A 57,671-nucleotide genomic window follows, 5' to 3' on the forward strand; every position below is an offset into this window, starting at 1 on the left:
CCATGGCTGCAATATTCGGGGGTACGCAATCATTGCACACGAATTCGTTCGACGAGGCGATAGGGCTCCCCACTGATGTTTCCGCACGGCTTGCTCGAAATACGCAGCTGATTCTGCAGGAGGAGTCCGATATACCGTCGGTTATCGATCCATGGGCCGGTTCGTTCCTTATCGAGCGGCTCACTCACGATGTCGCGCAGAAGGCGCGCGAGTTGATGGACGAGATCGAGCGGAATGGCGGCATGTTGAAAGCGGTGGAGAGCGGTTGGGCCAAGGCAAAAATCGAAGCGGTGGCTGCTCACCGCCAGGCGATGGTGGATTCGAAACGGTCGACCATCGTCGGCGTCAACAAATATGTCCAGGAAAAGGAGCGAGCGCTCGACCATCGCGATGTCGACAATATGGCAGTGCGTAGAGAGCAATTGGAGAGACTCGCCGGCGTTCGGGCGAGGAGGAACGGGCCGGCCGTCGCTTTTGCATTGCAGAAGCTTGCCGCCGCGGCCTCGGACGGCACGGGGAATCTGTTGTCGCTGACCGTGGAAGCGATGCGGCTTCGAGCCACGGTTGGAGAGGTGTCCGAGGTTCTCGCTGAAGTATTCGGTCGATATGTCGCGCCGAATACCGCGACGACGGATGCGTATGGAAAGGCGATGAACGGCGATCGGAGCTGGGACGACGTTCGGAAGAAAGTGGAACGGTTTATTGATCGGCATGGGTCGCGTCCCCGCATCTTGATTTCGAAATTGGGCCAGGACGGACATGATCGAGGCGCTCGTGTCATCGCGGCAGGGCTCATCGACCTTGGTTTCGAAGTGGAGATTGCGCCTCTGTTTCAGACACCATTGGAAACGGCTCGACGGGCGGCGCAACTGCAGGTAGACGCGGTCGGAGTATCTTCGCTTGCCGGAGGGCACAAGACGCTCGTCCTTGGACTCTTGGCTGAACTGAAGGAGCGGTGCGAAGAGCGCGTAAGGCTCTTTGTCGGTGGAATCGTTCCGGAGGATGACCGAAGGCTGCTGCTGCATTCCGGCGTCACCGGAGTTTATGGCCCCGGAACCTCCATTGCGCATTGTGCCGCGGAAATTCTTCAATCGATCGAGCAGGCGCGTGCCTACAAAATCAGCAAGGAGGGTGCCGAAGCCCTGTAAGTGACGGCGGCGATCGGAGAAGAATGACTTACGGTTTGTCGATGAACGGTGCCGAAAGGAACTTGACGGAGGGCAGACGATAGCGTCCGGACGGATATGTACTGATGGATGGTCATGTGATGTGACAGGGTCATATAGAGTACTAATATGCATACCGGAAAATGTGCGGTCATAGTCGGCGCAAGTATTGCTGGCCTTTCGGCGGCACAAGCGCTCGTCGGTCAGTTCGAACGGATCGTGATAATCGAGCGAGACGAATTTCCCGTACAGGCAGAGGCGAGGGCGGGCGTACCGCAGGGGCTGCACGCGCACTCTCTATTGCCCGGTGGTCTGACAGCACTCAATGCATTGTTCGGCGACTTCGACACGCTGTTGCGCGAGGGCGGTGCCAAAGTGACGGACTGGGGGCAACTGAAGTATGAGTTCCCTGGACAACCCGCATTGCCTCTGCGTAATTTCAACATGCCGTTTTTCATGTGCTCACGGCCGTTTGTCGAGCACGTGATTCGGCGCCGTGTGGAATCTCAACGCGGCGTTGTCATTCTGGCGGGCCGTCGTGTCAAGGAGTTCATCGCAGCGCCGAACGGCGATTCCGTAGTTGGGGTGAAGTGCGTGACGCGGGACGGCGCTGACGAAGTGCATGAGGCCGCGTTGGTGATCGATGCATCGGGCCGGGGTGAGTTGACGCTGGACTTCCTTCGTGCCACCGGGCGGCCGATGCCGGACGAGTCCACGGTCGGCATCGACTACCACGCGTTTTCAGTAATTGTCGAGGCGCCTGAACGCTTTCGTCGCGAAGCAGTCCCGTTGCTGACGATGCCGGACAGGAAGCACGGAAGCCGGCTTGGATGTTTGTTGGCGCGCGAGGACGACTACATATTCGCGTATCTGGGCGTGAGAGGGGAAGCCGTGCTACCCGACGACTGGCCGGGATTTGTGGATTTGGCCGGAAAGCTGTCGACTGGCACCATGCACGCAGTGCTCCGGCACGCTACGCCGCGCGGGAGGGTTCGCCACTATCTGTTCCCGGAGAGCCGTCGCCGGCACTTTGAGCGAATTGAGAACTGGCCGCGTGGGCTGATACCGTTTGGCGATGTGATTTGCCGCGTCAATCCCGTCTACGCGCAAGGAATGACGACGGCGTTCAAGGAGGCTGTCATCTTGCGAGACCTGCTCGATAGTCGCCGATACTTTTCGCAGCCTATCGACGGTCTGGCGCAGGCACTGCTGTCAGCCGCCGGACCGCTGCTCGATAACGTATGGACCTTGTCGGCAGTACCGGACCTCGCCCATCCCGGAACACGTGGCGAACGGACTGACGATCTTGCCGAGATACTGGCTTACTCCGATGCCGTTCATCGTGCGGCGTTCGTTGATACCGGCGTTCACGAGTTGCTCTTTAGGGTTCTCGGCCTGGTCGAGCCTGCTGCGAAACTATATTCGAGCGATATTGTTGCGCGCGTTCGCGACGTCGCAGCACAGGCAATGTAGTCCAGGGACCGATCATAGAGCTTTGGAAGCGATCTGGCTGGTTGTGAGCCGACCTTTTTTCAAGGTAGCGCGCCCTCCGACCATTGCTATACCGGTCAAGGGCCGTGCGCGAGTGTAGTAGATCATTGCAGCGATGATGGAAGGCAAGCCGTCGCTCAATTGCGCCGGAGAAGGGAAATCCGCCCCCAGGTCGTTGCTCTGGGGCTCCAGGTGAATACCATTTATTGGAGAAGAAATGGCCAACCCGTTCGACGATAATGAAACGGTCAGCGCGTTCGCTGCCTTGTCCGAGTACGGAAAATCGACTGGGACATTGCAATGGGATCTGGCATACCCGGCGGTCTTCGAAGCACTGGGGCTGGCTCAAGCGCTCGAGGGCCCACTTCTCGACTATGGGTGCGGGCCCGGCTATGTAGCCCGTCATGTCGCCCAGCGGTTCGGCCAACGCGTAATCGCAGTAGATCCATCCACCCCGGCGATCGCCCATGCGATTCAGTACCAGTCGCATCCCAATATCACGTTCCATCACATCGCCGGGCCAAGGGTCGACCATCTCTCGGACGCAAGCGTGGCGGCTGCGATGTGCTGTTTCGTATTGGGAGAGGTGCCTAGGCCCGAGGATCAGCTGGCGATCTGCCGAGAGATCCATAGACTGCTTCGACAAGGCGGCGTTCTGGCTCTGATCACCGCACACCCTGAAACGGTCGGCGTTCAGTTCTCGAGCTGCCGTCGCGGCGAGCCCGGCAAGCGCTACGCTGCAGGCGATCCGATGACCGTCTATTTGCACGGGCCGGGCGGCGACGTCACGCTTCAGAACTACTACTGGCCCACTTCCCACTATCTCTCACTACTCAGCAGCGCAGGCTTCGAGGACATCCGGCAACACGATGTTCACCTTGCCGCGGGAGCAAGTCCGGGCCAACCTCCTTACCTATTGCTGCATGCGCGTGCCGGTTAGGCGCCGAGCGAATTCGGCCGTAGGCCGACATTGGCAAGGCTTGGGCGTCGGCCTCCTGAACCCCAGGTACATTTCCAGGAACCTCCTAAGCAGGTTCGGACAGCTCAGGTAAGCGAACGCGGGCGGTGGGCGGCAGCCGTGTACCACCAGATTCGCTGAACAGGCCAATTATGCGAGAAAGGGTGGTCTTGCCGGATGCGTTCCAGCCATAGATCAGGTTGTAGCGCTCGAAGTCCGGTGCGGTGCTCGTTCGCCCGTTGTAGCCGCTCCATACCGCCGCGTTCGCGATAGATTCAATACGTCGAAACATGCTTCCCCCGTCAAGTATGGCTGGTCACGAGAGTCCGTCTTTCCGACAATTTACTGCAGTCTACCCCTGCCTTTGCTGCGGCCACACTATTGCCGACCAGCGACCGCTTAGGGGATAGCTTTCGCCCCTGCGTGGTTGATAGTCTTCGCCGGATCCGACGGTGTCTGTCCGATGGCGTCGCAACTTATACATATCATTTGACCGGCGCTACGCCGCACGTCCTGCGCCGTCGAATCCACTGCTGCTTAGATGCAACACCGAATGCTCGGAAACAGCGAGCGATTGTGACGTAGGTTCTGGCGTAGGTTTGTCTGCAGACGCATGCTATAAAAGGTCACTTCACTACTTCGAAGACATCGAGCTAAAGGTGACGTCGCGATGAAGATCTGTTTATCGCTGAAAGAACTGGCAGAGGCGCTGTCGCTATCACGGGCAACGGTACGGAAACTGGTACGTGAGAAGACCCTCCCCGAACCGCGGCTGCTTTCAGGTCGAAGAGTGGGATGGCTAGTACATGAGGTTCGGATGTGGGCCGAGACCGCCCGCCTGCTGATCTGCTACCACCGGAGAATACGGGGACTAGAAGACGGCAGGGGCGCTGAAATGCTAGGTGAGAAATTTGGAAGGCGATACGGCTGCGGAAGCGTGCCACACCGGCGACATGGAAGGGCCGGATCGCTACAAATGACGGCGAACATTGTACTTACTCTGTCCGTCTTCATTTGGCAATTTATCCGTGTGCCTACGTGAGGTAGCAAGCGTGCGACGGGCAGGCATGCGATTGATGTGCGATTAAAAGCGCGGTGTTCAATAGAGCGTGTGAGGCGCGGTAGTGTCTACCGACTCGTCAATGGAGGAGCACATTTCGCCCTTGTCTCCCTGCGACCGATACTTGTGAAACTGCCGCCCCGTGGGCAATCCGAACAAGCGCATCACCTGCGCCCGTCCGGTCGCTGGCATGGGGGCATGCCGTTGTGCGTGGACACATCTGGCCGCTGTTATGTACCCGCGCGCAGGTCGGGTCGTCTTAGCCTGTCACGCGGATGCCTAAATAGTGTCAATTGTGCTGCCTCAGTATTGCCGCTGGCCCCTTCTCGGGGTGACAATCGCCGTGCTCTCAGGGGTGAGGGCACGAGAGAGGTGAGTCGGGAGAGCCGTTCCGAACAGGGACGGCTCTCTTTTTTGTATCCCTGACAAATCGAATGACTTTTATTCTTCCCCACAATCCTGCCGACAGTCGGCGCCAACGGGCGCAAGTACTGTTTCTCGAAGTCACAGCGGATGAGGAATTCATGCGCGAGTCGCTGCGCATCGTTGAGGATGCGCAAGTTCGAATTCGTGCCGGGCGAGTCGCGATGCGCAATGCGGAATTGCTTGGGTCAGCCGCCAACGTAGTTGGCAAGTGACACATAGCTGATGGACATTGGCACACCCCGATGGAACCGGTAGGTGCGACCACGACGTCGTGGATCAGTATGGCGACGCTAGATATGCGGTGAGCGCGTCCGGGGTCCACGCCCCGGCCAGACGTACGAACTCTCGGCACACCGGCACGAGTTCAGCGAGAGTAATCCGAGCGTGCGGACCTCCGCCGAAGCCGGGGCGATCGTAGTTGCCGCGGTCGGTGTTCATCGGGGAGCCCGGTAGCCCGTGGCCGAAGAACAACCCGAGGTAAGCGACGCGCGACGAGTACCACCTGTTTACAGAAAGGGGCTGACTGCACGACCGTGGGAAAAACCTTGAACTATGCGTCGATCACCGCGCGCGCCGAACGCGAAATCGACGCCTACCTCGCGATGGCCGCCGAGCGCCGCACGCCTGACGTCGCCAGCAGCAAGGCGGTCGCGTGGGGTGCGGCACTCGGCGTGCTTGCATTGTGGGAAGGACTCGTCGCCGAGCTTGATGCGGCACGCGAGCCGGTCTATCACGTCGACCATCGGCGCCTGTTGGCCCTGATTCGGTCGGTTACCCCTCAATCTTCGTGAGCGGTGCCGAGCAATGCGCCGCGAATACGACCCGCAGACCAATGGACTGGCGACGATCGCCGTGACCACGCCCGTCGCCCCGAAACGCGCCGAGTAGCTGACGGCGTTCGCGACGCGCACTATTCTCGTTGTATTGCTCGAACGCGATGGCCGACTTGCGTGCAGAGTCGTCGTTGCGTCCGGCTTCGGCATGAAAGCGACGTAGACGCGTTTCATCGTCTTCACGACGCTCTCGGCCCTTCCATGACTTTGTGGGCTGCACACTGACGTGATCAATCGCTTCAGGTCGATAGCCGCGGCGAACGGGCGCATTTCGTTGGTCGTGTGGCGCGAATCGTGTCGCTCAGCCACTCAATTTCGGACTGGGTATGCGGTTCGCCGCCAAACCGATTTTCCGCTGCAGCTAGCATCACGTCGGGCGCAATGTCGCCGTGGCCGTCGTGGCCGCCCAAGTCATCACCTCACGATCAGAGCAATCTAGCTCGATCGCGGCAGCGCCGTTGGTCCGCCTCGATTGACGGCCATCACACCGCGTCGCTAGACGCGACAGTCGTGCCGGTGCGTTTGAGCGCGACCGGCCGAGAACTTTACACTCAGCTTTACCGGTTTCCTCCGGCAGCAAGGGCCAGTGCGCTATTGCGCGCAAGCAATGGTCCGAGCGACGAGATCGAGAATCTCGAGATCTATGCAGCCGGCCTCGAGCTCGGTACGTAGTTGAAGAGGTCGCCCGGCTTATGACGTTCAGAAACTGGATGTCAATCACGGTCCTCGCCCTGCGGCGAAATCGAGCATACACCGCGGAATCCATCCTGCGACTTTCGACGCAAGGTCCAAATCACGGAGATGGATTCCAGATGCGTATCAATACTGTAAGAAATCGGTTCGCTGTGTTGTATATTTGAGACAGTGCCAATCGATTCGTTGCGCGACGATAGACGCGATATTGTTTTAACTAAAAATGTCAGTAATGTTTTTATAGGGGAATTTTCAATCGTTAAGAAAAATTTCAAATTTCAGTGTGGTTGTTGTCGTCCGTATATTGTATTTCGATTATCGAATTAAGGTTTATATGAAAACTCCGTTATGAAATGGGGTCGCCGATCAGTGACGTACTATTCATCTGAATAGCTCGCCGAAGGACCAGGAACTCGGAATGCCCGTCTGGCGGGGTACAGCAGGCTGGCTTCTGGCAATCCGTGGCGACGGTCCGGGAGAACTGTTAAGTCGGTTGTTGTTTGTGGATAAAGAAATGTTTGACAGGTCGGAGATATCGCGTAACTGAACAAGTTTTATCGGATCGAAAGCGACGCCTTTCAGGCGCGCGCACGGTCATCCTATCCACTGTCATCTTGCAATCCCTGACACTGTGCGGGAAAGCATTTCGGTAGATTTCGGCACGAGGGCTATTTCGCCGCAATCACAAGTGTTGAAGTACCGATAAGTTCGGCAGCGTTGCTTTCGACGTTAGAGAGCGTCTCTGTACTTGTGCAAGGCGTTCCGATCCATTTGCTTGACGTCTAAAGAAGCGTTTGCCGTATCCATGAACAAGAACCAATATCGTCTGGTATTCAGCCGCGTGCGTGGCATGCTGGTAGCGGTCGAGGAGACCGCTCACGCAACGGGGAAAGTCAGCAAGGGCGAGGCGCCGGGCGCCGTTGCCAACCGCGTGTCGAGTGCGTTGGCGAGCTTTGCCTTGCGCCATGCTGCGTTCGCGGTACTGATCGCAGCCGGCGTTGCACCGATGTGGGCAAGCGCTCAGGTCGTGGGCGCCGGCGCGAACGCGCCCTCCGTGATCCAGACGCAAAACGGTCTCCAACAGGTCAACATCACCAAGCCGTCCGGCGCTGGCGTGTCGCTGAACACCTACTCGCAATTCGACGTGCCCAAGCAAGGTGTGATCGTCAATAACTCACCCACGCTGACGAACACACAACAAGCCGGATACATCAACGGCAACCCGAACCTCAGCCCGAACGGTTCGGCCCGGATCATCATCAACCAGGTCAATAGTTCGAACCCTTCGCAATTGAAAGGTTTTGTTGAGATCGCGGGCCAACGCGCCGAGATGATCATTTCCAATCCTTCGGGATTGGTAGTTGATGGTGGCGGCTTTATCAATACCTCGCGTGCAATCCTGACGACCGGCACGCCGAACCTGAATGCAGACGGGTCACTGGCGGGTTTCAGCGTGACACGCGGCCTCATCGCGGTACAGGGCGCGGGCCTGAATGCCACGAATGTGGATCAGGTCGACCTTATTTCCAGAGCTGTACAGGCGAACGCCGCTATTTATGCGACGAACCTGAACGTGATCACTGGTGCGAATCAGGTCAATCACGACACCCTCCAGGCAACCCGCATTCAGGGCGATGGTGCAGCACCGGCTGTCGCGATTGACGTGGCCCAATTGGGCGGTATGTACAGTAATCGCATCCTTTTGGTCGGCACCGAGGGAGGCGTCGGGGTCCGGAACGCCGGGACGATTGCGGCGGACGCGATGGGGCTGACGTTGACCACCGACGGGCGGCTGATTCAGTCGGGCACGATTTCGTCGACCGGTAACGCCGCCATTTCGGCGGCAGGTGGGGTCGAGAACAGTGGCACGACCTACGGCCAGCAGTCCGTTTCGGTGAATACCGGCGCCGACGTCGTCAATACCGGCACGCTCGCGGCGCAACATAACGTGGGCGTGACGGCGGGCACGCTGAATTCGACCGGGCTGCTTGGCGCAGGCGTGAACAGCGACGGTGCCGTGACGCAAGCCGGTGACCTGCAGCTTGCGACGACGGGCCAGCTCAATGCGACCGGCAAGAACGTTGCGGGCGGCAACGTCTCGGCGACCGGGGCGGGGGTGAACCTCGCCGGCGGCACGACGGCGGCGAACGGCAATCTGTCGCTGAACGCAACGGCCGGCGACGTGAACCTCACGAACGCGACGACGAGCGCTCAAGGCGCCATCGCCGCGAACGCCACAGGCACGGTCATCAACGACCATGGCAGCCTGACGAGTGGTGGCGCTGCGACGCTGACGGCCGGTAACGTATCGAACCAGGGCGGCACGGTGTCGTCGCAGGGGCCGCTTTCGGTGATGGCGGCGGGGCAACTCGCGAACCAGTCCGGCGTGTTCGTGTCGCAGAACACGATGGCGCTGCAGGGCGGCACCATCGCGAACAACCAAGGCACGATCCAGAGCGCTGGCCGTGCGACGGTCGATGGAACCACGATCGACAATACGGCGGGTCGCATTACGTCACTCAATACCGATGGTCTGGTGTTGAACGCGACCGGTCAACTGACGAACGCAGCCGGCACGACGGCGAATGGCGCGCAGGGCGGCGTGATCGGCGGCAATGGCGAAGTGACGGTACAAGGCGGGACGATCGTCAACCACGCGACGATCACGTCCAACACGAATCTTCACGTTTCGGGTCAGTCGGTCGACAACAACAGCGGGTCCTTGCAGGCCGCCCAAAACGTCGTCGTCGACGCTGGTGCACACCTGACCAACACCGGCGGCACGATCGCCGGGCAGACCGCGGTGTTGAGCGGCACGACGCTCGACAATAGCGCGGGCACCGTGCAGGCCCAACAGGTCGCGTTGACCGGTACCAGTCTCATCAATCACGGCGGCACGATCACGCAGACCGGCACCGGTGCGATGGCCGTCAATGTGTCGGGTACGCTCGATAACTCGAGCGGCGGCACGCTGCAGACCAACAGTACCGATCTGACACTTGCCCCAGCTGCGCTCGTCAACGATGGCGGCACGATCGTCCACGCCGGCACCGGCACGCTGACGTTGGGCAACGGTGCGGGTTCAGTGTCGAACGTTGGCGGTGCGATTGCCAGCAATGGACATATCGCGGCGCAAAGCGGCTCGCTGAACAACAGCTCGGGTTCCATCAATGCGCAAAGCGGGTTGACGGCGACGGTTGGCGGCACGCTGAACAATACCAATGGCAAACTGCTGTCCAACACGGCTGTCGGTTTGACGAGCGGCACGCTGACGAACGACGGCGGTCAGATCGGCGCGAGCACCAACGCGACGATTCACACGGGTTCGATGACGAACCGGGGCGGCGTGATCGTTGCCCCGACCCTGACGGTCACAGCCGATTCGACGCTCGACAATAGCGGTGGTCAGCTCGCAGCCAATCAGCTCGCACTGACGACGCCGACCCTGACGAACCACGGCGGCACGATCACGCAGTACGGATCGTCGGCAATGGGCGTCAATGTGAGCGGCACGCTGGACAACTCCGCGGGCGGTGTGATCCAGACGAACAGTACGGACCTGACGCTCGCTCCCGCGCAGTTGAACAACGCTGGCGGCACGATCACGCATGCCGGTACGGGCACGCTGACGATTGAACCTGGCAACGGCGCAAGCGCGCTGAACAACGCGGGCGGCACCATCGTCACCAAGGGTAACGCAGTCGTCGACGCGAGCAACTGGGACAACACGAGTGGCATTCTCGCGGCACAGGGCGGCATCACCGGAACGGTCGCGGGCGACGTGAACAACTCGCAGGGTCTGGTGCGAGCAGGAACGTCCCTGTCGTTGACGAACGGCGGCGCGCTGGTGAACCAGGGCGGGCATATCCAGGCCGGCCAGACAGCGGCGGGCGACACGAGCACGCTCAGCATCCAGTCCGCGTCGATCAACAACGCCGACGGCTCGATTGCCGATCTTGGCGCCGGCAAGATGACCGTGCAGGGCGGCAGTCAGATCACCAACAGCCACGCGGGCGGCGTGTCCGGGATGGGCGCGATCACCGGGAACGGCGACGTGACGGTGAACGCTGCATCGATTTCCAACACGCAGGGTGGTCAACTGAGCGGCGCATCACTGCATGTTCAAGGGACGACCTTGGACAACAGCGGCGGCCAGATCGGTAACGTCGCGAATTCCAGTGGCGATGTGGACGTGACGACGAGCGGCGCGATCACGAACACGAATGGGCAAATCAGTTCCACGCACGACCTGACGGTAACGGCTCCGACACTGCAAGGTGGCGGCACGTATAGTGCGGCGCACGATGCCAACGTGAACCTGCAGGGCGATTTCTCGGTGACGCCCGACTACCAGTTCAACGTCGGTCACAATCTTGCATTTACGCTGCCGGGTACGTTCAACAACAGTGGCAATGTGCAATCGGTCAACGATCTGAGCGTCAATGCCGGCACCATCGTCAACTCGGGCGCACTGTCCGCGGGCGGTCTGCTGCATACGCAATCGGGCAATTTGACCAATACGGGCGCGATCGTCGGTGGCAGCACGTCGCTCAATGCGACGGGCACGGTGTCGAACCTCGGACCGACGGCGCTGATCGGCGCGTCGGACAGCAACGGCACGCTCGAGATTCTCGCGAATGACATCGAGAACCGGGACGACACGACTGCGACCGATTCGACGGCGACGACGGCGATCTTCGGTATGGGCAAGGTCGTACTGGCCGGCGGCAAGGACGCCAGCGGCAATTACACGAACGCGGCTCTGATCAACAACTCGTCGGCGTTGATCCAGTCCGGCGGTGACATGGAGTTGCACGCCAATCAGATCACGAACACGCGCCGCGTGATGACGACCTCGACCGGCTCGGTCGATCCGGCTACGCTCGCACCGTTCGGTGTTCCGATCAAGGGCCAAACCGGCCAGGTGGGCGTGAAAGACCCGACCAGTATTGGCGGGGTGTATACCGATCCGCCTCACGGCGGCCAGTGGAACAGCACGTATCAGTACACGACCTACTACGCCGATAGCGCGACCGCGACGACCGTGACGGGCATCAGCCCGGGCGCACAGATCGCGTCGGGTGGCAATATCGATGCGTCGTCGGTTGGCAGCCTGAAGAACTACTGGAGCAGCATTACGGCGGTTGGCAATATCGCCATGCCGCAGCATTACGACGGCGACGGCTGGGCTGCCACGGGCCAGCAGGCACCGAGTGTGACGGTGTCGTACTCCGGCCAGTATCACTACAACAACTACGACAACAGCGAATACAACTGGCAGTTGCCATTCGGCAATGCACCGTTTGTTACGTCCCGTCCGGGCGGCTATACGCAGGCGGCGCCGGCATCGGTCAAACAGTACTCGTTGCCGGACTACCACTCGACTCTGGGTTCGAACGGCACGATCTCCGGCACGGGCGTCAGCATCAACAACACGGCCGCCAATGCGTCGATTCCGTCGCTCGGTCTGCTGCCGGGGCAGGTCGTGCCCGGTCTGACGATCGGTGGGCTGAGCGGTAACGCGAGCGGCACGAAGTCGGGGGCCTCGGCCGTGCATGGCGGGGTAACCACGGTCTCACCGGTCATCGCGAGCGCGACCGCGCAGAACGTGCTGAACAACCTGACGATTCCGCAGGGCGGTCTGTATCGACCGGATACGTCGCCGACCGCGAGCTACGTGATCGAGACGAATCCAGCGTTTACGAACCAGAAGAAGTTCATCTCGAGCGACTACTTTTTCAGCCAGATCGGCGTCGACCTCACGCATATCCCGAAGCGCCTGGGCGATGGATTCTACGAGCAGCAGCTAGTGCGTAACCAGGTCACCTCATTGACCGGCAAAGCTGTGCTCGGTCCGTACACGGATCTGCAGGCGATGTACGAATCGTTGATGGCGGCGGGTGCGACGCTGGAGAAGCAGCTCAACTTGCCGATTGGTGCGAGCCTGTCCGCCGATCAGGTATCGAAGCTGACCAGCAACGTGATCATGATGGAAACGCGCGTGGTCGACGGCCAGTCGGTCCTGGTGCCAGTCGTGTATCTCGCTCATGCAAGCCAGCAGAACGTCAACGGCCCGCTGATTACTGCGACCGACATCGATTTACAGGACGCGCAGAATTTCACGAACAGCGGCACGGTGAAGGCGGACAACACGCTGTCGATTCAGGGCAAGCAGATCGATAACGCATTCGGTGCGCTGCAAAGCGGTGGCCTGATGGCGTTGGCGACGACGGGCAATGTCGACTTGACGTCGGCACAGGTGAAGGCCGGCAGCTTGTACCTGAATGCAGGCGGCGACCTCATTCTCAATACCGCGGTGAAAACCGACACGCGCGTGAGTCGCGACGGTGCCACGAGTGTGACGACAACACTCGGGCCGACGGCGCAACTCGACGTGGCGGGTGATGCAGGGATCAAAACGGGCGGCAACTTCCAGCAGAACGCGGGCAATTTGACGGTCGGCGGCAATCTCGGCATGAATGTCGGGGGTAACTGGGATCTCGGCGCGGTTCAGACGGGCGAGCACAAGATCGTGCAGCGCGCGAACGGTGTGTCGAACACCGCCGTCAACAACGTGGTCGGCAGCTCGGTGAAGGTTAGCGGGCAATCGAGTATCGGGGTCGGCGGGGATCTTACCGCGAAGGGAGCGCAGATCGATCTTGGCCAGGGTGGCACGATTGCAGCCAAGGGCAATGTGACGCTCGGCGCGGCGAGCGCGACGTCGACCGTTAACAGTAACAGTTCGGGTAGCGATAGTCACGGCAGCTATGCGGAGACAATGCACACGTCGGATCAGGCGCTGACGGGCACGACGCTCAAGGGCGGCGATACCGTCACGCTTGCGTCGGGCAAGGACCTCACGATCAGCGGAAGCACGATTAGCCTCGACAAGGGCAATGCGAATCTGCTGGCGGCTGGCGATGTGAATATTGGCGCAGCAACCGAGGCGCATGAGCTTAATTCGCACGAAACGCACAGCCACAGCAATGTCGTGAGTGGCGCGAAGATTGCGAGCGGGACCGACCAGACGGCGACCTATAGTCAGGGCAGCACGGTGTCGGCCGATGGCGTCAACATCGTCAGTAACCGAGACATCAACGTGACGGGTAGCAACGTCGTTGGCACGAACGACGTTACGTTGCAGGCGACCCGTGACGTCAATATCAAGACCTCGCAGGATACGACCCAATCGTCTACCTACTATGAGAAGAAGGAATCGGGTCTGCTCACGAATGGCGGTTTGTCCGTAACGGTGGGTTCACGGTCCACCGCGCAGCAAGATCTAAACAGCTCGGTAACGAACAACGGGAGCGTAATCGGATCGTCGCAAGGCAATGTCACGATCCAGGCTGGAAAGGATGCGACGATTACTGGGAGCACGGTCGTTGCGGGCCAGGATATTGGAATCAGCGGTCAGAACGTGACGGTGAATGCTGCCTACGACAACTACAAAGACTCGCAATCGCAGCAGTTCAGTCAATCCGGGTTGAGCGTCGGATTGGGCGGTGGCTTGGTTGGACTTGGGCAATCAATGGCAAGTGCGGTCCGCCAAGGTCAGCAGTCGGGCGATTCGCGTCTCGCGGCGGTGCAGGGCGTTGCAGCCGCCGAGCAGGCGTACCAGAACCGAGGCGGGATCAAGGACGCGGCCAATGCTCTGTCGAATGGTAACGTGAGCGAGGCCGCCAAGGGCGTGCAGGTGCAGATCAGCATCGGTTCGAGCCATAGCAGCAGCAATTCAACGACATCGATCACGGACGCGAAGGGCTCGTCGATCATCGGTAACGGCAACGTGTCGATCACGGCAACTGGTACGCCGGATGCGAACGGAAACGCTCAGACGGGTACCGGAAATATCGCGATGACCGGGGCGACCGTGCTCGGCAAGAACGTCGCACTCGACGCGAACAACGCGATTACGCTGCAAAGCGCACAGAGTACTGAGCAAAACACCAGTTCGAACAGTTCGAGCGGCTGGAATGCAGGCGTTGCTATCGGTGTGGGCAAGAACACGGGGATCAGCGTTTTCGCGAATGGCTCGAATGCGCATGGTCAAGGCAACGGTAGCAGTGTCACGCAAACCAACACAACTGTGGCGGCAGGCAACACGCTGTCGATGACGTCGGGTGGCGACACTACGCTTGCTGGCGTGCGGGTATCGGGCGACAAGGTCAAGGCGGATGTCGGCGGCAATCTGACGATGACGAGCCTTCAGGATACGTCGAACTACAGCAGCAATCAGCACAATGCCGGCGTTAGTGGTAGCTTCACGTTCGGCTACGGTGGTGGCGTCGACGCGTCGATAGGTCATACCAGTGTCGACGCAAACTATGCGTCGGTAAACCAGCAAACCGGCATCGTGGCGGGTAAGGAAGGTTTCGATGTCAATGTGGCGGGGCATACGCAACTCGACGGCGCACAGATCGCAAGCGCCGCGCCGGCCGATAAAAATACGCTGACGACGGGCAGCCTTGGATTTACGGACATCCAGAATAAGATGTCGTATTCCGGCAAGACGGAGGGGTTTTCGACATCAGGCGGCCCAAGCTTCGCGCAGACGGGCGACAACGCAAGCGGCGTCACTCACGCTGCCGTGAGCCCGGGAAAGATCGTCGTGAAATCTGACCAACAGAGCGGCACGGATAGCACGGTGGGATTGTCTCGCGACACCGCGAATGCGAATCAGACGGTGCAGAATACGTTCAATTTGCAAAAGGTTCAGAACGATTTGGCTTTCGCCCAGGCGTTCGGCAAGGCTGCGACCTTCGCGGTTGCAGAAGCCGCGACGCAACTGGAGAACAGCAGTCCGCAAATGAAGGCACTGTTCGGTGAGGGCGGGGCGGGGCGGGATGTGCTGCACGCGGCGGTCGCGGCGATCGGCGCGGCGTTGTCTGGCGGTAATATCGGCGGTGCTGTAGCTGGCTCGCTGACTGGCGATTTATTGCAGTCGCTGGCGCAGCCCATCATCGATCAGGCGGTCGCTCAGTTGCCGCTGAGCGCGCAGGCTGCTGCCCGGAACGCATTGAACGAGATTGTGGCCACGGCCGGTGGCGCGGCGGGTGGAGCGCTCGCGGGCGGCGGTAGCTCCGGCGCACTGGCAGGTGCGGGCTCGGCAATCAACAACGAACTCTACAATCGACAGCTTCATGTCCAGGAAGTGGATGTAGTCAAGAAACTCGCCCAGCAAAAGGCTCAAGAGGTATGCCGAGGGGACGCGAGCTGTGTCGCGAGCGCGACGATCTACTGGACCGACATGCTTGAACGCGTGGCGAAGGGGTTGGTTGACGATACAGCCAACAAGGAGAACATGGCCTATCTTCAGGCGCTGATCCGGACGGCGAACAATCCGACCAGCGAGGGCGCAATGGGCGGTCTCAGTTCGTACCTGACGAACATGCAGACGGCAGAAGAAATGTTGTCCCAGTATATGGGGAAGCCGATTCTGGTACGCGGTTTGCCGATGATTTCCGATGGATCTGCACAGACGTATTTCAGTGCGACGCCCGCGCAGCGTTCCGATCAATATCTGAATTCTGGACTGGGTTCGCTGCCTGACCCGATTTCCCGCGGCGCGAGCCAGCGTGATCAGGACCGGCTCAATTCCTTCGCCACGCAAAACGGTTCGGTTAAGCCCGATTACACGATCGAGGAAACGGTCGTCGGCGGTATCCTTACTAACAAGCTGGCGGCGACAGCCGCGCGCGTGGGAGAATCGATTGATGTCTGGTTGGCGGGATCGGTGAGCCCGACGAACAAAGGATTTATCAGTACCGGCAAGGTAACGATGGAAAGCATGCCAGTGAAGCTGAATTCCGCAGAACAAGGCGTGCTGTCACAGCTCGACCAGTTGCCGTCCACTGAGTTGCAAGGACAGGCTCGCGAATATGTGGCGAACAACTACTTTGTACGGAATGGTTTTACGCCGCTTAATGGCAAGTGTGGCGTCAATTGTTTCGACGGCGTTTACATCAAGGGTGATACGGTATATATCAACGAAGTCAAGCCGTTGAACGCGACCGGGTCGATCCAACTTAATGGCCCGTCGGGCAGCTTGCCAACGCAAATGAGTGATAAATGGATTGATAGTGCGGTTACCCGTCTTCGAAATGGAGATGCAAGTCAGCGGGCCACTGCCGATCTGATTCAGAAAGCAATTGACAGTGATAAGCTTGTAAAAGTCGTTACGGGCGTTAATTCTAATGGCGCAACACTTGTGAAGTTAAAGTAAGGTGTCGAAATGGATGCGGAAAAGATTCGACGGATAACGTATGGGTTCGATGCGGCGATGCGGCATATTCCTGAAGTTGCCGACAAAATACGTAATCGGGTCAAGCCTATAAATTTGAAGCGCTGCTATGACGGGCTTGCAAGAGATCACGTCGTGGTAGGGTTTTATGATTATTTTGTCAATGGCAATCTCTCATCCCTTAAAAATAACTTATATGTTTCGTGTGTCATCGAATTGGCATCGCTGGGCGTAGGTGACAGTGGCTTTGAACTGGAAACGCCTGATTACTTGTTGTATTCGATGCTTTCCGATTCGGATGCGATGGTTCGGGAGTTTGAGGTGGCCTCTCCTCAAGGCTTTGTAAGTGCAAGAGAGGACCCGCTAAATAATCAATTCTACGTTCACATGTTTCAATTGGCTATGGCGGGCGACGATGTCTCTCTGTCTGACAAAATTCGCAGAATGGCGAAGAGTGGGCGGAAGCCATTGCGGAGTCAGTGTGAGCGTGGTGAGGATTTTTTCTCGACATTGATTCGTGGCGATAAAGAGGAGCTTGAGAAAATAATTTTCGTTGATGCCGCTGGTAAGTTGGAGCACGTATATACAGAGGATTATTTTTCTTTCGTCGCTGTCTTGGAGGCAAAATTATGTTGGCGTCGCGGGATTCGTGTCGAAGTCGATCACCCGCTAGTGCCAATGGAGCTGATGCCGGTGAAGCCCCTTGACCACTACGACGACGTATACGATTTCATGAAACCGGGGTGGGTACCACCTTCGCAGGGATTGATCGATCGGGTTTCACGATGGTTTAAGACGTGATCGATCGATGTCGCGCTGACATTGAGGTGACGATGAAGAAAAACAAATGGTCGTGGATGTTGCTGTTTGTCATGTCAGCACTTCTCGTTGCGTGTGAGACCGTGCCCCAAGATGCACCGCCGCGCCCGCCACCCAAGGCAGAGATGTCGCCAGTACTTCCCTCTTGGTCAACCATGACGTGGGTCATGGGCTACTGGAAATGGAGTGGTACCGAGTGGGTCTGGATTCCGGGCCATCTTGCACCGAAACCATAAAACAAATTAAACAATCGAAACTTATCAGAATGAGAATCTGCTCGTCCGCTGTTCTACTGCCGATTGCTTCCCTCGCGCCAATTGCAGGACATACACAGCAGGCCCCATCGCGTGTAGATCAAGCAGCCGCCGCACGGGCGAATGCGGAGCAGGATCGACAAGCGCAGCAGCAACGTGATGCGCAGCAGCGCGATGCGGCCGTGCGCGCACCTTCAGTTCGTTCGGAAGTGCCGAAGGTCGAAGCATATCCGGCGCTTCCTATCGAAACGCCATGCTTCCGCATCGATCGCTTTACGCTCGATGTTCCGACCTCGTTGCCCGATGCAGCGAAGGCCCAAGGGGCATCCGCCTTGCCGATGGATCGCTTCGCGTTCGCGCGCGAATGGCTGAATCACTACGCTGGTCAATGCGTCGGTAAGCAAGGTGTTGACGTGCTGGTCAAGGGACTGTCCCAGGCGATTCTGGCGCGAGGCTACGTTACCACGCGGGTGCTCGTCCCCGAGCAAGACCTGTCGACCGGCGCGTTCAAACTGTCGCTGATTCCCGGCGTGATTCGTCACGTGAGCTTCGCGGACGAAGAGCTGCGCGGCACGTGGAAGAGCGCGTTTCCGACCGGCGACGGCGACGTGCTGAATCTGCGTGACCTCGAGCAGGGCTTGGAGCAGATGAAGCGCCTATCGAGCCAGGATGTGTCGATGCAGATCATCCCGGGCGACCTTCCCGGTGAAAGCGATGTCGTGCTCGACGTGAAGCGTGGCAAGCCGTGGACCGTCGTCGCATCGATCGACAATTCCGGCACGCGCGCCACCGGCAAACTGCAAGGCAATCTGTCGGTTGGCATCGACAACCCACTCGGCCTGAACGACATGCTGAACGTTGGTGTCAGCCAGGACCTCGAATTCGGCGACAAGCGCCTCGGTTCGCACGGCTGGAACGGCTTCTATTCGGTTCCATGGGGTTACTGGACGGCTACGCTGTCCGCAAACACGAACACCTACTACCAGCAGATTGCGGGCGTAAACCAGACATTCGTCGCCAGTGGTAACTCGAAGACAGTGGATTTCAAACTGGCCCGCGTGCTGGCACGAAGCCAGAATCACGTGCTCGGCGGCTATCTACGGCTGTCTCGCCGTTTCGGAAAGAGTTTCATTGAAGACACCGAGATTTCGCAGCAACGTCGCAACAACACAATCTTCGAACTCGGCTTGACCGATCGCCACTATTTCGATGGCGCGCAGTTCGACGGCTCACTCGCATACCGGCAGGGCGTCGGCGGGCTTGGTGCGCAGGACGACACGCTCGCCGCGGGCGGTGGCCCAACATATCGCTTCAAGATGGCGGTGCTCGACGCCAACCTGTCGGTGCCGTTCACGGTCGGCAAACAGCCATTTCGCTATGTCGGTACGTTTCACGGCCAGTACACCGGTGACACCCTGTACTACCTCGACGACATGACCATCGGTAGCCGATATACCGTGCGAGGCTTCGACGGAGAAACGATGCTGGCGGCGTCGCGCGGTTTCTATTGGCGTAACGAGCTGCAAATGCCGATCGGCGAGACGGGGCAAGCGGTTTATGCGGGGCTGGACTATGGCCGTGTATGGGGACCGGAACCCATCGCGCTCGTAGGAACGCAGTTGGCCGGCGCTGTCATCGGCGTGAAGGGAAGCATCGGGACGCGCTTTGGCGCCTACGCGTACGACCTGTTTGCAGGCACGCCGGTCTATAAGCCCTCTGGTTTCCCGACTGCGCGCATCACGGTCGGATTCCAGCTGACTTCGCAGTTTTGAGCGGGGAGTCCCTTGTGGTGGAAGACAGCCAAGTGAACGAATCGAATGTATCGGACGACAAGCAACCGATTCGGCTGCCGCCACGACACCCATGGTTGAACCGAAAGCGTCGCGCGATGGAGAAGGCGCGACAGATGGACGTCCAGCAGCCCACACTCGAGCCTATGCCCGAACCTGCTGCCGAACCACGCATTACCGTGAAGCGGAAGCGACGGCTGGTATTCGATTGAGGTTTTGAGTTTGATTGGTCGCGCTTAGACTCCTCCCTCCGGGTCTAAATGCTTTGCGCGGCAAGCGGTTTCGCCGCGCCTTTTTACGTAGAACCATACTGGGAGACTTGGGCCGATCCGAACAGATGGGTTGTATTGTTTTATTTAGGCATATTTAATAATTGCGGAGTAAAAATGAAAAATAAATTGGCCCTGGTTGGTCTTATGGGTACGGCGGTTTTGCTCGCAGCGTGTGGTGGTGGCGATGGTGGCAGCGGCGGCGGTAACGCGTCGTCGGGGAATTCGACCAGCTCGACTTCGCAAACTACGGCGTCGGTGTTTTCCTGTCCGACGACGTACAAGAAACTCAGTCTGTCGAACAACAGCGTCATCGCGAACGCCAACCTGAACCTGACGACCGACGATGGTATTGCGACGCTGACGGTCAAGACACCTGCAAGCGGCCAAACTGGCGACCTGACTATCTGCCTGGGCAAGCCCGATCCGGTGCCGGCCGGCGTGAGCGCGGACTACATCTACGAGGTGAAATCTTCGGGTGATCTGCACGCGATGGCATCCTCGACACTGACGCTGAATTTCACGACCAATACCGTTCCGAATCCGAACCCGCCGGTCATTGAATTCGCCGACGTGTCCGGTGGGACGGTGACCTATAAGCAGCTGACGCAGGGTGCGTCGTACGCGACGGCGCCGAACTACAGCCTGAGCGCGAATGCGCAAGATTCTGGTCTGTATGTCGTTCGTCTGAAAAAATGACAACACGTTGCTAATGGCGTGATAGTCGAGTTTCAGTCTACGAGGCGCATTGCGATGTGGCTAGGGGCCATCACGCAATGACTTGGCATCATCTTTGGTTTAACGAGGAGTTTAGATTTGAAAGTATCCACTAGTTTTCGTGTATCGGTGATCGCTGCTGCGACGGTGGTTATGGGATTGAGCGGCTGTGCGACTGAGTCGTCGCGCACGCTCGACGTGCCGACCGTCAGCAGCGCACAGAGGCCTTATGCCGGCAAGCCAGTTGCGATTGCGGTTGGCAAGTTCGATAACCGCTCGAGCTATATGCGCGGCATTTTCTCGGACGGGATCGACCGACTCGGTGGACAAGCAAAGACGATCCTGGTCACACGCCTGCAGCAAAGTCACCGCTTCAACGTGCTTGATCGCGAGAACCTGGACGAGATCAAGCAGGAGGCCGGCTTCATGAAGAAGGCGCAGGCCGTGAAGGGTGCGAACTATGTCGTGACCGGTGACGTGACCGAGTTCGGCCGCAAGGACGTTGGCGATCACCAATTGTTCGGCATTCTCGGCCAGGGCAAGACGCAAGTCGCGTATGCGAAGGTCAATCTGAACATCGTCAATACGACGACGTCGGAAGTCGTTGCATCGAGCCAGGGTGCCGGCGAATACAGTCTCTCGAACCGCGAAATCATCGGCTTCGGCGGTACCGCCAGCTATGACTCGACCTTGAACGGCAAGGTGCTCGACCTTGCGATTCAGGAGGCAGTCAACCACCTCGTTGAGCAGGTGGACGCGGGCGGGCTCAAGGCGGCGCAGTGATCGTTACGAATTCAATTTGATTCGCGTAAGAATAGGAAAGAACTATGAAACGAAGTATGGGGTTGCCGCTGACTGTGGCGGTCTTGCTGCTTGCGGGATGTGCGGCGCAGACCACGCCGCCGCTGTATCAGTGGAACGGCTATCAACCGCAGGTGTACGAGTACTTCAAGGGCAAGACGTCGCCGCAAGAACAGATCGACGCGCTTGAAAAGGCGCTTCAGGAAATCCGCGCGAAGGGCAACACACCGCCACCGGGCTTCCATGCTCATCTCGGGATGCTTTATGCGGGCATAGGCGACGGACAACGCGCTGGGCAGGAATTCCAGACCGAGAAGCAATTGTTCCCGGAGTCCACGGCCTACATGGACTTCCTGATGAAGAAGAAGCCCGTCCAACAGAAAACCGCTCAACAGTAACGCGCGCTATGTTCAAAAAAATTTCGTTGAAGCTGCTGTCCGTGCTGTCGATTGTCGCGCTATTGAGCGCGTGCGCGCAACCCGCGAAGCGTCCTGACTACACGGCTTTCAAGAAAAGTCAGCCGCGCTCGATTCTCGTACTGCCGCCGTTGAACGAGACCAACGATGTCACGGCAACCTACGGCATGCTGTCACAGATGACTCAACCGCTCGCCGAAGCTGGATACTACGTCGTGCCGGTTGCCGTGATGGATGAAACCTTCAAGCAAAACGGTTTGACGACCGCCGCTGACATCCAGGGAACATCACCTGCAAAGTTGCGCGAAATCTTTGGTGCAGACGCTGCGCTGTATACCAAGGTGACCAAGTATGGCTCCGTCTATCAGGTCATCGATAGTACGACCGTAGTCGCGGCATCGGCAAAGCTCGTTGATCTGAAGAGCGGCGATGTGCTTTGGCAGGGCAACGGGCGAGCGACCGGCAAGGAGATGGGCAACAACGTCAACGTCGGCGCATTCGGGATTGTCGGCGTGCTGGTCCAGGCCGCTGTCAAGCAGGTCGCGCACTCGTTGTCGGATGAAGGCCATGCTGTTGCGGCATTGACGAGCAACCGACTCTTGTCGGCTGGGCCGCCGAACGGCTTGCTGTATGGTCCGAGATCGCCAAAGCACGGAACGGACTGATAGCATCTTCCTGGTGTGAGCTCCTCATCGAAGTCAGCGTGAGAGAACTGGGCGCGCAGGCGCTGGGCAACGGTTCAGCGTACAGGCGCTTGCGCTTGATGCGATGGGGAGTTTGCGATCAGTGAAGTAAAAATCCAGTAATCAAGGCGTCGTTGAAAGGACGACCTACCGGGGTTCGGAGAAACGTCGAATGAAACGCTTGCTCATGCTTTGGAAGACTGCGCGACGCGACTTGCGCGTGCTACGGCTCGCACTCGGTCATCCGGACCGCCCCAGTTGGCTGATCCCCACGCTCGGCCTTGTTACGTTGTACGCGATCGAGCCGTTTAATTTCGCGATACCGATACTTGGCATTGTCGATGACGGAGTGCTCGTGCCGCTTGTGCTGCACATGATCGTCCTGATGCTACCGGTCTCGCTCCAAGGATCGGTTGACGCTAAATCGACGAAGAGCTGATGCAACGCGTTGATAGACGATATAACGAAGTTTGGCCGCAACGGCGTCGCCGGATCGCAACCATTCGGCCTTCGAAATTGGGGTGCGAACTGGACGCATACTGGGCCGTTTTGGATGGCGAACAGAACCAGATATAGCTGGCATGTGGCTTTGCGGCACATATGGGATCGCCGCCCAGCCAAATATGGGTAGGATTGTGGGTAGGAGGCTATCTGCAACTGCGGGAGTCTTACCTGGCGGGTCTTCGCGAGCGATGGTTGTAGTCGGCTGCCTTCCGCCAGTCAAGGGTTCCCGCGTATTCCGACATCTTCCGTAGACGTCCTGCAATACTCGATGCCGAAACAGGCATGGGCCATCGTACCGGCGTGAATCCGGCGCGGTACGTCGATCGCCTGCAACTCGTGTTGCCACGCTCGAAGAAGCGTTCGCACGTCAAGCGTCGTCCGGCGCTTCCTGGGGAAGGAAGGACCGCCAGCGTTCATCCGTGAACCGGAGCAACGGCCCCGGCGGGCTGCGAGCGTTCACGATCGCGGTGCCGAGCACGACCATCGGGACGCCCAGGCAGGGGACGACCAGCGCAATCCAGCGTTTCGATTCGTCGATCGATGGGTCATGGGCAGCGCCTCCTGTCTGTGGTGATCGCCCCATTTTATGAGCCGATTGCCTGCGGACGCTGCATCGGTCGCCGGGGCCGCATCGACCGATCGCGGGTCTTCTTCGACGCCGGGCAGCAAATCCCCGCCTTTCGATACACGGCGACCGATCCGGCGTATCGCACCGATCGATCCTATCGCCGTGGTCGGTTTTCTTCTCCGTTCTCTCTTCGCATCCCGATCGTTCCGTTCGCATCGCGTCGGCGAAAGCCGACCCGATACAAGAGACTAACCGCCAGGGGACGCCCACCGCACGAGCCGGCAGCAAGCGCGGCACGGCTATGCACGGCGCCGCCGTGCGCTTTTTGATTGCAGCACTCCAGCAGACGAGGACATCGTGACTTACACAGGATGCAGGGATGAGATTGCCGGCGGCCTAACCAAGGTGCTGTGGACGGCCTCGCAGCTCGACGACGAAGCCGACTTCGAGGATCTCCTCGAAGCGATCCGCGTGCTTCGGCCCAAGTGGCCCGGGGCGGGGACGGTCGCCGCGTGGCGCTACGTCCGGCGCCAGGCATGGGGCGACGCGCGCCGCGTGCTTGAAGACGACGACACCGAAGCGAAGCGCTCCGGGCTTCATACCGCACTGATGGCGGTGTGTCTGTTCGGCCTCGAAGACCCGCTGTGGCACAGCTATGCGCTCAGCGCGGCCGAACAGCGCGAAAGCATCGAGGGTGCGAAGATCGGCGCGCGTCTGCTCGAGCGTGCGGCAAAGCTCGACGCCAGCGTTCGAGCGCCTGCGTCCGCCGACGCACCGGCGAGCACGCACGGCGTGCCGGCCGACAACAGCGGATTCTCCGCGTCGATGACGTGGGTCCGCGCATGAGCATCCGCTTTCACGTTTTCCGCGCTCCGGGCGATTCGCATTTCGATTGCAGCCTTCGCGTCGGTGCGCTTGTAGTAGCGACAGCAACCTAGACTGACTTTGCCTCGTAGTACTGACGGTCACGCAAACACTTACCCGACAGGAAGAAAACATCATGAATCTGAACACTCCGAGTCTGACTACCTATCCCACCGATCCGGCGAGCTACCTGCAGCGGCTGACCAACGGCGCGTCGACGAGCTCGACGCAGGACGTGCTCAAGGATCTCATCGGCCTCATCAGCCAGTTGCTCAAGCAGATGCAGACCGGGCAGAACGGGCAAGCCGGCGGCATGCCCGGTGGCGGCGCGGGCGCAATGCCCGGCGGTGTGGGGGCGACGCCCGGCGGTGTAGGCGGGGCGCCCGGCGGCATGGGGGGCGCAGGCGCCATGCCGGGCGGCACCGGGGGGATGACGGTGCAAAACGCGGCGGGCGTGCTGGCCTCGTACATGGGGCAGCATGGCATCAGCGCGTCGGACCCGAACACGATGTACAAACTCGCGACGAACGCCGACGGCGGCACGCCTCCCACGGTGCAGCAAGCGGCGCAGACGATGCTCGCGAACCCGGGTGCCTACCAGCAGATCGAGACGCATGACGTCGCGGGCACCGACGGCAAGTCCGGGGTCGGCAATTTCCAATGGGCGGCGCAAGGCGGGCTCGGCGCGGCGGGCAACGCAACGGGCGGCGCGGGCGGCGTGGCGGGGCAGCCGGGGACGACCGGCGGCTTGCCTGGCACGGGCGGTGTTCCGGCGAACACCACCACGCTGCCGACGACGGGCGGCTTGCCGACAACGGGTGCGACGGCAGGCTTCACACCCGGTACGGGCGACCTCGTGAAGGACGGCAAGCCGCTGCAGATGGCCGATGAAGGCAAGGCGCTGGCCAACTTCAACGCGCAGGACGGCGCCGACTTCCAGGCCATGGAAAGCGCGTTGTCGCACGGCGACGGCAACGCAGCAGCGAAGACGCTCGCCAACGCGGTGAAGTCGGGCAAGCTGAGCCAGTCGGATGCGGCGGCGATCGGCGCACAACTGCAGCAAACGGCGAACGCGCATGGCGGTGGCAAGATCAGCCACGAGGCGAGCAACGCGCTTTCGGATGCGTTGGGCGGCGCGAACGTGCTGACGCCGGGCAAGACGCGCGCCGCGGTTGCCTTCGAGAACATCACCGGCATTCACACGGGTACGATCGCCGGCGTCAGCACGAAGTAACGTCGTCGGCAGTTCCGGCGATCATCCCGATCGGCGACCCGAGCAGCCGCCGATCGGGGGCTGCAGGGAAGCGACAATCACGGACAATCGGCGGCCGCGCTGCAAAACACCGCAGCGCGGCCGCTTCGTCGTTTACCGGCGCAACCGATGTCCCGATTCAGCCCTCCATCTGCTGACGAAGGGACGCATTCAGAGGGCTCCATTCGAGCAACGCGACGAAGCCGTCCTGCGCGGCCACCACGACCCAGCGCCGGTACTGATGCACGATCTGCCCGGGCTCGTACGTGTGTGCTTCCTGCCAGCCGGTGGCGCGCCGCACGTGGACGGTCGTGCCGAAGAGCGGCGCGATCGATTCGACGTTCCCGCAGGCCCGCACGACGCGCATCACTTCGGCCACGGGCTGCGCGAAATCGATCGTGCGCTCGGCATCGGCAACGCGCGGCCAGTAGCTGCTTGCACCCTGCGGACGCCGTTCGCTCCAAAGCCGATCGAAGTCGCGGGCCACGCGCGTGGCCAGCCGATGGGCGGCCATCTGCAGCTTCAGCTGCAGCGTCTCGTGCCATTCGTCGGCATCGAGCGGAAAGCATTCGGAATCGACGATCTCCCCGGTATCGAAATCGGCATCGATTCGATGACAACTGACGCCCCACTCGCGCCGCCCCTCGAGGATGGCGCGCATGGCCGGGTACGGGCCGCGCCCGTCGGGCAGCGGTGACGGATGGAAGTTCGCCGCATGGCGCAGATACGGCTGCCACGCCGGAATCTTCCAGTTGTAGCCGGCCACGATCAGTGCGTCGCATTGCCGTTCGGCAAGCTGGCGCAGATCGTCTTCGTCGATGCGTGACAACTGCACCGGAATGCGCAGCTTGTCCGCGCGCTCGACGAGTTCGCTATTGAAGTCGAGCCGGTTGTCGACCGGAATCGAGTAGAGCGCCACAGGCTCCCAGCCGGCGGCAACGAACGCGTCGAACACGACACGCCAGCGATCGAAGCCGGCGAACGCGAATCGCATGATCGATTCTCCCTTTCGCGATGAAGGTCATGGCGGCACGGACGGCGATGACGGCCGACGGCCACCCCGCCTCACGGTAAGCGCGCACGGTGGAGAACAACCTGCGCATTCCGAAGTTTCGCCGCGTGCCGCGAACCGGCAAATAAATCGCCGGCTGCGCGCCGCGGCGAGGGCGTCGCTATTACGCGTTACGCCGCGCCGCGCGTCAGGACCTCAGCCCGAGGTTTTTCTTGATGGCGTCCTCCGCCGTCTTGGCGGCGCTTGCCGTGAGGCCGGGCTGCCCGATGATGTTGGCGATCTGTTTGAGCCGCTCGCTTTCGGTCAGCGGTGCGGCGCTCCGGCTGGATGCCGATGTATCGCGCGGCGCCGGCGCCTCTTGCGGTTTTTCGCGCTGCGCGCGTGCAAGCTGCGAAAGCAGCAGTGCCGCTTCGCCCTTCGGAATGCCGCTGTCCGTCAGCAGCGTGTGCGCGGCGATCAGATCCTGATTGCGGCTCGCGCGCGGATGGTTGGCCACGACCGCGAGCGCCTGCCTGGCGCGCTGCGAACCGGATGCATCGACCGCCATGTCGGCACCCGCGAGCGCCGCAAGCGACGCTGGATCGAGACGCCCGATGCTCCTGGTGACCATCGAAAGAATGTGCTTGACCACGATGTCGCGCTCGGCATCCTTGTGTACCTTCGCCTTGTCTTCAGCGTGCATGCCCGAGATCAAGCGCTTGCCGAACGACATCGTGCTGTTGGCGTAGCGGCGTGCATCGTCATAGAGCGACGCATAGATACCCGCCTGCGCCTGCGCGCTGCGCAAGTCGGCAGGCAGGCCTTCGTCCCCAGGCCGCCCCACCATGGCGCGCAGATCGTCGATCTTCGCGCGGCTCGATTGCAGCGCCGCGCGCAGGCGCTCGTCGTGCGTCTGACCCGTGTAGTCGTGCGGGGCCAATACCGTGTCGACGTAGCGCTGGATCGTGGCGGCCTTCGCATTGCGCAGGTTTTGCCGTCCTTCGACAAACGGCTTCTTCAGATCGAGCGCTTCCTTGACCGCGTTGGTCAGGTGCCCGGACGCCGCGAGCGGTGCCAGCGCGCCGTGCGAGCCGCCTACGAGCAGCCCGCTTGCCGTCAGACCGATGGCGGACGTGACCGACTGGTAGAGCGCGCCGTTACGCTGTTTGCCCTTGTTCTCCGCGATGCTCATGGCGGTCAACACGTCGCGGGCATGCTGCGTGAGCGGATGCACGTCGTCTCGCGCAATGCGCGAGAGCTTGCCCTTGTCGTATTGCCATTCTCCGTTGCTGTTTTTCGTCAGAAGCAGATTGTCGACCTGGTTGAGCATCGGCGCGCCGGGCGGGCATTTTTCGGGATGCTCGAAGCGTTCGACGTCGGCGGCGAGCATCGCCTTGACCTTGTTTTCGTAACGGCTATGGATCGAATGCGCGGCGGCGGCGTTCGAGCCCGAGGCCAGCGCGTTCACGAGGTCGGTGGCGGGCGCCGCGTCGTAGCCGAACTGTCCGTGCGCCGCCGTCGATACGCCGTTCAGGCCGTCTTTCGCGGGCCGCTTGGCGGCGAAGGCCGTCAACGTCATGCCTTTGCGGTTGACGCCCATCGCGTGCGCGAAATCGGCGAAGCGTCGGCCTTTGCCGCCGGCACCCGGCACGAATGCGCCGATGTCGTCCACACCGGGCTTCTGCGGCGCGATAGCCGCTGCGGGCTCGGGAGCAGCGGGCGCGGCGGGCAGACTTTCCGCGCACGGGCGCTTGCCGAGGCTGCCGAGTTCTTCGATGAGCGCACCGGCACTCGCGCGCCGGGTCGGCACCGGCGCGGGTTTCGCTCCCGTGGAGGGGCCGGGGTCACTCGCCGTGCGGGTGAGGGAGGCGGATTCGATCGCATGCGACCGGAACTCGATCTTGGGTGGAGGCGCCATGATGTTCTCGAACCAGGAGACAAGATGGACTGCACTGTGGAGGCCGGCCGTGACACTCCCGTGAAGCGCGCGAAGCATCGTTCGGATTGGCGAAGCAGGTTCGCGGCGGCATACCGCCGAGCCGTCTCGCGGGTATCGCTCATTCGGTTTTCGCGGTGCGGCTTCGCGCGCGCGAACGCTTTCGCATCAGCATTCATTAGATTGGAACGAGAGCCGGCTTCACGCGGTTCGGTTTCGCGCGTTTCATCGAACGCGCGCTTCGTTCACGATCAAGGAGAAAACGAATGAGCTTCATCGGCAATATTGTGAAAGGCGTAGTCGGGGATGTCACCAAGGCTGCCGGGGATGTCCTCCATGGTGTCGGCAACGCGCTGCACGGCGCGGCGACGTTCGGCAAGGGGCTGCTGAGCGGCAATCCGAAGGAAGCCCTTGCGGGGGCGGGGGCCATTGCGAAGGGTGGGCTCGAGGCGCTCGAGGGCGGTACGGCGCTCGCGGAAAACCTGACGCCGGAGGGCGCCGCGACCGCACTCGCATTGGCGGGCGGCAAGGAGGCGGTGCGAACGCTGACGTCAGGCACTGGCGCAGCCTGATGCGGACGGTGACAAGCATGATGGAGCTTCTTACCGAACTGCCGGCCGATGCGCCGGCCATCGCGCAGGCGATCATCGAGCATATCGAGGCCAACGAGCTGGACGAGGCCGAGGCGCTGCTGGCGCGCATGCACGATGTCTACCCCGAAACGCGCGAGGTGCACGTGTTTGCCGTGACGATCGCATTGGTGCGCGGGCGTCCGCACGACGCGTGGCAGATCGTGAACGGATTGCCCGACGATCGCGCGCCCGAACTGAAGGCAATCTGTCTGAAAGTCCTCGACGATCCGTCGTGGCATGGCTATGCGACGGCACACGAGGACAGTACCGATCCCTACGTGCGCGTTGCCATGCGGCGCCTGCTCGAAAGAAACTGATGGCCGCGCCCGGGGCCTTCGGCCCCGCTCGGCGAGCCCGCCGAGTCGTTTCCCTCCAATCCGGGTAGTCCGTGCATTGCCGACGAGCGGTGTTTTCGCGCGGCGGAAAATGACCGGCAAAAAAATCCCGCCCGGACATCGGACGGGATCGTGCGAGCTTCAAACGCCCCCGAGGGGGGCGGACACGTTCGCGTTCAGAGATCTTGCGCGAGGAATTGTTCGGCGTACTTGTTACGGTTTTCCATTTGCGGATCGGTGGCCTGTTCGTAGTCCTTGTCCCAGACCAGTGCCGCTTGTTCCGCCGTCGTCGTCTGCTTGATGTCCGTGATCGTCTTGCTGTACGTCGTGTCGAGCTCCTGATTCATGAAGCCGATGTTGGCTTCGAGGCTGCCCGGGTCGAGCCCGTGCTCCTTCGCATAGTTGATTTCGCCTTGTTTGCGCGTGCCGCCCCATTGCGCAAGACCCCAACCGTTGGCGTTGTCGTCCGCGAAGTTGCCGGAGGGCGCGCCTGTCGCTCCGCCTTGATTGACGTTGCCTTGCAGCCCGCTTTCCTGCTGCAGGTTACCGAGCACGCCGGCTACCTGCGCGTCGGTCAGGCCGTAGCGCGATTTGAGATCCTGTGCGATGGCGTGCGCGGCGTCGCCGCCCGATACATTGGGCAGCGTGTTGCCGCCGCCACCGCTTCCACCGCTTCCACCGCCGCCTATTCCCGGCGACGCGCCGCCACCGCCCTGGCCGCCACCGCCGCCACTCGCGCCAGCGGGTGCGGCGCCGCCACCGCCGGCATAGGCGGGCGGCGCCGAGTACGAAGGCGTACCGCCGCCGATGCCGCCCACACCACCCGCATCGCCTGAATTCTGGCTGGAGGGATCGAGAATCGCCTTGATTTCTTCGATGAGCAACTCGAGCAGTTGTGCGAGCTGCGATTCGTTCGTGCCGCCGGTGTCGCCGACATCGTCGATGCCGTTCAGATAGCCGGCGTTATAGCCTTGCACTGCTGTGGTGGACATGATTTTCTCCGCGTGAGAATGACGGTATTCATCAACTGCCGATGGAGGCCCGATAGCGGCCGCCTGCGAAACCTAATTTATTGCCCCGCGCTTACAGCGCGTTGACGGATGCGAAGTCGTTGGCGGATTGCCGAACTGCTGCACTGCCGAACGGGGTGGCGGCCGCGATGCCGGTGCAAGCGGCCTGCAGCAGGCGAGCCGCCGCGCCACCGGTGCGGCCGCCTGCGCGAACCTTCGTCGTTGCGCTTGCTCGGCGCGGCCCGCGTGGTCAGGCGGTCGTGCGACGCATCACGCCCAGTTCCGCCGCGTTGTTGGCGTCGACCGCTCGCCCGTCGTTCGACCGGTTCGACGGGCTCGACGTGCTCGCGGCAAACGACAGGCATCCGCCGATGATGAGCAGTGCGCCCAACGCGTTTTCCACCAAGTTCTTGGTGCCGGGGGACCAATCGCCTCTACCCTCCACGGCGGGACTGACCGTGGCGATCGCGGCATAAAGGGTGAGGAACAGGCTCAGACGCGCGATTCCCGCGCCGGACGCCTTGTCCACGAGTTGCCTGGCCAGGCTGGTTTCGGAGGTGTCGAGCTTGCCCCAGCTCAGGCGCAGCGTCTTCAGCTCGTCGAGCGCCTTGCCCGTGAAGCCGTGCGTCGAGACTTCCGACGCCACGCGTCCGCCGATCGCATCCAGCCCCTCGCCGGCGACATTCGCCGCCGAATAGCTGAACAGGCCTTTGATCGATGCGCCGGTCTTCGTGTGGTGAACGAGGCTGTCGACGTAGGACGGGGCCGACCATTTCGAGCTGGCCTGCGCGGTGTTCACGGCGAACTGGTTCCCGAAATACGCGACGCCGTTGAGCATCTGGGCTCTGACGGGACGCTCGTAGCCCGCGTCGTGATTGCCTTCGAGCGGGTGGAACACATTGATCACGTCGCGCGCCAGGTATGCGTACGATTTGATCGCGCTGGGCAGTATGCCGGCGAGCTGCCCGAGATGCCCGTTGCCCTCGTCGTTCTTGCCGGTATAGGCAGCGGCGGCCACCGTCGCGATCAGCGAGATGATCTGCGCACCGTGGCCCGCGTAGGTCTTCTTGTCCGCGGCGCCGGTGTGATACTTGTGCAACATCGCGGCCAGGTTGCCCATCGCCGCCGCCGTGAACAGCGAGGCCGTGATGACGCCGCGTGTTTCGGGACCGGCGCCGGTCTTCTCGAGGACTGCTTCGGTCGCCATCGAGCACAGCTCGCGGAACAGCGTGGCGCCGCCGGTTGCGGCGAATTCATGACTGAACGCGTTGACGAGGTTGGCCGTCCACCCTTTGAGCGGTTGCGCGGCGCCGTACGGGTTCCGGGTCAGCATGTCGCCGACGTTCGAGATGAACGTCTGGATCTGCCCCGGCCGGGACACCGCGGTCGACAGGTTGTGGATGATCGAGGAGGCCGAGCTCGGAACTCCGTGTCCGGTTGCCGCGACCGCCGGTGTGCTCGCCGCGGCCGATGCCGGACGTGCTTCCTCGGTCTCCGCGGCCGCCGAGATCTCAGCGGTCGCCGATGTGCCGGCGGGGGCCGGCGTGCGGGTTTCCGACGCGACCCGGAACGACGAACGCGGAACGGTTTCTTCGTTCATGCTTTCGTTATCGTGAATATCGATGTCGGGCGCGACGAGGTCAGGTGCCGAGAAGCGGGCCGGATTCGGGGAGAGAGGGCTCCGTGCCGTGTCGTGTCCGTCGGGCGACGAAGATGTCTCGGGCAGGCTCGACGATGATGCCTTCGGGTGGGAGAGCATCGTGAAAGCGTCTTTCGCCGGCAGCGGTTTGTCTTGCGGCGGCATGCCAGAAGAAGTGCCAGCCTTTCCGTGGGGATCGAAAACAGCGTTTCCGAGCGCAGGTTTATGTTGATCGAGGACGGGGCTCGACGAACCGGATGAGGAAGCGTCCGATGCGGCGCGGTGGAGCAGCGCCGGGCTCGCCGGCGGGGGCGACTCGGGCCGATCGCTGCGGCTCGCAGCGTGCGTCGTCACGGTTTTCTGCTCGATGTCGCTCGTGGTGGCCTTGGAAGATTCTGTGGTGTCCTTATCGTGCGGCACCGGGCTGCTCGAACTCGACGTGGCCGGTTGCTTGCCGACAGCGTTCGTTTCCATCGGCTCCTGATGTCGAACGGGCGTCGCACTGTCGTGCTGCGATGCGGGCGTGTGCGGCTGCGGTTCCTCGTGTACGGGCAATTCTTCGCTCGACTGCCCGCCCGCCGACAAGTTGAGCAGCGACACCGTGTCGTCTCCCAGGGCTGCACGTTTAGCGCCGAGCTTGCCCGAACCGGGCAGCGACCGTGAGCCTCCACCCGGGCGGCCGATCGCGGCGCCTGACGGCGATGACGCGCGCGCGGGCAGCGAGTTGCGCCTGACCGGCAACGGTGCCGGCAGCGGCGGGGAGGGCGGCTGCGCCGTCCCGGCCGGTTGCGATGTCGTTGAAAGCGGTCCTGCCGGCGCCGGTGCATCGGTGCCGGTGTGCGCCGGCAACGCGGGTGCGTTGCTCAGCGCGCCGAGCAATGCGCCGCCGGAGGGGCGCGGGCCGGTCATCGATGCGCTTCGTTGGCGCGCGGCCGGCGCGGGCTGCGTGTCGTTGCGCGTGAGGTCGAGCGATGATGACCGTACTTGCGTGTTATTGCTGATCGGCATGACGTTTCCTTTCGGTTGATTTCGATCGTTCGACGTCGCCTCGCGACAAAGGCCTCGATGGACTTGCGCGCTGCCTCATCGCGTCCGGGCGGTCGACGTGCGTTCGCCCGTCGATCCCGTCTTCGCGCTTTGCGAACGTGGGTTCTCGTGTTGGAAAGGTAAAACGACATCACGGTGGCAGCCTGCCGATTCCGAAGTGGCGTGCAAAAAAACGCACGTCGATGCCGGCGCCGCTACTACGACTGCGGATCCATTTGCGCACTTCATCGCATGTGCCGCATGCGCGCTTCGCAATTTCGCTCGCCGCGTCGCGTCGCTTGCGTTGCGCAATGCCGCGGAGCATAAGCTTCGGCTTGCATTCCTCGATATCGCTCCGCGTGAGTGGGATGCGGGGACCGTGCCGCACCGACATCGAGCGATGTTGCGGGCGACGGAAATCGTCATGTCACTCAAGGAGTTCGCCATGAACAACTTAGGAATTCGGCCGGGGCTCGTCCAGTCCCGTGTCGCGGAGTTCGAGAAAGGGACGAAGAACGGTGCGGCCGACGGCGCACAAAAGCAATCGCCCGCGCGCAGCAAAGGCCAACTGGACGGGCTATCCAGCTTCAAGGGGGCCGACGGCGCGCCGCCACCTCCGCCGCCGCCGCCCCGCAACTTTGCCAGCCTGCCGGGGCGCGCGGGGAACGTCGGTGCACAGGTTCTGAGTTCGGCGCTTCATGCCGGAAGTCACTTTCTGCCGCCCGGCGTCGCGTCCACCGCCATGCATGCGGCGGGTGACATCGTGCGTCCATCGGCCCTCGGCGCAGGGGACCCCGTGACGCAAATGGCCGCGATGCAAAACGACTTCCTGAAGCAGCAAAGCGAGATGACGCGGCTCAACAACGCGAACACGATGGCGGCCGCGGTCAACCAGCAGTCGCAGGAGCTCACATCGGCGCTGGCGTCGGTCGGTAACAAGGGTGCCAGCAACATTTCGAACGCCGCCAAGGGGCAGTAGCGGCTACGGCGGGCCGCGGCGCTGTCGCGCGCGGCTCGCGAACGCCCCGGTCCGATCGTCCACGCCTTTTGCCTGCTTCGTTCCCGCTTCGCGCTCGCTTCGCGCTTGCCTTGGCGCTCGCCATCCGGGACGCCCTCCTCATGCAACGCCGCTCTCTCTGTTGATGACGTTCGCGGGCAGCCGGGTCTCCCCGGCGGCCCCTGCTCGTCCTACTGCCCGTCATCCGCCAGTTTCATGCGCTCGACGATGCGTTCCACCGACCGCGCGTAGCGGTCGCGCTCGGCAGGTGTCTCGGAATGGTAGGCACCGATCGCCGCCCAGGTATTCCCGTATCTGACCATCATCTTGTGCAGGTGCCACGCAGCCACGTACACGCTCAAGCATGGGTTCATGAGGTCGTCCGCCGAGACGCCGTAGCGCGACAGCAGCGGAAGGTGAATCGAGTTGATCTGCATCATGCCGTAATCGGTCGAACCGTTCCGGTTGCGATGGAGCGCGTTCGCGTTGCCATGCGATTCCTGCCACGCAATCGCGCGCAGCACGACGGGGCTCACATGTTGATAGGCCGCGGCGGCCGCAAAGCAGTCGGCGGTCTGCGCACGCACGTCGGCGGGCCGAGCGGACAGAACGGCAAGCGCCAGCGCGAGCGCCGGCTTGGACGTGAATAGTCGCATCATGGATCATCCGGTAAGAGAAGCGGTGCGGGAATCGCTTCGCACCGACGTGTGAATGAAAACGCCGTCCGACCCACGCGTTTGCGTTTCGTCGGACGGCGTTGGCGAAAAAAGCCGTGGGCCGGCCGTGTTACCGATCGGCGGCGCAGGCGCTTGGGCGCCGCATACCGCCGCCCTCAGCGGCCCATCGTCTCCGACGGCGCTTCCTGGAACACGCGCCGGTAGCCGTTGATCAGCGTCGAACGATGGCGCACTCCCCACTTGTTCGCGACGTCGAGCACGCGCGTGGCCGGTGCGCCGTCGTCGAGCAGATCGTCGCGAATGCGCTCCATCCGCTGGCGCCGGATCAGCTCGCTCGGCGACAGCCCGAGGTGATTCTTGAACGCTGCCTGCATCGCGCGCTCGGTCACGCCCACATGCGATGCCACTTCGCGCACCGAAAGGTCCTTCTGGTCGAGGTTGTCCATCAGATAGCGATACGCGCGGCGGTATTTCGCCGGCAGGCGGGCGCTCACGTCGTCGGAGCGCTGCGCCGTGCGCGACGCCTGCATGTGATCGGCCGCGGCGGCGGGCATCGACATGTCCGCGCGCACGTGCTGAATCGACGCGAGCGCGTAGCGGCCGTAGAACTGCGCGAATTCCTGCGTGCGCATCTGCTGCTGCATGATCTTCGCGCGGCAGTAGAGGTAGTCGAGGTACCAGCGCGCATGCTGGCTGCCTTGCGAATTCGCCGCGCCGGACGCATCGAGCATCGCTTCGGCCAACGGCGTCGCGTGGCCGGCGATCGCGGCCAACGTGATTTCGAGGCACAGGCTGCGGCGATAATCGTTGAGGCCGGCCTGGCGGCTCCAGCTCACGTATTGCTTGAGCGTTTCGCCCGCGCTCGTCCGGCCATCGGCCAGCGAGACGAGCCGGTTCAGATGCGAGAGTCGTTCGGCCAGCAGCGGCAGCACGGTCCCCGCGGGCTGCGAGCCGGGTACCGGTGCTTCGCTCGGCTCGAACTCCCCGATAGCCGAGCGCCAGTAGATGTGGTCGGCGAGTCGCTCTGCACCGTGCAGTTCGTGCTGCGCGAAGAGGTCACGCCGCAGCGCCTCCACGAGGTAGCTCCAGCGGCGATCGCCGTGCGTTGCCGCCAGCGCGGCCAATTCGCCGAGGCGATGGCACGCCGCCTGGATCAAGCCGAGATGAAACGAAACGAGTGTCGCGCCGACGAGGCTGTCGAGACGTTGGCGCGGCGTGGCAGCCTTTTCCTCGCCGACGCGCTTGAAGCAACTGAGCGCGACGTTGAACTGGTTGCGGAAGAAGGCTTGCCAGCCGGTATTGCGGCACGACGCGATACGCAGGCCGTCGCGTTGGGCGCGAATGGCTTTTTGCGCGCGGCGATACGTTTCCTCCGCTTCTTCATGGCGGCCGAGCATCAGCTCGAGGTCGGCGCAGACCTGCAGTTGCGCGTAGCCGGGCTGCGCTTGCGCCGTGTCGGTATCGGCATGGCGTGCGGCGTGGCGGACAGCGTCGAGAAACTGGCCCTGGAGCATTTTCGAGGCGACGTCCGCAGGGATGTCGTCGGAAGCGAGGGCCGAGGCGGCGGCGAAGTAGATCGTCGAGAACATGTCGTGCTCCTGACTCAATGAGCGATGCGTTAAGTGGCGTGAAACGATTCGTGAAGCAGTGAGCGCATGTTTTCATCGCGGGCCGATTCAGGCTCGTGTTTGTGATGGTTTGTTACCTTCGATCTGGCATCGGCATGTGCCGGAGCGCGCAGTGCCGCGGGGGACTTTCACGCACGAACGGGAGGCCTGCGTCGCGTTTTTTGATGATTTGTTACGGTTGGCGCCGCCGTGCGTTGTTTGGTGCGGTGATGGCGAGCCTATCCGGATCTTCGCGCGTTGATCCGGCTGGCGCGGCGCAACGTCTGGGCCAGGCGGACCGGTTGCCGGCACGATTGGAAGAGCGCCATGAATCGGTTCGCGCTTGTTTATCAAGAACGATTAAACATTGGAGTCTGAATCTCAATCCGCCTCATGCACTGAATTGCGGATACCTGCTGCGCGGCACTCAATTGGCGGTTCGCGCGCGAGCGGTGCCATAGCACATTTTTGTATCTGGCATATTTCCGGGGCAGCCATTCCGCGATTCGCGCCGAAACGTTCAAAAAAAACGTCATGGCTGCCGCGGCGCCATGCTGGGCGGGGCTTGTGCCGCGAAGGCGACGTTCTCGCGCAGGTGCCTGTATCATCCATGCCGGCCGAGAAAGGATGATTTTCCAGGATTATTTTTTTCCTTAAAGGTGCGGTGTACTTTGCCGTAAACACCCATTGAGCTGTAGTGCTATCCTTACGCGTCGTTACTGTTTTCTTACACAATTTCTTTCGAATTCCTGACGCCTTTCGGTATTGCTTTTAGGGCAGCTATTGGCATGGTTCAAGCAGATTGAAAAGAACGTGGCAACAAAAAAAATAGTGCTTCCGGTGCATCCGAAGTGCGTGAGCGATAAGCGGCGGAACCGGGCGAGGGCGAATGTTTGGGTAGCGGCGATGCCGCCGGCGATTCGGGCGCTGCTGTGCGGCGTCTGGTTCGCCTGCACGGTCGCGCACGCGTCCGATCAGCAAGTCATCGTCGACGGCGGACAGCGCCTGGGCGGCGTCGTGCGCACGGGCGGCCACGACGTTCCGTTGCTGCGCGCGCTCGAGCAGATCATGCCGACGAGTTACAGCATCAATGTGCCGAACGCGGGCGCATGGGCCGACGCGCTCGTGAGCTGGCGCGCCGGCGCGTCGGTCGTGCACGCGCTCGGCGAGGCGCTGTCGGTCGATCCCGTGCTGCAGGCGCGCATCGATACGGATATGCGTCTGCTCACGGTGACTGCGCATGCGCGGCGCGCAAACGTTGACGCGCCGCAGCCTTCCTCGCCGCCGGCCGGCGCGGCGTCGCGCATGAACGGTGTCGCCACGAATCCGTCTTCCACCTTGCCCGCGGGCGCGGCGGCGATGGCTCCCGCGGCGGGACCTGCCATTGCACAGGCGCAGACCGTGGCGCAGGCGCGTGTTTCGACGCCGATACCTGCAACACCGGCATCGGCTCGCACACCGGCGGCAGCACCGGCGGTGCCGGCAGCGCAGGCGCCCGCACCCGCACCCGCTCTGGCGACGTCGCCTGCGCCGGCAGCCGGACCGTCCATGCCGGCATCGGTCCCGGCACTTGTTTCAGCACCGCCGCGAGCGCAGGCACCTGCGCCCGCCAAGCTACCCGCGCCCGCCAAGCGTGACGCCATGGCGCCCCCGTTGCTCGCCGCCACGCAACCGGCGTCCGGCCCGGACTCGCCGGCGCCCTCGTCGGCGCCCGCCGCGACTCCGGCGTTCGTACCCGCGGCGGCGCCCGAGCGCACGGAGTGGCAGATGCGCCTGTCGGACGGCTCCGTGCGCAATGCGCTCGCGCGCTGGGCGAGCGAAGCCGGCTGGCAATTCATTTGGGACGTGCCGACCGATTTTCAGGTCGACGCGACGGCCACGATACACGGCACGCTCGCCGAAGCGCTGCGTCAGGTGACCAATGCGCTCGCCGGCTCGCAGGTGCCGATTCAGGTGGTCTTGTATCAGCGCAACCGCGTCATGCGCGTCGTGCCCAAAGGAGCAAGTTGATGAGCGTCCTCTGTCGTCCTTTCGTCATCCTTGCCGCATGCCTTTCGCTGCTCGCGGGGTGCACCGGTCTGCTGGACAAGATCGAGCGCAGCTCGCAGGCCGATACCGCGCGTGCGGGGCAATTGCTCGGCAAGCTGTCGAACGGCGACAACCGCGCGGTGCCGGGCAGCGACGGCGTCGTCGTCAAAGACGAACTCTGGCTTTCGGGCAAGACGATCAAGATCGCGACGAAATCGACGCTGCCGAAGCTCTTCGACGAGCCGGCGAGCTTCGACGGCACGGTCGATTCGCTGCGCATGTTCGCCGATCGCATTTCGCGCCTCGCGCACCTGCCGGCCAAGGTTGCGCCGGGCACGAGCGAAGCGGCCGCGCGCGCGACGCAGACCGCGGTCGATACGGGGGGCGCTGGAGCCTATCCCGGCGTGCCGCCGCTGCCCGCCGGCCTGTTGCAGGGGCCCGCGCCGAGCACGAGCGCCGCGACGATGGCCGCGCGCGTGCCGAGCGTATCCTCGCCCGTGCGCATCGCGTATTCGCGCGGTACGCTGCGCGGGCTGCTCGACACGGCGTCGGCTCGCTTCGGCGTCTACTGGAAGTACGAGGACGGCGCGATCGTCTTCTTCTACACGGCCACGCGCGTCTATCAGGTCGTCGCCATCCCGGGCGACTCGAAGCTGGATACGAACGTCGTGAGCGGTGCGAGCAACAGCGGCGGCGCCTCGAGCAACGGCGCGGGGGCGGCGGGCGGATCGGGCGCCGGTGGCGCGGGCATCGGCGGCGGAGGCGGCGGGACGTCCGGTTCGCCGTCCGTGTCGTCGGACAACACCGCGAATATCACGATGAACGCGCAGCTCTCGGTGTACAACGGCTTGCAGACGGCGATCAAGGCGATGCTCTCTCCGGCAGGTTCGGTCATCACCTCGCCGGCCACGGGCTCGATCTCCGTCACCGATACGCCCGATGTGCTCGAGCGCGTGGGCGAGTTCATGGAGCAGCAAAACCGCGTGCTCGCGCGGCAGGTGCTCATCAACGTGACGGTGCTCTCGGTCACGCTTTCCGCGCAGGACAGCTACGGCATCAACTGGCACGCGGTCTATCAGGCGCTCGGCACGCAGTTCGGCATCACCACCGCGTTCACGAGCATGATCCAAAACCCGAGCGAGCTCTCGGCCACGGTCATCACACCGTCGAGCCGCGCGTCGAGCACGACGGCCATCATCGACGCGCTTTCGACGCAGGGCACGGTGCACCGCAAGACCTCGGCCTCGATCACGACGCTCAACGATCAGCCCGTACCCGTGCAGGTGGCCGAGCAGCAAGGCTATCTCGCGCAGATCTCGACGACCAACACCGTCAACATCGGCAGCCAGACGTCGCTCACGCCGGGCACGATCACGACCGGCTTCAACCTCACGGTGCTGCCGCACATCCTCGACGACGGCACGATCATGATGCAGTTCTACAGCAACATTTCGTCGCTCGTGAGCCTTGCGCCGTTCGGCCCGGCGAACCAGCAGATCCAGCTGCCGACCGTCGATACGCGCAACTTCCTGCAGCGCATCGCCGTGAAGTCGGGGCAGACGCTCGTCATCAGCGGCTACGAGGGCATCACCGATCTGGATAACCGGCAAGGCGTCGGCCATCCGTCGAACTATGCGATGGGCGGGTTCAACGCGTCCGGCACGCGCGAGGTGATCGTCATCCTGCTCTCGCCGATCGCGATCAACGGCGCTTGACGCGCGCTCGGGCACAGGATCCGTCATGGCGACGCAAGTCATCCAGATCGGCCGCCAGCGTTTCATATGCGGCCTTTTCTGGCAATCGCTCTCGCGCCGGCACGCGCTGCGCGCGGAGGCCGTGGAACTCGCCGCGCGCCTGAATTTCGATGCGATGGTGCTGCGTATCGACCGCACCTTCGCGGGCGCGGGTTTCGCGAGCACGCGCGAGGGCGCGCAACTAGGCTTGCCGTCGCTCGGCGCGCTCGTGTCGAAGACGATCGCGGCCGAAGGCGCGTTCTACGACGGACGCCAGCAGCCGGCGCCCAACTGGCTCGGTGCGTTCCATCTGCCCGACGGGCGCTGGGCCTACTTCGCCGTGCGCGACGGCGCATTCCTGCCGAACGGCGACTGGATCGGTTCCAGCGAAGAAGTGTTCGAGCGGCTGCACAGCGATTACAGCCTCGGCGGCTGGAACGTCGTCATCGGCGATCCGCAGCTGGAAGTGCAGGGATTCCACAACTTCTACGCGCGGCGCATCGACGACATGATCCCGCGCCGGGGCGGCAAGCCGCATTTGCCGCGCTGGCTCAATCTGTCGCGTGTCTCGCGGCGCGCACCGCGGCGCGAGGTGCTGCTGGTGGCCGTTGCGATCGTGGTGGCGGCCGCGGTTGCGGCCGGCATCGTCGCGTACCGGCGCCACCGTATGGAAGTCGAGCGGCAGCAGGCGTTCGAGCGGATGCGCGCGGCGCTCGCGCTGCATCCGCCCAGGCCCGCGGCACCGCCCGAAGCCGCGCACCCGTGGGCCGGCGAGCCGCGGCCCGATGCGTTCGTTCGCGCGTGCGTCGATCACTTCACGCAGATCGCGCCGGGCGGCTGGGAACTCGACGACTACGTTTGCCGCGCGTCGAACGTCAGCTACAGCTGGTCGCGGGGCGGATCGAACGTGGCGATGCTGATGGCGGCGGAGCCGCGCGCGACGATCGACGGCAACGGCGAGCATGCGAGCTACGTGGAGCCGCTGGCATTGCCCGTGGGGGGAGACGACGTGATCGATGGCGTGCACGGCGTGCGCTTGCGCATGCTGTCCGCGTTCCAGTTGCTGGGCATCGGCCTGACGTTCACGCCGCAGCCGGCAAGCGCGCCGCAGCGCAGCCTCGCTTCGCAAACGCTGGACCGGCTGCATCCGGGCGGCGGCCCGCCCCCGGCGCCGAGCTGGCAGACCTGGCGCATTTCGGCGCAACTGGGCGGCGTCCGGCCCGACAGCCTCATCCGGTATCTCGACGAGCCGGGCGTGCGCGTCGAGACGCTTTCATATAAATCCGGGCAGTGGACGCTCGACGGAGTGCTCTATGAAAAATGACGATGCATTGACTGTGCTGGTGCTCGCCTGCTGCTGCGCGTGGCCGTTGGCCGCGTTCGGCGAGGCGAGCGCCGCAGCTGCCGCGGCCGCCGCGCCCGCGGAAGCGGCGCCGCGCATGAACGTCGTTCCGACACCGGCCGCCGTGCAGGCAGCCAACGAACTGATGCGGCTACAGGAGGAAACGATGATCCTCAAGGCACAGCTGAAAAAGCTCGATGCGCAGGCGCAGGTGGCGGAGCGGCAAGAAGCGCTGCACCGGATGGGCAGTACCGTCTCCTCGTATTCGGACGTGTCGCTCGTGGCGACACAAGGGCTCGGCAAGACGCTCAGCGCAACGGTGGCGACGAGCGACGGCGCGGAGTTCGACGTCGGGCCCGGCGATACGCTGCCCAACGGCATGCGCGTGGCCGCCATCCGCCCGGGTGCGATCGTCCTCGCATCGCAGGACGGACGGCGCACGACGCTGACCGTCTCCGCGAGCGCGCGGCAGCAGCCCGCGCGCAACGTGGCGTCGACGGGCTCGCCCGGTGTGCCGCCGGTGCCGACGCTGCCTGCTTTGCCGATGCCTGGGAGGTGACGCCATGAGCTCGTCTCCGACATCTCCGGGCAAGACGCCCCACAGCGTGACGCCGCTGATCCTGTCGCGTGCCGTGAAGCCGATCGAAACCGATCCGCCTGTTACGCAGGGTCAGCCGGCGGCCCCGGCCGAGCCGGCTCCCGCACCCGTTGCGCGGCCGCGCGCGCCGGTGCTGAGCGCCGTGGCCGCTGCCGCCGCCGCTTCGGTGCAGCCCGCGCAAACGGCGTCGCCAGGCCAGCCGCCGGGGCGCGCGCTGCCGCTCGCCGCGGTGGCGCGCCCGCTTTCCGACAGCGGGGAGTTCGCCGCGAGCGACGAGGAGCGCAAGTTTCTCTGTCTGCTCGACGACGGCACGCTGCTCGTTGCCGAAGGGCACGAAATGAATCCGTTCGTGCTGTCGTACTGCGCGAGGCTCGAACGGCTCAATTGCCGCTACACGACGCGGCTCGTGACACTCGATGCGATCAGACGCAGCTATCAGGGCCCGCGCCGCGACGGCAGTGCCGAGCGCATCGACCATACGCAGATGCAGGTCGTCGCGAAGAACCTGATCGCGCGGGCGTGCGCCGAACGTGCGTCGGATATCCATATCCGTGTGAACCGGTTCAGCACGGAGATTCTTTTTCGCATCCACAACGAACTCGTGCGCATTTCGGAGCAGACGCGCGAGTACGGCGAGCGGCTGCTCGCCACGCTTTATGCGGCGATGTCGAGCGTATCGGACAACACCTACAAGCCGAACGAACGCCAGGATGCGGCCATCGGCGATCGCGACAAGCTGCCGGACCGGCTTTTCGGCGTGCGGATCGCGACGGCGCCCACGAGCGTCGGCAGCGTCATGGTGCTGCGGCTGCTCTACAACGATGCGGGCGAGGCGACGGCCCTGACCGAGCTCGGCTTCACGGTGGCGCAGGCGAACGTGTTCGAGCTGCTCGCACAGCAGCCGCACGGCATGAACATCATCAGCGGCCCGACCGGCTCGGGCAAATCCACGACGTTGCAGCGCGTGCTGACGAAGCAACTGCGCGAGATGGCCGGCTCGATCCACGTCATCACGGTGGAAGACCCGGTGGAGTACCCGATCGAGGGCGCCGTGCAGACGCCCGTGGTCAACGCGCCGACGGAAGAGGCGCGCTCGCTCGCGTTCGCCGCCGCGATCGCGAATGCGATGCGGCTCGACCCCGACACGATCATGATCGGCGAGGTGCGCGACCGCGCATCGGCGCAAAGCGCGTTGCGCGCCGCGATGACGGGCCATCAGGTCTGGACGACGGTGCACGCGAACGGCGCGCTCGCGATAGTGGACCGTCTCGTCGATCTCGGCTTGCCGATCGCGATGGTGACGGACGAATCGCTCGTCACGGGGCTCATCAGCCAGCGGCTCGTCAAGCTGCTGTGTCCGCACTGCTCGCGCCCGCTGGCCGACGCGACGGCGCGGCTCGACATGGGGCTCGTCGCGCGCGTGAAGCGGGCCGTCGGCGCGCGGTTCGATGCGGTGCGCGTGGCCGGGCCCGGTTGCCCGCATTGCAAGAACGGCACGGTCGGCCGGACCGTGGTGGCCGAGGTCGTGCGCACCGACGCGACGTTTTGCGAATTGCTGCGCGCCGGGCGCAAGCCCGATGCACAGGCGTACTGGCTCGACGAACTCGCGGGGCAGACGGTCGCGCAGCACGCGCTCGAAAAAGTGGCGGCGGGCCTCGTCGATCCGCGCATGGCGGAGCGCGTGGTCGGCCCGTTCCTGCCGGGCAGCGGGGGGCGGCCGCAGCCGCTCGGAAGCGGCTATGGCACTTGAGCTCAACCGGCGCTGGGCGCGCCTGCAACTCACGACGCAGGCGCGGCTGCGGCTCTATCGCAAGATCGCGAAAATGCTCGCGAACGGGTTGCCGTTGCTCAAGATCCTCGAGGAGCTCGAGTTGCGTGCGTCGCACGAGGGCCGCAAGCCGAACGAGCCGCTGGCATTGACGCTGGCGGACTGGCGCAGCGTCGTGCAAAACGGCGGCATGCTGGCCGAGGCGATGGCGTGGTGGGTGCCGCATACCGAGCAGATGATCGTCATGGCCGGCGAGCAGTCCGGGCGCCTCGAGGCCGCGCTGCTGAACGTATGCTCCGTCGTGCAGTACAGCCGCCGGATCCGCACGGCCATCGTCGGCGGGTTGACCTACCCGTGCGTGATCGTGGCGATGACGATCGGCTACGTGTACCTCTTCGGCAAGCTCGTGATTCCGCGCTTCGCGTCGATCGTGAGCCCGGAGCGCTGGCACGGCGTGGCGAAGTCGCTCTACGAGCTGTCCCGGTTCGTGCAGGGCGGCATGATCTACTGCCTCGTGGTGCTCGCGATCCTCGTCGCGGCGCTGTTTTACTCGATGCCGCGCTGGTCCGGCAACGTGCGCGTCTGGCTCGACCGCTACCCGCCTTACTCGATCTATCGGCTCATTACGGGCTGCGGTTTTCTCGTCGCGTTTTCGTCGCTGCAGGCGGCGGGCTTCACGGTCGAACGCTCGCTCGCGCGGCTGGCCACCGATGCGAAGCCGTGGCTCAGGCAGCGAATCGACGACATGCTCTTCGGCGTGAAGTCGGGGCTCAACGTCGGCGAGGCGATGAAGAACGCCGGCTACCGGTTTCCGTCGGAGGAGATCGTCGATGATCTGTGTGTGTATGCCGAATACAAGGGCTTCGCCGAGGCGCTGCACGCGATCGCGAACGAGTGGATGACCGACGGCGTGGAGACGATCGAGGCGCAGATGCGCGTGGTCAACGGCGCGGCGATCGTCGTGCTCGCGCTGGTGCTGTCGTGGCTCATCAGCGGCTTCTTCGGAATTCAGCAGGAAATTGCGGCTTTGGCTCGGAGTCTGCATTGAGCGTGCCGTGTAATGGCGTGTAAGCGCAGTGCAAACGAATGGGTATCGAAAACGAATGGCACGTCTTTCTTCAGTGTCGATTGAGGGAACCAAGGAGAGCAACATGAATGTCAAGACCGTCGCATCGATTCGCGCCAGGGTGGGCAGCCGTGGGTCGCGCCGCATGCAGCGTGGCGCCACCCTGCTCGAAGCGATCGCCTATCTCGGGATCGCCGCAATCGTCGTCATCGGTGCCATTGCGCTGCTGCGCGGCGCGTTCGGCAGTGCTTCGTCGAATCAGACGGCCGAGCAGGTGACGGCCATCCAGACCGGCGTCAAGAAGCTGTATATGGGGCAGACCAACGGCTACACCGGGCTGACGACGACCGTCGCCATTTCCGCCGGCATCATCCCGACTACGCTCGTCATCGACACCGCGGCAAATACCGTCACCGATTCCTGGGGTGGCGCAGTCACCGTGACGGGCACCGGCACCGGGACATTCACGATCGAATTCGATTCCGTGCCGACGGACGTATGCATCAACGCGGCCTCCGCCGGCGGCACCTGGACGGCCGTCTCTATCGGCGGTGCGGCGCAAACGGTGCCGGTAACGCCGGCCGCCGCTCAGGCGGCTTGTGCCGGTGGCGCGAAGAACATCATCTGGACTTCCGCCTGATCGGCGCCGGGTATCGGCCTTCGCTCCGATTGACGCCACGAGCCGCCCGCCATGTTCCTGATCTGGATCGTCGCCGCCTTCGCGATGCTGACCGGTGCCTACGCGCTGCTCGGCGCCGAGGCGGCGCCGGCGCCGCTCGCGCCGTCGGCGATGGCGCTCGCGGCGAACATGAGCGCCTATCGGCAGGCCGTGGTGGCCTTCGCGCGCGCCAACCCGTCGTTCGCCGGCAGCGTGCCGGCGGCGAGCCTCGCACCCTACCTCGGGGCGACCGTTCCCGATCCGATGTGGCGCAACCACGTCCAGCCCAATACCGGCTATACGGGCAGCCTGGTCGTGGTCTATGCGGCGGCGTCGGCGGCCGCGGCCGCGGTCGACGGCATCGAGCAGATTGCGCAGGGCTCGGCGCTGGCCGGCGTGGCGCTCGGCGCCAACGTCGTGTCCCCCGGCAACCCGGCCGTGCCGCTGCCGGCCGCACTGGCGAACGCGATCCCGAACGGCATGCCGGTATGGATGGCGCAAGCGTATGACTGAGCGCACCCGTACCCTTGCCCGCACCGGCATGCGGCGCCCCGGCCCCCGCGTGCGGCCGGGTCGCCGCATGCACGGCTTCACGATGATAGAGATGCTGGCCGTGCTTGCGCTCGCCGCATTGATGATGGCGGGCCTCGTCACGCTCACGAACTCGTCGCTCGACGATACGCGCGCGCAGCAGGCCGCGCTTTATCAGTCGCAGGTGACGGCGGCTGCCACGCGGCTCATTCAACAGAACTACACGGCGCTCGCGGCCCAGGCCACGACCACCTCGCCGGTGATCGCGAAAATGACCGGCTCGACGTACCAGCTGTCGACCTACCTTTCGAGCGCGTTGAGCGGCACGAACCCCTATGGTCAGGTGCCGTGCCTGCTCGTCTACGCGGCGCCGGGCGGCGCCAACCCGGCGGCGTTGCAGGCGCTGCTCGTCACGGAGGGCGGCCGGACCATTCCCGATTCCGAACTCGGCTACATCGCGGCGAACGCCGGCCCGGGCGGCGGTTCGATCCAGGCGACGAACAATGCGATCGGCGCGGCCATCGGCGCCTTCGGCACCTGGAAGATCGATACGCCCAACCCGGCGAATACATCCTGCACAGGCACGAAAACGGGCACGGGACATCTGGCGAGCCTCATTTTCTACGACGGCACGCAGGCGCAGAACGTCGATTATCTGTACCGCGTGGCCGTGCCGGGCAATCCGCAGGCGAACACGATGCAAGTGCCGATCGTGCTCGCGCGGCAGATCGACTATGCCGCCTGCACGCAGCCTGGAGCCATCGCGGCCGACTCGTTGGGCAACGTCCTGAATTGCGATGGAACGCAGAACCTGTGGGTGCCGCAGGCGGCCTATCACTGGCGCGAACCGGTGGCCAACGAAGCGGCGCTCGAAGGCGTTGCCGCGCATCCGGGCGACGTGCGGCTCACCGCCGCGACGAATCGGGCCTATGCGTACAACGGCGCCACATGGCAGGCGCTGGCGGTGGATGAAGCGGGCAATCTCGCGCTCGGCAACGCGCACAACGTCGGCGACCCATGCCCGCCTGCGCCGCAGAACTCGGCCATCGCCGCCGCGTCGGCGAGCACGACGCTCGTCTCCACCGATGCGAACGGGCGCGTGCTGTCGTGCCGCGGCGGCAGGTGGCAAACGCAAAGCGAGATCGAGCCGGCGTCATCGCTCACGGGCTGTCAGCTCGTGATGGCCAACCCCAATGGCGCGGGCGATTACTCGGCCTGCACGGGGCAGCCGGCGACGAACTTCCAATCGGGCGCCTATTCGTACAACGGCAGCAACGGTACGTACTCGTATACGTTCAGGACGACCGTCGACCTCACCAAGCCGGGGATCATCGTCGCGTCCACCTGGGCGCACCTGAACGACGGCATGTGCAACGGCCCCTACGGCAACCGGGGGCAACTGTCGCAGAGCATCGACATCACCGACAGCGGCAACCACAACCTCGGGCATACGGAGAGCCAGACGCCGACGCTTCAGGACGATTCGGGCGGGATCAACAACGCGCTGGCCCAGGCGGGCACGCCTGGCACCTACACGATCATCGTGACGACGAACTGGGCGACGTACGCCGGTATCACGACGCCGTGGGTCAGCAGCTTTTGCGGTGAGTCCGGCCAGACGGTCTGGAACACGCCCGTCGCTGCGGGCTGGACGATCAACTCCTATTACTGAGCGACCGACCGTGAGCCCATCGATACCGCGCACCTTCAATGCACCGCCACGCTCGGCGCGACCGGCGCCATTGCGCCGGCACCGCGTTCGCGCGGGCTCAGTGCGGCGCGAGCGTCTGCAGCATTTCGTGCAGCTCGAGCCGATTGTAGGTCGCGCGCAGCACGTCGCGCGGCAGGCATTGCCGCTTCGATACGAGGCTGAAGAGATGCTCGTTGAGCATGCGCGACATGTTGTCTTCCTTGCGCTTCATGAACTCGGCAAGGTACGGCAGCTTGCCCGGATCGGTCAGCAGGCCGCTGATCTGCTGATTGTTGTTGAAGAGCAGTTCGCTCGCGAGCACGAAGTTCTCGCCGTCCTCCGTCGGCACGAGGCATTGGCAGATCACGCCGATCAGGCAGTTCGCGAGCGCGGCCGCATAGCGCTCGCGCTGCTCGGCCGGAAAAAACGACAGCAGCCGCGTGAGCGTGCCGATCGCGCTGCCCGTGTGCATCGTCGCGAGCACGAGGTGGCCCGATTCGCCGGCCTGCAGCGCCGTCTCCGCCGTCTCGGGGTCGCGCACCTCGCCCACCATGATGACGTCGGGTTTTTGCCGCAGCGCCTCGCGCAGGCCGGCCGAGAAGCTCGGCGTGTCGGTGGGCACTTGCCGCTGCGAGACGATCGACGCGCGCCCCTCGAGTTCGTATTCGATCGGCTCCTCGATCGTGACGATGTGGCTGTTGCGCGTGCGGTTGATGTGCTCGAGCAGCGAAGCGATCGTCGTCGTCTTTCCCGAGCCGGTCGGGCCCGTCACGAGGATCAGCCCCTTGGCGCTGTCGATCATCGAGCGCACGTAGGCGGGCAGGCCGAGCTTGTCGAGCGCGAGCGGCTGCAGCGGCAGGCGCCGGATCGAGATGACGAGCTTGCGGCCGCCATTGGTGCGGTAGATGTTGCAGCGAAGGCGGCAGCGCGTGAGCACGAACGGGCGATCGATCGCGCCGTGCTGAAGCTGCGCCTCCCAGTCCGGTTCGATCGAGGCCAGCGTGGGCAGCATTTCGTCGTGGAGCACCGGCTCCTCGCCGACGGCGAGCCAGCCGCGCGGCGCCTTGATCATGATCGGCCGGTCCTGCTCGATATGGATGTCGGTGAAAGTCTGCCGCAGGTCGATCAATTCGAGAATCTCGCGCGTCAGGTCGCGACGTTCGTGACTCGGAGCGTTCATCGTCAATGCCCTTCCTATGAAAGATAGTCGGAACTTACATGAAAACCTTGTCGATGTGTCGGAGAAGCACCGGGCGGCGCCGCGTACGTTTCATCGCGGGCGGCGCGTCATGAACTGGACTCGCCGGCTGAGCACCGTGGCCCTCGCCGCCGCGCTCGCGTTTGGGGCGACCGCCCCCGTTGCCGAGGCAGCGGCCGTGCGCTGGAAGTCGTCGTTCGTCGATTACGAAGCGCAGGGCAAGGACATCAAGGATGTGCTGCGCGACTTCGGCGCGAGCCAGAGCATCCCCACGCGCATCGCCGCCGATGTGAGCGGCACCGTGAGCGGCAAGTTCCATCTGCCGCCGCGGCGCTTTCTCGATACGCTCGCGGCGTCGTTCGGCTTCGTGTGGTACTACGACGGCGAAGTGCTCGACATCACGACGGCCGCCGAACTGCAGAGCACGCTCGTGAAGCTCGATTCGGCCGATACGGGCGCGCTGCGCGATGCGCTCGACCGCCTGCACATCGCCGACGCGCGCTTTCCGATCGTCTACGACAGCGCGCAGGGCACGGCGCTCGTGAGCGGGCCGCCTCGCTACGTGCAAATGGTGACGAACGTGGCCTCGCGGCTCGACAACAACGCGGCGCATCGAAGCGGCACGCAGGTACGCGTCTTTCCGCTCTATCACGCGTGGGCGCACGACCGGACGGTGCCCATCGACGGCCAGCAGGTCACGCTGCAGGGCGTGGTGGCCGTGCTCAACGGCATCTACCACCCGCGCACGGCCAAGGCCGCCGACAGGCGCGGCGAGGGCGAGGGCGGCCGCGCGGCGAGCAGCGTGAAGCGCAACACGCCGATCAACGACGTGAACGGCAATGCCTACAACGGCCCGTACATTCCGCCGCCGGTGCCGTCGGGCGCGGCCGGCAAGGGCATGTTCGCCGGGCTCACCGGGCAGCCTTCGCCGGCCGTGGCGGCGGCGGTGGGCGAGCCGCCGCCGCCGCAGAACACGAGCACGGCGCCGGCGAGCGACGATCAACTGCCCGTCATCGTCGCGGACCAGCGCACGAACTCCGTCGTGATTCGCGATACGGCCGACCGGATGGATCAGTACGGCAAACTGATCGATCGCCTCGACGTCAAACCGCAACTGATCGAGATCGAGGCGCACATCATCGAGATCGACGACGACGCACTGCATCAGCTCGGCGTCGACTGGACCGCGCACAACAGCCACATCGACGTGCAGACCGGTACCGGCACGCTCGCACAGAGCACCTACAACGGCACGCTCTCGCAGAACTTCGGCCAGACGGCGCTCGCGGGCAACATGCTGGCGGCGGCGACGCCCGTGGGCGCATCGGTGGCCGCCGTGCTCGGCGACGCCGGCCGCTATCTGATGGCACGCATCTCGGCACTGCAGCAGACGAAGGCCGCCAAGATCGACGCGAGCCCGAAGGTCGTCACGCTCAACAACATCGAGGCCGTGATGGACAACCAGACGCAGTTTTTCGTGCCAGTGTCGGGATACACGTCGGGCGATCTCTACAGCGTGTCGACGGGCATCTCGCTGCGTGTGCTGCCGATGGTCGTGGAGGAGGACGGGCGCACGCGCATCAAGCTCGACGTGGCGATTCAGGACGGCCAGCTCACCGACCAGACGGTCAGCAACCTGCCGGTGATCCAGAACAGCACGATCAACACGCAGGCGTTCATCGAGGAGGGGCAGGCGCTGCTCATCGCCGGCTATCGCGCGGACAGCGCGACGACGGGCGTGACCGGGGTGCCCGGGCTCTCGAAGATTCCGTTGATCGGCGCGCTCTTCAGGACCGACAACCGCCAGAAGAGCCACATGGAGCGGCTCTTCCTGCTGTCGCCGCGCGTCATCTCGCCGTGATTCACCGCAACCGTCCGCACCGGGGAATGCAGGAGGCCATGTGAACGAATCCCGTACTCAGCCGCATTCGCTGCCCGGCGTGCAGCCCGCAAAGCAGTCCGAGCCGCGGCCCATCCAATCGGGCTTGCCCGTCGACGCATGCGGCGAGGGCGCCGCCGATCGCCGCTTGTCCGACGACGAGGTGCGCCGCCTGCGCGGCACGCTGCGCGGGCTGCCGTGCGGGGTGATCGTGCTCGATCGCGCGGGCGCGGTCGTTCACGCGAACGCGCGCGCGCTCGAGATGCTGGCGATGACGCTGCCGGCGGGCGTCGATTTCAGCGTGGCGCTGAGCGAGCGCTTCGAGATGACGGACGTGCCGCGGCTGCGCGATCTCGAAGCGGGCCGCGAGGTACGCGTGGACGATTCGACCTTCTGGATTCAGGCGGGCCCCGCCGGTGCGTGCGCCGGCGCAGGGGCGGGCGAATCCGTGATCGCCGTGACGGACGTGACGCCGTTCGCGCGCTCGCTCGACGAGCGGGCCATGTCGCTGCGCTTTTTGCTGCACGATCTGCGCTCGCCGCTCAATTCGATCAGCGCGCTCACGCAGCTCGATGCGAGCGACCCCGAGGCATTCGAGCGCTGCGGCGGCATGCAGCAGATCACGTCGCTCGCGCAGTACGTGCTCTCGCTCGGCGAGCAGTTCATCTTCTCGTCGGTGACCGAGCATTTGCAGGCGCGCGACTTCAAACGGTTCGATCTGCGCGCGACGCTGCGCCAGATCATCTCGCAGCTGGAGGTCACCGCAGTCTATTGCGGCGTCGCGCTACACTTGTGGCTGCCCGACAGTGCGCCGCTCTGGGTGAACGGCATGCGCAATTTCGTGGCGCGCGCCGTCCAGAACGTCATCGACAATGCCGTTCGCGCGTCGCCGCGCGGCGAGGCGGTGACGGTGTCGATCCGGCAGGCCGACGGTTTCGCCGAGGTGGTCGTCGACGATCGCGCGGGCGGGCTGCCGGGGCTCGTCGACGGCGATCGGCTGACCGACTTCGAGAAGCTCGGCAAGCGGACGGCAACGGGCTTCGGTCTCGGGCTCAAGCTCGCCGTGCAGATCGTCGGCATGCACGGCGGCGCACTTTACGCCGAGCTCAACGGACAAGGCGGTACCATGTTCGTGCTGCGTCTGCCGTGCCTGAATCCTGTCGCCGCGAAGCCGCACGCGACATCGCTTGTCGATGCCGACCGCGCGTTGCGCGCGGCGCGCGGCGACTGAGGCGCCAGAGCGCGGCCCGTATTCGTTTGGCACGCGTTGCGCGGACCGGGCGCCGGCTCCCGCGCGGCCGTCAGAACCAAGGGTTCACATGAAATCGCTTGCAGGCAAACCCGTACGCATTCTGTTCGTCGAGGACGACGTCGCGCACCACGCGCTCATCCATTCCTGGCTCAAGAGCGAGGGCTACCACATCGACGCTTTTCACAGCGGGCTCGATGCGCAGCAATTTTTGTCGGAGCAGTGGGCCGATCTCGCGATTCTCGACTGGGATCTTCCGGGCGTTTCCGGCGACAAGCTGCTGCAAAAGATCCGCAGCCGTTCGCAATCGATCATGCCCGTGATTTTTCAGACCGTGCACTCGGCGGAGTCCGACATCGTGCGCATACTCGATGCGGGTGCCGACGACTATCTCGTGAAGCCCTACGACAGGCAGGTGCTGCTCGCGCGCATGCGCGCCCTGCTGCGGCGCTTCGCGCCGATGAACGTGCAAGGCCGCAAGATGTTCGTCGACGGCGAATGCGCGCTCGATCAGCAGTCGCGCTCGCTCGTGGTGGCGGGCGTCGCGCACAAGCTCGGCACCAAGGAGTTCGACATTCTCTGGCATCTCGCCCGGCACACGGGCGCCGTCGTGCTGAGGCAGGATCTGATGAGCGTGGTCTGGGGGTGGGATGCGGCCGTGCAAAGCCGCTCCGTCGACATGTACGTGAGCCGCCTGCGTGCGAGCTTGAAGGCGGCCGGCGTCGGCTGGACCGTGCAATCGGTCTATGCGACGGGTTACCGCCTGATCCTCGAGCCGGATACGGATCAGTCGGGCGCCGATGCGTCGGGCGGCGGTGCGTCGCCGGAAGGCGCCGCATGAGCGCGGCACGCATGCGAGCGCTCGTGCGCGGCGCCGTCGCTGCGTTCGCATGCGCGGCCGCCGTGCATGCGCACGCGGCGAGCATGGAATGGGCCGGCGGCCCCGGCGCCCGCTTCGTGTACGTGACGAACGGCGCGGGCCTCGCGGAGGTCCTGAATGCCTTCGCAGCGGGGCAGCACGTTGCGCTGCGCATCGACGGTCAACTGGACGGCGTCGTGAGCGGCCGTTTCGCGATGCCGCCGCAGCGCTTTCTCGATGTCATGAGCCGTTCGTACGGATTCGTCTGGTACTACGACGGTGCGGTCCTGCATGTGTCGCCCGCGAACGAGCAGGCGCATGTCGCCATCCGGCCTCACTTCCTTTCCGCGAAAGCGCTGTGTGCGTCGCTCGAGCAGGCAGGACTTGCCGATACGCACTTCCCGTTGGCGATGGACGCCGCCGCGCAAACTGTGAACGTGCGCGGGCCGGCGACCTACGTGGAGCGGATTCGTGCCGCGGCCGAGCGCTTCGAGCGCGACGCGCGAAAGCGCGTGCGTTTGTCCGTGCGGGTGTTTCGCCTGAGTGCCGCGAATGCCGCCGACGAAACGCGCGTGGTCGATGGCCGCACGCTCGTCGTGCCCGGTGTGGCCACGCTCTTGCGGCGCCGTTTCGAGCGCCCGGCCGTTGCGAGCGGGACCGCCGTTTCCGATGCGCCGCGGATCGTCGAGTTCGATGCGGCGTTGCCGGCGATCGAAGCGGACGCGGCCACGAACTCGATCCTGATACGCGATCGGGCCGAGCGCATCGACGCCGACGGCGCGCTCGTCGCCAGCCTGGACGTGCGCGCGCAGCTGGTATCGGTCCAAACGTGGGTGGTGGATGTCGATGGCGACGCGCTCGCCGCGTTGCAGCCCGCGCTGCCGCCGGCCATGGCCGACGGGGCAGGCGCGGCGCAGGCGGCGGACGCGCGCGAGCGCCGCGATGCAGGTATCGCGCCCGACGGCGGCCGCGCGCTGCTCGCGCAGCTCAAGGCATTGGCCAGGAGCGGCCGCGCCGAAATCCAGGTGTCGCAAACGGCGCTCACGCAGGACCGCTCGCCGGCCGTCATCGACCGCCACGAGGCACGTCTCGCACGCCGCGATGAGGACGACCTGCCCGATGACGGTGCCCGCGATCTCTGGCTCTCCATTGCACCGACGGTCGAAGGCGCCGCGTCGATGCCGCGCATCGGCTTGCGCGTGGAACTGGGGCGCCGCCGCGATGCGAGCCGCTATCGGGCCGTCGACGAAAGCCTGGCGCCGGGCGAGTGCCTCGTCATCGAGGGGCCGGCGCGGCACGGCGGCGATGGCGAGCGTCGCGCGGACGATGCCGATTCCGGCAGTGCGGGAGAGGGGGGCATGCGCCGCCGCCTCGTCCTGCTGATACCGCGCGTGGCAGCCTAGGGCCTGTTCATGCTAATGACGGGCTTGCGCTGGCCCCGCGAATGAATTGTTCCAAACAGGGGAACGTGCCTTTGCGCCCGCATGGTGGCGTCGTTCGTCGTTGCAATAGCAACGGCTATTGCGCCTCCTCTCTCCTTGCCCTGCGGGCGCAAAGGCACGTTCGCAAGCCCGTCATTAGCGTGAACAGGCCCTAGCCGCCGATCGGGCGAGCGCCCGCGCTCGCGTGAGCGTGAGCTACGTGCGGTGTCCGAACGGATGCGACGGCTGGCCAGGCATCGATGCGCGCGCGGATGCGCCGCTTGCGTGACGCGCGCTTGCGCTTGCCGGGCTTACGCCCGCAGCCACATGAAATTGCCCGAGGCGATGCCTTCGAACATTTCGTCGGGCGATTCGAGGATGTTGTTTTGCCAGTAGCGGCCGTGTTCGGCGTAGTGCGAGAAGAGATCGGCGAGATAATCGCCGGTGATCGTCGGGCCCATCGGCAGATGCACGAGCAGCACGACGTTGCCCGTATCGGATTCGAGGCACAGTTGCGCCTGGTCCTGTGCGTAGACGAGCAGGTTGGCCTCGAGCATGAGCCGGAAAACGACGAGCGACCGGCCGGGCGTGACGGCGCCGTAATGAAAGCTGACATAGACCGAATCGGCGTCGGTCTCGTGGTGGTCGAGATGGACGTCGAACCCTTCGATCTCGAGCGTTTGCGTTTCGACGACATACTCGGCGTCGGGCAGCCCGACCACCGCGCAAACCTCGTGAATCAACTCGACGAAACGTTCCCTGCTCATGGGCGGCAATCTCCGGCGAAAATAGGGCGGCCCGGTTGCAAAAAAGCGGGGGCACGCAGCTGGAAAGCCGGGCTTTCCGCTTTCGTGCCCCTCGCGCGAACGGACTGCGGCAAGGCGAGTGGCTTACTGGCCCTTCGCGGCGTCGGCGATGTTCTTCGCGCCGTTGTTGCCGACGGAAGCGAGCGCGGACGTTTCCTGCTGCTGCATGTTGATCTGCATGGCGGCCATCGTCATGGCGTTGTTCTGGTTGGCCATGGCCTGCATCTGGCCGACCATGTCGGCGTTTTGCGAACCGGCTTGCGAGACGCCCGAGCTTCCGATCGATGAAGACATGATGTATTCCCCTTATCAAGAAAGTGATGGAAAAAGCACTGCTGGTGGTTGACGCCTGATGCTTCGGTAAAAGGCCCTTGGCCGTGGTGGCCGCCGGTCCGGACCGGCTGACGCGCAGCCGGATGCTGCAACTGCAAACTGTTCGACCGTCTTCCGTGTCGCCGCGGATGCCGTCAAAGCGCCGCGCCACGGGCGCTGTGGCGCTCCTGCAGCGTGAGCACGATGCGGCGCGCCGCGATCATCCCGCGATAGAGCTTTTGCAGATCGAGCCGCTCGCGCTCGTCGGCCGCGGACTGCGTGGCCGTACTGATCCGGCGCGCGGTTTCGTCGAAGGCCGCCGCGATGCGCGCGACCCGTTGCGCGCCGTCGGGCGCCGAGAGCGTGGCATCCAGCGCGTTCAGATCCTGCGCGATGGGAAGCAATGCGTCGTACATGTCGGTTCCTTTGGTGGTCGAGGTCAATTGTTTGCTTCGTCCTTGCTGCTCGCGAACAGATGCTTCGTGCCGTCGGGCGTCTCGATGTAACGCAGGCCGCCCGTGGCGATCACCGCCGTGTATTCGACATCGGGCGCGAGCGCCTGCGCCTCCTTGACATCGACGTCGACGCGCTTGACGTTGTCGCCGAGGTCGGCCCTGATACCTGCCATCAGCGTGCGGAAGGTCGTCATCGACTGCACGCTGCCGCTCACGCGGAAGATGCCGTGGCCTTGGTAACTCACTGCCGCGCCCGTGCCGGCGAGCGACTGCTGGATGTTGTCCACGTCTTGCTGCGCGACGTCGTATTCGCGCCGCACCTTGCCGCGCGCGAGGCTGTCCATGATCCGCTGCGCCTTCGCGCTTTCGTCGGTGCTCGTCACGATGCCGCGCACCGCCACGCTGTCCTTGCGTGCCGTTGCCTGCAGATCGCCGAGGCCTTCGCGGTGCAAGGCCTCCTGCAACTGCCGTGCGAGTGCGTCGGCGTCGAACCTCACGCTCGCCGCTTCGCTCGACTGCGTGCCCGCGAACATCACGCCGGCCACGGCGATGCCGCCGATCGCAGCGGTGCAGGCGAGCGCCAGCACGGCCGTGCGCCAGGGCACCTTAGGCGAAGCGGCCGGCGCATCGCCGGCGCCGGATTCGTCCGGATGGGCCGGGTCTCGATCCGGCGCGTCTCCATCCGCGTCAGCCCCCGTCGCGACGTCGGTGGCAGGCGGCTCGGCCGTCTTCCAGAGGCCCGCCAGCAAATCGAGATCGCGCGGCCAGGCTTCGCCGTCGGGGCCCACGCAACACACGACATCGCCGAACGGCACGGCCACGAAGTCCGCCACGAGCACCTCGTCGCCGTTCGCCGAGCGGATCCGCGCCACACCGTCCTCGCCCACGCAAAGCTCGATGTCCTCGACCGTCCAGTCGCTGATGCAGACATCCGAGTGCTCGGTGGCGCCGATCCGGTAGGTGCCGATCGTGAGCCGGACCTGGGCTCCGGCGTGCGTGCCGGTCAGTACTCGAAGGGCTTTCATGATCGTGGTATCCGTGTATCCGACGTGGGTCATGCGGTTGCTCTTGCTGGTCGCCGCTCCGGTGTTTCGCTGCTTAGCGCATCGGGCCGCCGGGCGTTGACCGTCAAAATCAGTTTAGGGTTTTGCCGTTGGCGCCGCCGGCGCCATGCGAACTTCGAACGTCGTATCCGAAGCGCCGGCCTTGGGGTTGGCCGCCCGTTGCACCCCGGCGCCGGTTTGGCCGCCGATCGCGCCGCCCGTGACGGCGGCACCGGCTGGTGCCCCGCCGGCCGGCAGCGCGGCTTGCGTGTCGAGAATGCGTTGCTTCACTGCCCCGATCGATTGATCGTCGTACGAGTATTCGATGCCCGCGCTCTGGCGCGCCAGCGTGTTGTCGAGCGATACGCCGAGAAGTCC

General features: G+C 63.7%; 46 protein-coding genes and 1 pseudogene (2 of these 47 running past the window's edge). 33 read left to right on the forward strand and 14 right to left on the reverse strand.

All coding sequences use genetic code 11. The annotated features are described in order from the left end of the window. From scpA to BSE24067_RS03405, 3 genes are all read left to right on the forward strand, one after another. Nucleotides 1-1,148, forward strand: the 3' portion of a protein-coding gene (gene scpA / locus BSE24067_RS03395; protein WP_151062311.1) for a methylmalonyl-CoA mutase. The gene continues 1,045 nt to the left of window position 1, outside the view; only the last 1,148 of its 2,193 coding nucleotides appear in the window; its start codon lies off the left edge, out of view; it ends in the stop codon at nt 1,146-1,148. Between the two features lie 147 nt (nt 1,149-1,295). After that, on the forward strand, nt 1,296-2,639 hold the full coding sequence (locus BSE24067_RS03400; protein WP_151062310.1) for an FAD-dependent oxidoreductase: 1,344 nt from the start codon (nt 1,296-1,298) through the stop codon (nt 2,637-2,639). A 235-nt stretch (nt 2,640-2,874) separates the two neighbouring features. After that, nucleotides 2,875-3,597, forward strand: coding sequence for a class I SAM-dependent methyltransferase (locus tag BSE24067_RS03405; RefSeq protein WP_151062309.1), 723 nt, complete (start codon nt 2,875-2,877; stop codon nt 3,595-3,597). Between the two features lie 85 nt (nt 3,598-3,682). Here BSE24067_RS03405 and BSE24067_RS03410 read toward each other — a convergent pair whose 3' ends face one another. Further along, complete coding sequence (locus BSE24067_RS03410; protein WP_244130453.1) at nt 3,683-3,907, reverse strand: AAA family ATPase; 225 nt, start codon at nt 3,905-3,907, stop codon at nt 3,683-3,685. A gap of 378 nt (nt 3,908-4,285) precedes the next feature. Here BSE24067_RS03410 and BSE24067_RS32310 point away from each other — a divergent pair, with 378 nt between their 5' ends. The 3 genes from BSE24067_RS32310 (at nt 4,286) to BSE24067_RS03425 (ending at nt 5,892) form a co-directional block, all read left to right on the forward strand. Next, nucleotides 4,286-4,657, forward strand: coding sequence for a helix-turn-helix transcriptional regulator (locus BSE24067_RS32310; protein WP_244130452.1), 372 nt, complete (start codon nt 4,286-4,288; stop codon nt 4,655-4,657). Nucleotides 4,658-5,109: 452 nt separating this feature from the next. Beyond that, the gene (locus BSE24067_RS03420; protein WP_151062308.1) at nt 5,110-5,313 is read left to right on the forward strand and encodes a hypothetical protein; all 204 of its coding nucleotides are present in this window, start codon (nt 5,110-5,112) and stop codon (nt 5,311-5,313) included. Between the two features lie 333 nt (nt 5,314-5,646). Next, nucleotides 5,647-5,892 (forward strand): hypothetical protein, encoded by a 246-nt coding sequence (locus tag BSE24067_RS03425; RefSeq protein WP_151062307.1) that lies wholly within the window; start codon nt 5,647-5,649, stop codon nt 5,890-5,892. Nucleotides 5,893-6,016: 124 nt separating this feature from the next. Here BSE24067_RS03425 and BSE24067_RS03430 read toward each other — a convergent pair. Further along, nucleotides 6,017-6,530: pseudogene (locus tag BSE24067_RS03430) on the reverse strand (hypothetical protein); the annotation flags it as partial. A gap of 902 nt (nt 6,531-7,432) precedes the next feature. Between BSE24067_RS03430 and bcpA the strand changes: the two are divergent. The 11 genes from bcpA to BSE24067_RS03485 all read left to right on the forward strand — a co-directional run bounded on the left by bcpA (nt 7,433) and on the right by BSE24067_RS03485 (nt 25,789). After that, the gene (gene bcpA / locus BSE24067_RS03435; RefSeq protein WP_151062305.1) at nt 7,433-16,852 is read left to right on the forward strand and encodes a contact-dependent inhibition toxin BcpA; all 9,420 of its coding nucleotides are present in this window, start codon (nt 7,433-7,435) and stop codon (nt 16,850-16,852) included. Between the two features lie 9 nt (nt 16,853-16,861). Beyond that, the gene (locus BSE24067_RS03440; RefSeq protein WP_151062304.1) at nt 16,862-17,671 is read left to right on the forward strand and encodes an immunity 49 family protein; all 810 of its coding nucleotides are present in this window, start codon (nt 16,862-16,864) and stop codon (nt 17,669-17,671) included. 71 nt (nt 17,672-17,742) lie between these two features. Further along, the gene (gene bcpO, locus BSE24067_RS03445; RefSeq protein ID WP_244130467.1) at nt 17,743-17,925 is read left to right on the forward strand and encodes a CDI system lipoprotein BcpO; all 183 of its coding nucleotides are present in this window, start codon (nt 17,743-17,745) and stop codon (nt 17,923-17,925) included. 29 nt (nt 17,926-17,954) lie between these two features. Next, a complete protein-coding gene (locus tag BSE24067_RS03450; protein ID WP_151062302.1) occupies nt 17,955-19,715 on the forward strand; it encodes a ShlB/FhaC/HecB family hemolysin secretion/activation protein in 1,761 nt (586 codons plus the stop codon). Nucleotides 19,716-20,119: 404 nt separating this feature from the next. Continuing rightward, nucleotides 20,120-20,701 (forward strand): hypothetical protein, encoded by a 582-nt coding sequence (locus tag BSE24067_RS32315; protein WP_244130451.1) that lies wholly within the window; start codon nt 20,120-20,122, stop codon nt 20,699-20,701. Between the two features lie 171 nt (nt 20,702-20,872). Continuing rightward, nucleotides 20,873-21,502 carry a CsgG/HfaB family protein gene (locus BSE24067_RS03460; RefSeq protein WP_151062492.1) on the forward strand — a complete coding sequence of 210 codons (630 nt, stop codon included), beginning with the start codon at nt 20,873-20,875 and terminating at the stop codon, nt 21,500-21,502. A 44-nt stretch (nt 21,503-21,546) separates the two neighbouring features. Further along, nucleotides 21,547-21,918: a DUF4810 domain-containing protein gene (locus BSE24067_RS03465; RefSeq protein ID WP_151062299.1), complete on the forward strand. Its 372-nt coding sequence runs from the start codon at nt 21,547-21,549 to the stop codon at nt 21,916-21,918. An 8-nt stretch (nt 21,919-21,926) separates the two neighbouring features. Beyond that, the gene (locus BSE24067_RS03470) at nt 21,927-22,601 is read left to right on the forward strand and encodes a DUF799 domain-containing protein (protein WP_151062298.1); all 675 of its coding nucleotides are present in this window, start codon (nt 21,927-21,929) and stop codon (nt 22,599-22,601) included. A gap of 190 nt (nt 22,602-22,791) precedes the next feature. Next, complete coding sequence (locus tag BSE24067_RS03475) at nt 22,792-23,058, forward strand: YkvA family protein (protein WP_151062297.1); 267 nt, start codon at nt 22,792-22,794, stop codon at nt 23,056-23,058. Between the two features lie 990 nt (nt 23,059-24,048). After that, nucleotides 24,049-24,537, forward strand: a complete 489-nt coding sequence (locus BSE24067_RS03480) for an HrpB1 family type III secretion system apparatus protein (RefSeq protein ID WP_151062296.1) — start codon at nt 24,049-24,051, stop codon at nt 24,535-24,537. Between the two features lie 154 nt (nt 24,538-24,691). Beyond that, nucleotides 24,692-25,789: a hypothetical protein gene (locus BSE24067_RS03485; RefSeq protein WP_170297384.1), complete on the forward strand. Its 1,098-nt coding sequence runs from the start codon at nt 24,692-24,694 to the stop codon at nt 25,787-25,789. A 157-nt stretch (nt 25,790-25,946) separates the two neighbouring features. Here the strand turns inward: BSE24067_RS03485 and BSE24067_RS03490 are convergent, their stop codons facing one another. Next, nucleotides 25,947-26,801, reverse strand: coding sequence for a methionyl-tRNA formyltransferase (locus BSE24067_RS03490; RefSeq protein ID WP_151062294.1), 855 nt, complete (start codon nt 26,799-26,801; stop codon nt 25,947-25,949). 205 nt (nt 26,802-27,006) lie between these two features. Beyond that, nucleotides 27,007-28,716: a hypothetical protein gene (locus BSE24067_RS03495; RefSeq protein WP_151062293.1), complete on the reverse strand. Its 1,710-nt coding sequence runs from the start codon at nt 28,714-28,716 to the stop codon at nt 27,007-27,009. Nucleotides 28,717-29,000: 284 nt separating this feature from the next. On the opposite strand from BSE24067_RS03495, the gene BSE24067_RS03500 reads away from it, so the two are divergent. Both BSE24067_RS03500 and BSE24067_RS03505 read left to right on the forward strand, forming a co-directional pair. Next, nucleotides 29,001-29,306 carry a hypothetical protein gene (locus BSE24067_RS03500; RefSeq protein ID WP_151062292.1) on the forward strand — a complete coding sequence of 102 codons (306 nt, stop codon included), beginning with the start codon at nt 29,001-29,003 and terminating at the stop codon, nt 29,304-29,306. 17 nt (nt 29,307-29,323) lie between these two features. Then, nucleotides 29,324-29,683: an HrpB1 family type III secretion system apparatus protein gene (locus BSE24067_RS03505; RefSeq protein ID WP_151062291.1), complete on the forward strand. Its 360-nt coding sequence runs from the start codon at nt 29,324-29,326 to the stop codon at nt 29,681-29,683. A 194-nt stretch (nt 29,684-29,877) separates the two neighbouring features. On the opposite strand, the gene BSE24067_RS03510 is transcribed toward BSE24067_RS03505, so the two are convergent. Next, nucleotides 29,878-30,693 carry a phage tail tip lysozyme gene (locus tag BSE24067_RS03510; protein ID WP_170297383.1) on the reverse strand — a complete coding sequence of 272 codons (816 nt, stop codon included), beginning with the start codon at nt 30,691-30,693 and terminating at the stop codon, nt 29,878-29,880. A gap of 268 nt (nt 30,694-30,961) precedes the next feature. After that, nucleotides 30,962-33,358, reverse strand: coding sequence for a hypothetical protein (locus BSE24067_RS03515; RefSeq protein ID WP_244130450.1), 2,397 nt, complete (start codon nt 33,356-33,358; stop codon nt 30,962-30,964). A gap of 442 nt (nt 33,359-33,800) precedes the next feature. Here BSE24067_RS03515 and BSE24067_RS03520 point away from each other — a divergent pair, with 442 nt between their 5' ends. Beyond that, complete coding sequence (locus BSE24067_RS03520; protein WP_244122156.1) at nt 33,801-34,355, forward strand: hypothetical protein; 555 nt, start codon at nt 33,801-33,803, stop codon at nt 34,353-34,355. A 209-nt stretch (nt 34,356-34,564) separates the two neighbouring features. Here the strand turns inward: BSE24067_RS03520 and BSE24067_RS03525 are convergent, their stop codons facing one another. Further along, nucleotides 34,565-35,032 (reverse strand): lytic transglycosylase domain-containing protein, encoded by a 468-nt coding sequence (locus BSE24067_RS03525; protein WP_151062289.1) that lies wholly within the window; start codon nt 35,030-35,032, stop codon nt 34,565-34,567. A gap of 173 nt (nt 35,033-35,205) precedes the next feature. Further along, the gene (locus BSE24067_RS03530; protein WP_151062288.1) at nt 35,206-36,639 is read right to left on the reverse strand and encodes a helix-turn-helix transcriptional regulator; all 1,434 of its coding nucleotides are present in this window, start codon (nt 36,637-36,639) and stop codon (nt 35,206-35,208) included. A gap of 801 nt (nt 36,640-37,440) precedes the next feature. Here BSE24067_RS03530 and BSE24067_RS03535 point away from each other — a divergent pair. From BSE24067_RS03535 to pilV, 9 genes are all read left to right on the forward strand, one after another. Further along, nucleotides 37,441-38,667 carry a toxin co-regulated pilus biosynthesis Q family protein gene (locus BSE24067_RS03535; RefSeq protein ID WP_244130449.1) on the forward strand — a complete coding sequence of 409 codons (1,227 nt, stop codon included), beginning with the start codon at nt 37,441-37,443 and terminating at the stop codon, nt 38,665-38,667. Further along, nucleotides 38,667-40,400 carry a PilN family type IVB pilus formation outer membrane protein gene (gene pilN / locus BSE24067_RS03540; protein ID WP_151062287.1) on the forward strand — a complete coding sequence of 578 codons (1,734 nt, stop codon included), beginning with the start codon at nt 38,667-38,669 and terminating at the stop codon, nt 40,398-40,400. Before BSE24067_RS03535 ends, pilN begins: the two co-directional genes overlap by 1 nt. Before the next feature lie 25 nt (nt 40,401-40,425). Next, on the forward strand, nt 40,426-41,742 hold the full coding sequence (pilO2, locus tag BSE24067_RS03545; RefSeq protein ID WP_151062286.1) for a type 4b pilus protein PilO2: 1,317 nt from the start codon (nt 40,426-40,428) through the stop codon (nt 41,740-41,742). A gap of 13 nt (nt 41,743-41,755) precedes the next feature. After that, the gene (gene pilP / locus BSE24067_RS03550) at nt 41,756-42,319 is read left to right on the forward strand and encodes a type IV pilus biogenesis protein PilP (protein ID WP_244130448.1); all 564 of its coding nucleotides are present in this window, start codon (nt 41,756-41,758) and stop codon (nt 42,317-42,319) included. Between the two features lie 4 nt (nt 42,320-42,323). After that, complete coding sequence (locus BSE24067_RS03555; protein ID WP_174904690.1) at nt 42,324-44,108, forward strand: GspE/PulE family protein; 1,785 nt, start codon at nt 42,324-42,326, stop codon at nt 44,106-44,108. After that, complete coding sequence (locus BSE24067_RS03560; RefSeq protein WP_151064951.1) at nt 44,098-45,174, forward strand: type II secretion system F family protein; 1,077 nt, start codon at nt 44,098-44,100, stop codon at nt 45,172-45,174. Before BSE24067_RS03555 ends, BSE24067_RS03560 begins: the two co-directional genes overlap by 11 nt. Nucleotides 45,175-45,277: 103 nt before the next feature. Continuing rightward, on the forward strand, nt 45,278-45,832 hold the full coding sequence (locus tag BSE24067_RS03565; RefSeq protein ID WP_151064952.1) for a type 4 pilus major pilin: 555 nt from the start codon (nt 45,278-45,280) through the stop codon (nt 45,830-45,832). Between the two features lie 51 nt (nt 45,833-45,883). After that, complete coding sequence (pilM, locus tag BSE24067_RS03570) at nt 45,884-46,363, forward strand: type IV pilus biogenesis protein PilM (RefSeq protein ID WP_151064953.1); 480 nt, start codon at nt 45,884-45,886, stop codon at nt 46,361-46,363. Next, nucleotides 46,356-48,053 carry a shufflon system plasmid conjugative transfer pilus tip adhesin PilV gene (gene pilV / locus BSE24067_RS03575; protein WP_151064954.1) on the forward strand — a complete coding sequence of 566 codons (1,698 nt, stop codon included), beginning with the start codon at nt 46,356-46,358 and terminating at the stop codon, nt 48,051-48,053. The genes pilM and pilV overlap by 8 nt, the downstream gene beginning before the upstream one ends. 97 nt (nt 48,054-48,150) lie before the next feature. Here the strand turns inward: pilV and BSE24067_RS03580 are convergent, their stop codons facing one another. After that, a complete protein-coding gene (locus tag BSE24067_RS03580; protein ID WP_420883486.1) occupies nt 48,151-49,257 on the reverse strand; it encodes a type IV pilus twitching motility protein PilT in 1,107 nt (368 codons plus the stop codon). Between the two features lie 103 nt (nt 49,258-49,360). Between BSE24067_RS03580 and sctC the strand changes: the two genes are divergently transcribed. The 4 genes from sctC to BSE24067_RS03600 all read left to right on the forward strand — a co-directional run bounded on the left by sctC (nt 49,361) and on the right by BSE24067_RS03600 (nt 54,659). Further along, nucleotides 49,361-51,130, forward strand: a complete 1,770-nt coding sequence (gene sctC, locus BSE24067_RS03585) for a type III secretion system outer membrane ring subunit SctC (RefSeq protein WP_151064956.1) — start codon at nt 49,361-49,363, stop codon at nt 51,128-51,130. A gap of 40 nt (nt 51,131-51,170) precedes the next feature. Continuing rightward, complete coding sequence (locus BSE24067_RS03590; protein ID WP_151064957.1) at nt 51,171-52,379, forward strand: sensor histidine kinase; 1,209 nt, start codon at nt 51,171-51,173, stop codon at nt 52,377-52,379. Between the two features lie 88 nt (nt 52,380-52,467). After that, nucleotides 52,468-53,238, forward strand: a complete 771-nt coding sequence (locus tag BSE24067_RS03595) for a response regulator transcription factor (protein WP_151064958.1) — start codon at nt 52,468-52,470, stop codon at nt 53,236-53,238. Between the two features lie 83 nt (nt 53,239-53,321). Next, entirely contained in the window at nt 53,322-54,659 is a 1,338-nt protein-coding gene (locus BSE24067_RS03600) for a secretin N-terminal domain-containing protein (protein WP_244130446.1), read from the forward strand. Between the two features lie 329 nt (nt 54,660-54,988). Here the strand turns inward: BSE24067_RS03600 and BSE24067_RS03605 are convergent, their stop codons facing one another. The 5 genes from BSE24067_RS03605 to BSE24067_RS03625 all read right to left on the reverse strand — a co-directional run. After that, nucleotides 54,989-55,444 (reverse strand): CesT family type III secretion system chaperone, encoded by a 456-nt coding sequence (locus tag BSE24067_RS03605; RefSeq protein ID WP_151064959.1) that lies wholly within the window; start codon nt 55,442-55,444, stop codon nt 54,989-54,991. 123 nt (nt 55,445-55,567) lie between these two features. After that, the gene (locus BSE24067_RS03610; RefSeq protein WP_006765597.1) at nt 55,568-55,777 is read right to left on the reverse strand and encodes a hypothetical protein; all 210 of its coding nucleotides are present in this window, start codon (nt 55,775-55,777) and stop codon (nt 55,568-55,570) included. A 173-nt stretch (nt 55,778-55,950) separates the two neighbouring features. After that, nucleotides 55,951-56,238: a type III secretion system protein gene (locus BSE24067_RS03615; protein WP_226094072.1), complete on the reverse strand. Its 288-nt coding sequence runs from the start codon at nt 56,236-56,238 to the stop codon at nt 55,951-55,953. Further along, nucleotides 56,235-57,275: an HrpD5 family protein gene (gene hrpD5, locus BSE24067_RS03620; protein WP_174904691.1), complete on the reverse strand. Its 1,041-nt coding sequence runs from the start codon at nt 57,273-57,275 to the stop codon at nt 56,235-56,237. The genes BSE24067_RS03615 and hrpD5 overlap by 4 nt, the downstream gene beginning before the upstream one ends. A 114-nt stretch (nt 57,276-57,389) precedes the next feature. Beyond that, a protein-coding gene (locus BSE24067_RS03625; protein ID WP_254600351.1) for a helicase crosses the window boundary here: on the reverse strand, nt 57,390-57,671 show its end. 807 nt of this gene lie beyond the right edge of the window; the window shows 282 of its 1,089 coding nt (coding positions 808-1,089); its start codon lies beyond the right edge, outside the window; its stop codon occupies nt 57,390-57,392.

It is taken from the genome of Burkholderia latens (assembly GCF_902499045.1).
Lineage (GTDB): Bacteria > Pseudomonadota > Gammaproteobacteria > Burkholderiales > Burkholderiaceae > Burkholderia > Burkholderia latens.

Excerpts from the sequence above, each read along its gene's own strand:
- BSE24067_RS03555 (WP_174904690.1), top strand. The coding sequence starts at position 42,324 with ATGAGCTCGTCTCCGACATCTCCGGGCAAGACGCCCCACAGCGTGACG.
- pilV (WP_151064954.1), top strand. The coding sequence starts at position 46,356 with ATGACTGAGCGCACCCGTACCCTTGCCCGCACCGGCATGCGGCGCCCC.
- BSE24067_RS03490 (WP_151062294.1), bottom strand. The coding sequence starts at position 26,801 with ATGCGATTCGCGTTCGCCGGCTTCGATCGCTGGCGTGTCGTGTTCGAC.
- BSE24067_RS03520 (WP_244122156.1), top strand. The coding sequence starts at position 33,801 with ATGTCACTCAAGGAGTTCGCCATGAACAACTTAGGAATTCGGCCGGGG.
- BSE24067_RS03600 (WP_244130446.1), top strand. The coding sequence starts at position 53,322 with ATGGAATGGGCCGGCGGCCCCGGCGCCCGCTTCGTGTACGTGACGAAC.
- BSE24067_RS03440 (WP_151062304.1), top strand. The coding sequence starts at position 16,862 with ATGGATGCGGAAAAGATTCGACGGATAACGTATGGGTTCGATGCGGCG.
- BSE24067_RS03530 (WP_151062288.1), bottom strand. The coding sequence starts at position 36,639 with ATGTTCTCGACGATCTACTTCGCCGCCGCCTCGGCCCTCGCTTCCGAC.
- BSE24067_RS03610 (WP_006765597.1), bottom strand. The coding sequence starts at position 55,777 with ATGTCTTCATCGATCGGAAGCTCGGGCGTCTCGCAAGCCGGTTCGCAA.
- BSE24067_RS03515 (WP_244130450.1), bottom strand. The coding sequence starts at position 33,358 with ATGCCGATCAGCAATAACACGCAAGTACGGTCATCATCGCTCGACCTC.
- BSE24067_RS03495 (WP_151062293.1), bottom strand. The coding sequence starts at position 28,716 with ATGGCGCCTCCACCCAAGATCGAGTTCCGGTCGCATGCGATCGAATCC.
- BSE24067_RS03500 (WP_151062292.1), top strand. The coding sequence starts at position 29,001 with ATGAGCTTCATCGGCAATATTGTGAAAGGCGTAGTCGGGGATGTCACC.
- pilN (WP_151062287.1), top strand. The coding sequence starts at position 38,667 with ATGAGCGTCCTCTGTCGTCCTTTCGTCATCCTTGCCGCATGCCTTTCG.
- BSE24067_RS03460 (WP_151062492.1), top strand. The coding sequence starts at position 20,873 with ATGGGATTGAGCGGCTGTGCGACTGAGTCGTCGCGCACGCTCGACGTG.
- BSE24067_RS03565 (WP_151064952.1), top strand. The coding sequence starts at position 45,278 with ATGAATGTCAAGACCGTCGCATCGATTCGCGCCAGGGTGGGCAGCCGT.
- BSE24067_RS03485 (WP_170297384.1), top strand. The coding sequence starts at position 24,692 with ATGAATCTGAACACTCCGAGTCTGACTACCTATCCCACCGATCCGGCG.
- BSE24067_RS03400 (WP_151062310.1), top strand. The coding sequence starts at position 1,296 with ATGCATACCGGAAAATGTGCGGTCATAGTCGGCGCAAGTATTGCTGGC.
- BSE24067_RS03450 (WP_151062302.1), top strand. The coding sequence starts at position 17,955 with ATGAGAATCTGCTCGTCCGCTGTTCTACTGCCGATTGCTTCCCTCGCG.
- BSE24067_RS03410 (WP_244130453.1), bottom strand. The coding sequence starts at position 3,907 with ATGTTTCGACGTATTGAATCTATCGCGAACGCGGCGGTATGGAGCGGC.
- BSE24067_RS03595 (WP_151064958.1), top strand. The coding sequence starts at position 52,468 with ATGAAATCGCTTGCAGGCAAACCCGTACGCATTCTGTTCGTCGAGGAC.
- BSE24067_RS03470 (WP_151062298.1), top strand. The coding sequence starts at position 21,927 with ATGTTCAAAAAAATTTCGTTGAAGCTGCTGTCCGTGCTGTCGATTGTC.
- BSE24067_RS03475 (WP_151062297.1), top strand. The coding sequence starts at position 22,792 with ATGAAACGCTTGCTCATGCTTTGGAAGACTGCGCGACGCGACTTGCGC.
- BSE24067_RS03505 (WP_151062291.1), top strand. The coding sequence starts at position 29,324 with ATGATGGAGCTTCTTACCGAACTGCCGGCCGATGCGCCGGCCATCGCG.
- BSE24067_RS03465 (WP_151062299.1), top strand. The coding sequence starts at position 21,547 with ATGAAACGAAGTATGGGGTTGCCGCTGACTGTGGCGGTCTTGCTGCTT.
- sctC (WP_151064956.1), top strand. The coding sequence starts at position 49,361 with ATGAACTGGACTCGCCGGCTGAGCACCGTGGCCCTCGCCGCCGCGCTC.
- hrpD5 (WP_174904691.1), bottom strand. The coding sequence starts at position 57,275 with ATGAAAGCCCTTCGAGTACTGACCGGCACGCACGCCGGAGCCCAGGTC.
- pilM (WP_151064953.1), top strand. The coding sequence starts at position 45,884 with ATGTTCCTGATCTGGATCGTCGCCGCCTTCGCGATGCTGACCGGTGCC.
- BSE24067_RS03405 (WP_151062309.1), top strand. The coding sequence starts at position 2,875 with ATGGCCAACCCGTTCGACGATAATGAAACGGTCAGCGCGTTCGCTGCC.
- BSE24067_RS03420 (WP_151062308.1), top strand. The coding sequence starts at position 5,110 with ATGACTTTTATTCTTCCCCACAATCCTGCCGACAGTCGGCGCCAACGG.
- bcpA (WP_151062305.1), top strand. The coding sequence starts at position 7,433 with ATGAACAAGAACCAATATCGTCTGGTATTCAGCCGCGTGCGTGGCATG.
- BSE24067_RS03605 (WP_151064959.1), bottom strand. The coding sequence starts at position 55,444 with ATGAGCAGGGAACGTTTCGTCGAGTTGATTCACGAGGTTTGCGCGGTG.
- BSE24067_RS32310 (WP_244130452.1), top strand. The coding sequence starts at position 4,286 with ATGAAGATCTGTTTATCGCTGAAAGAACTGGCAGAGGCGCTGTCGCTA.
- BSE24067_RS32315 (WP_244130451.1), top strand. The coding sequence starts at position 20,120 with ATGAAAAATAAATTGGCCCTGGTTGGTCTTATGGGTACGGCGGTTTTG.
- bcpO (WP_244130467.1), top strand. The coding sequence starts at position 17,743 with ATGTCAGCACTTCTCGTTGCGTGTGAGACCGTGCCCCAAGATGCACCG.
- pilO2 (WP_151062286.1), top strand. The coding sequence starts at position 40,426 with ATGGCGACGCAAGTCATCCAGATCGGCCGCCAGCGTTTCATATGCGGC.
- BSE24067_RS03560 (WP_151064951.1), top strand. The coding sequence starts at position 44,098 with ATGGCACTTGAGCTCAACCGGCGCTGGGCGCGCCTGCAACTCACGACG.
- BSE24067_RS03525 (WP_151062289.1), bottom strand. The coding sequence starts at position 35,032 with ATGATGCGACTATTCACGTCCAAGCCGGCGCTCGCGCTGGCGCTTGCC.
- BSE24067_RS03510 (WP_170297383.1), bottom strand. The coding sequence starts at position 30,693 with ATGTCCACCACAGCAGTGCAAGGCTATAACGCCGGCTATCTGAACGGC.